We start from the raw sequence: 55,000 nt of genomic DNA, 5'->3' as shown, positions 1-55,000 counted from the left end.
ACGCATGGATCGGCTGCTTTCACCGACATCATGAAGACCGAAGGCCTGCGCCAGGCGCTCGATGCCGGCCAGTTCGACGCCGCTTTCGGCGGCGCGCGGCGCGACGAGGAAGCCAGCCGCGCCAAGGAGCGGATCTATTCCTTCCGCACGCCCGATCATCGCTGGGATCCGCGCAACCAGCGGCCGGAACTCTGGAACATCTATAACGGCATGATCCGCAAGGGTGAGAGCGTGCGCGCCTTCCCGCTGTCGAACTGGACCGAAGTCGATATCTGGCGCTACATCCAGGCCGAGGACATTCCGCTGGTGCCGCTCTATTACGCCAAGAAGCGGCCCTTCGTGGAGCGCGACGGCATGATGATCCTGGCCGAAGATCCGCGCCTGGAACTGCTTCCCGGCGAAGTCCGCCAGGAAGGCATGATCCGCTTCCGCACCCTCGGCGACTTCCCGCTGACCGGCGCCATCCGCTCACAGGCCACCACCCTCGAAGAGGTGATTGCCGAACTCGAAATTGCAACGGTGTCCGAACGCCAAGGCCGCGCCATCGATCGCGACCAGTCCGGCTCCATGGAAAAGAAGAAGCGTGAAGGATATTTCTGAGATGACCGCAGCCCAAACCGCCGTCTCGGCCGCAACCGTCGTCAGCCTGCCCGCCGCCGAGCCGCTCAAGGCCCTGCGCGATACCAGGCCGCTGCGCCTCATCACCTGCGGCAGCGTCGATGACGGCAAGTCGACCTTGATCGGCCGCCTGCTCTGGGACACCAAGGCAGTCAAGGAAGACCAGGCCGCCACCCTGCAGCGCGATTCCACCGGCAGGCAGAACGACCTCGGCCTGCCCGACTTCGCGCTGCTGCTCGACGGCCTGCAGGCCGAGCGCGAACAGGGCATCACCATCGATGTCGCCTATCGCTATTTCTCGACCGACAAGCGCTCCTTCATCGTCGCCGACACGCCCGGTCATGAGCAATATACCCGCAACATGGCGACCGGCGCCTCGACCGCCGATCTCGCAATCCTGCTCGTCGATGCGCGCCTCGGCATTCTGGAACAGACGCGCCGCCACGCGACGATCGCCTCGCTGCTCGGGATCAAGCAGTTCGTGCTTGCCGTCAACAAGATCGACCTGACGGGCTACGACCGCGCCGGCTTCGACAAGATCAGCCATGACTTCCGGGAATTTGCCCTGTCGCTCGGCGTCAAGCAGATCACCGCCATTCCGATGTCGGCGCTGAAGGGCGAAAACGTCGTCTATTCCGGCCAGGCCGCCATGCCCTGGTACACCGGCCCGTCGCTGGTGGAGACGCTGGAGCTTGCCACAGTGCGCTCGTCGCAGACGGTCGGCTTCCGCCTTTCCGTCCAGCGCGTCTCGCGTCCCGGCGAAAGCTTCCGCGGCTATCAGGGCACGGTTGCCGGCGGCTCGGTCAAGCCTGGCGACAGCGTCATGATCCTGCCGTCGGGCATGGTCGCCAATGTTTCCAAGATCGTTACCTTCGATCTCGTCCGCAACGCCGCCGTTGCCGGCGACGCGATCACGCTGGTGCTCGACCGCCAGGTGGATGTGGCGCGCGGCGACATGATCGTCTCGATCGACGCCCAGCCGCAGGTCGGCCTTGCCTTCGACGCACAGATCGTTGCGCTGCAGCCCGAGGGTATCGAGCCCGGCAAACGCTACTGGCTGAAGAGCGGCAGCCGCCGCCAGCGCGTGCAGGTGCAGCCGCTCAGCCAGCTGGAGCTGAAGACCGGCACCTGGAACGCTGCCCAGCGGCTCTACATGAACGCAATCGGCAAAGTCCGGCTGGTGTTCGACGAAGCGGCGATCTTCGACCCCTATGAGCAGAACCGGCTTTCCGGCTCCTTCATCCTGATCGATCCGGAGACCAACAACACGGTCGCCGGCGGCATGGTGACCGGCAAACGCACCGAACTCGGCGGCCTGCACAACGGCGAAGCCCGCGTCATCCTCTCGCTTCCGGCCGATCTTGCCGAACAGATCATGGCGAGCGAACTCTTCGCCAGCCGCAGCCATGAGGCCGAAGTGCGGCGCATGACGGCAGCCGAAGCGGCCGACCTCTGGTCGAGCGCTGCAAGCGATATTTAAGGGATAAGGGGCCAGCAAGACTGGCCCCTCACCGCAGCCCGAATCCGCTGGCTGCGGGGCTGGCGGATTCCCTGTCGGCCTCCACGGCCACTAAAAAATCAGAGTTTGCAGAAAACGGACTTTTTCAATTCACGACTCGCTGTTTTCCGCTTGCCCGCGGGCCAATGTGGGGCCATTCTTAGATCGGATCCTGGCGATGCGGTAAGGCGAGAGGTCAGGCCTTGCAACGCTCAATCTAGACCTCGAAGCATTTGACGTGGCGCCTTTTCTCGACTGATCCCCGAGCGAGGAGGTTGTCCATGTCCACGCGCTCTGTCGACCATCCGCTACAACCGGGCGACCGGGTCCCGAACGTCGTGCTTGATGCGATCTCGCGCGAGGGGAAGATCGCACTTGATGATTTTCGTGGCCGCAGCCCGTTGTTGATCGGTTTGTTTCGAGGCCTGCATTGTCCGTTCTGCCGGCGCCATGTCGCGGCCATGGCATATCTCAATCCGATGCTGCGTGAGAAAGGCGTCCAATCCCTGGCGGTGGTAAACACCCCGGTCGAACGCGCGCGGCTCTATTTCCGTTACCATCCGATACCCGATCTTCTTGCTGCTTCCGACCCGGTACGGGCTTCGCACCAAGCCTTCGGCTTACTCGAGGTCGGGATAGACACGGCCATGGCGATACGGATCGATCTTCCGGGCGAGTTGCCCGAGCCTATGGGCGTGATGGCAATGGGCGAATTTCTCAACAAGAAGGAAGGATATCAGATGACGGAAGCCGATCAGCAGATGATGACTGCCGACCACGGGCAGCTTGTCGGTCAGTTCCTAATCGACCGGGAGGGCATCGTACGCTGGAGCTTCACGGAAGTTCTGGAGGCTGGGCTCCAGACATTCCAGGCACCGAATTCTGAGGAATTGATGTCGGTCGCTTCCAGAGTCGTGCATTGACAAAGACAGCCTCGCTCGACGCCCAGCCGAAAGTCGGGCTTGCCTTCGACGCGCAGATCATTGCCTTGCAGCCCGAGGGCATCGAGCCCCGGAAACTCCTCGGAACCGTTGCGGCCTTTTGCGGTGGAACACTCCGCGTCACCCGGCTATAAAGGTCATTGTGCGTTGGCTTTTTCGCGGTAATCGATGCCCAATTCTCCCGACTCCTCAGATGAAAGCGTTAGCAGCTCGAGCTCGGGTCGCAATCAGACACTAAATTTGCCGGCGCAGGTGGCCGCCTCGGATCCGCCGGGAAGCACTCAAACCGACGACTCGCCACCGCCCAACGGATCCTTCGGCCAAACTCGACGGGCCGCCAGGACTCTATTCCGTGCGCTGCGCCAAGATTTGCAGGCAAGTTCTGCTTTGGCAAAGATCAAGACGGCCGCCTTGTCTTGGAGGACGAAGCTGAGGTCGATGCGGCCTGGAATCGCGTCCGCTCCCCACAAGTGGATGACGAGTGCTTTGGTCAAAGTGGGGCGCGGTCAGCGTTCAAACCCACGTGAAAGTCGACGAAGCGCTCCGTTCTTTGCGGGCTGGCGGAAGTTCGCTATCGGGTTGGCCCTGCTTGTCTGCCTCCTTATAGGAAGCGTGCTGGTGTGGGCACTGAAAGACGTGCCCTGGAGCGAAATCCGGGATGGAACGTTAAAGCCGGTCGTCGTGCTGGAAACCGCCGACGGCGCGCCGTTGGTAAGACAGGGACCTTATCAAGGGCCATATGCGCGATACGACCAGTTTCCGCCCCATCTGATCGATGCCGTCCTTTCGATCGAGGATCGCCGGTTCATGGATCATTTCGGCGTCGACCCCAGGGGCATCGGGAGGGCGCTTCTGCGGAACTTGGAGGCTGGCGCGGTGGTGGAGGGTGGCAGCACGATCACCCAGCAACTCATCAAGCTGCAATACCTCGACAGCGACCGAACCATAAAACGAAAGATACAGGAGGTCGTCATCGCCTTCTGGCTGGAGTGGAAGCTCGGCAAAGCGGAAATCCTGACGCGCTATCTCAATAGCGTCTATCTTGGCGCGGGCGCTACCGGGATGCCTGCCGCCGCGCGCATCTATTTCAACAAGGACATCGGCGCACTCAACCTGCCGGAGTCGGCGATGCTGGCGGGGTTGCTGCGGGCGCCGAGCCAATGGAATCCGATCGACAATTTCGAAGGCGCCCGGCAGCGCACCTTGGTCGTTCTCGACGCGATGGCAGCCAATGGCAAGATCACCGAGCCACAGGCGGCGGAGGCCAAAACGAGCTTTGCCAGGCTGCACCCAACGACGCCCACGCCGCGCTCCGGAAGCTGGTTTGCCGACTGGATTTCACCGCAAGCAAGCGAAATCGCCGGCTCCTCGCCAGGTTCGACGACGGTGCGCACCACGCTGGTGCCGCGGTTGCAGCAGATCGCCGAAAGGGTCGTGAAAAGAGCTCTGGACAGTGAGGGAAAGACAGTCGAAGCATCGCAGGCGGCCTTGGTTGCTATGACGCCCGACGGCGCGGTCGTAGCGATGGTTGGAGGGCGCGACTACAAGGCAAGCCAGTTCAACCGCGCCGTCACGGCGATGCGCCAGCCGGGTTCCACCTTCAAGCTATTCGTCTATTACGCAGCATTGAAGGCTGGGCTCACCTTGTCTGACCGGGTTCCGGACGTGCCAATTGACATCGATGGCTGGTCGCCAGAAAATTCCGGTGGCAATTATCGCGGCTGGGTAACGCTTGCCGAGGCGTTCGCGCGATCGCTCAATGCCGCCTCAGTGGCACTTGCCGAAGAGGTAGGGCTGGACAATGTGATAGCCGCAGCGCGTGAACTCGGCATCGATGCGCCACTGGCAAACACGCCATCTTTGGCGCTTGGCACATCAGAAGTAAATCTGCTTAACCTCACCAGCGCCTATGCGTCCGTCCAACTCGGCAGAGCACCCGTCAGGCCCTGGGGCATCATCGACTTCCAGGCGGCAGGGCAGCCCAAGACGTTTCGAGTTGGCTCACAAGCAAAACCGAATGTCGATCTTTCGCCCTACCAGTCCGACCTCCTCGGCCTGCTGCAGTTGGTGGTCGAGCGCGGCACTGGACGTGGGGCAGATCCCGGCACGTTTGCGGCCGGTAAAACCGGCACGAGCCAGAACAATCGCGATGCCTGGTTCGTCGGATTCACGGACGCGCTCGTCGTCGGTGTCTGGGTCGGCAATGATGATGACGCGCCGATGAAGGGGGTGACGGGCGGCGACCTGCCAGCGCATATCTGGCGGGACTTCATGCGTGAGGCAACGACCGAACCGACGCTGAACGGAGTGCGATCGACCGAAGCAGTAGTCGATGGCCAAGGCGCACCGCAATCCTGTAATATCACCGCCTGTTCGCGCAGTTACCGCTCATTTCGGCCGTCCGATTGTACTTATCAGCCCTATTCCGGCGGCCGACGGCTTTGTGAAAAGTGATGTGATGCGGCAGAGATCGAGCACCGGCCATCCTTGCCTCACGCCCGTTTCGCAGATCGGTGCTGAATATCGTTTGACCGATGCTGCGAAGGCTCACGAAGAGAAGAAATCCGGACGTTCGGCTGGCGCTATCCTGCTGATACCTTGATCGGTCAGCGTCCGTTATTTCGGCTTACGCAGATCGAGAGATCCAGTCGGAATAGGAACCACACTGGCAAGTCGTTGGCCTACCACCGCACCGATTGTGGCAACCCCGGAGGTATTCCTGGATGCCGGCTCGATCTGGCGAAGAAACAGTCCGCTATCATCTGCAAGAGATCCGATGGTAATCATCGGCTCATCGTCGACGAAAAGTATCAATCCAATGCCGGATCCAACCTTATCCTCCACCCTGCATGGGACGGCTCGCAGTACGGTTTCCGCGTCTGTCGAAAACAGGGATTTCACAAGCCCGCCAAGTGCTTCGACCTTATTGACGAACGGCCGCACGATGAATGTGACCGCTTCTTCTTCAGATAGAGTGAGTTCGACGGAAAATTGAGCCGGCGCAGAACCGGTTGGCAGGCAAGCACTATAAAGCTGAAAAATCGCGGCGCGGGCGAAATTCAGGCGTGTATCATTGGATTCGGCTTCGACGATTGATTGGAGAAAGCGTGAAGAGTTCACTGCCGGAATCCCTCTTTCGAATCGGGATAGCCCGATGATGATCCAATATACGATACCGCTTCTGGGAGCGAGCCGTCCGCATTATTCATATTACCAACTGCTGACCTTCGAAAATCTCCAGTTTGTCCCCGATATCCTGGATATACCGCGAATATTCGGCGAAGCTGGAGACTCAGTTTAGATCGCAACAAAATATGGAAGCATTTAGGTCAATATATTGGCGTGTCGAGATCGCTATCACTGGTCTATTTGTATGCGACGATGTTGCGGATGAAACCCCTGGAGCATGATGCCGAAAAGTGCCAGCGGTATTCGGACGACATCTTCGTCCAGGGGAAAGAATAGACGCGGTGCCGTACCCGATCCATCGCTCAAGACGACAAATGCTGGACGGCGGAATGGCTCCGGTGGCCTGATTATTGAAGCTTGAGGGCCGCGTCGCGCAGAGCCTGCCAAGCAGGGCTTCCATCGTTATGGATGTCGAATTTGTCGTAGTCGTCCTCAGGATAGAGGCCCGAGTCCTGGGTGCTGGTGAGCCGCCAGACCACCCAGCCTCCGCAATCCGACGTGGCGATCGTGTTCAGCCAAGTCCCATAGGCTTTTGCCTGATCGGGATCGGATCGGGGAATTCCAAATTCTTCCAGGATCACCGGTTTTCCGATATTTCGCCCGATCGCGCAGTATTCGCGAATGCGGGCATCGAAATCGGAATGGCTCATTTTGACGTAGGACGGGTAGCCATGCCACGTGCCGAAATCGACGCTTGGAATGTTCATATCCGCCAGCTTCTGTTCCATGTTCCCATGGCCCGTCGTTACCAGCTGTTTCGGTGCCAGGGATTTGACATAGGCTGACATTTCCGACACCCACTCATGAAGGAGCGGTTTGGGATGGATGTCAGGTTCGTTGGCCAGATCCCAGGCAAATATAGTGGGGTCGTCGGAATAGCGCACACCTGTAATCGTGTTGACGCGCGACAGAACATGCCGAACCCATGCCTTGTAATCGCGGCGGGTTCGCGGATCAGCGGCAAAAAAGGTGTATTTGTCCGAACTCCCGTACCAGGCATTCATCTGCTGCGCACCGCCCGTGTAGGCCCAGAAATCGACGAATGCGAGGATCAGCTTGAGCTTGCGCTTCGCCGCTTCCGCGATGAGGTAGTCGACCTTTTGCAGACCGTCGGGTCCGTCATTGGGAACCATCTTGTTGGTTATCGGATCCCAACTCATCATATAGATGCCCTTGGTGCCCAGATTGCTGGAATCGGCCGTGCTTTTTGAATTCCAGATCGTCGGCACCCGGCCATCCAGCGACCCTATAACCGGTTGCAGGAAGGTGCGCACCACATTGGCACCCATTGCCGTGGCATCGTCCAACACGCGGGTGACTTCGCCTGGCGAGCCAAATGTCAGATAATGGTTGTTGACGCCGGCCACGCGAAATGGCTTGCCGTCCAGCAGAAAGCCCCCCTCTTTCGTCGTGACGAAAGATTGCCCAGATGACTGTGCGTCCGCAGATCCGACTTGAGCAGACCAAAAAAACGCCAGCGCCGCAGCGCCGATAGCGAAATTCCGGAAATGGTGAATAGGCCTCATGCGAAGAAACTCCCTTTCAAGCCCGTGACGCAATTCCGATTTGGTCTGTCTGATCGAGGGAATTGCTGCCGTATGTCGAGACACCGGCAGCCGCTGATGGCGCGATGGTGGACTGCGTCGCAGTGTGCCGAGTGGCCCAATACAATGCCGGGCACAGAAACAGGCCCTCCAGCGAAACCGCAATGACCCAGAAGTTGGCTGTACCGGCGATCCCGAATTGCGCACCACCGACGGCGGCCGCGATCTCCAGCACCGCACCGCCGGTCAGAACGAGCGTGGCAAGACCCAGGCGCCGTCGGACACGTTGAACCGCCAGATAATGATACTTCAACGCCATTCCGAAAGCGGCAACGCCAAGAAACTGGAGGCCATTTCCTGCAATCACAGCATAGGCGGGATTGAATATCCAGAGCATGAAGCGCGACAGGAAGAGGAACGCCAAGGCGGTCGCCGCGCAGACCAGCATCGACAAGCCGAGCGACAGGCGCAGGCGCGCAGGAAATAGCTCCGGCTCCCGCAGAGCGATGGCAAACAACACCGAGGCGAGTGACGCAGGGACGAGAAGCGCAACGTTCAGCACCGTCCAGGCGGCATAGAAGGCGGCGTTGATCTCAGCAGACAGCATCACCGTGACGACGAAGGGCAGCAGCAGCGCCGGCGCCTGAACAGCCATGCTGAGCGTATGATGGCCGAAAACCTGTCCGAGCACCGGGCGGAAGGCGCGGATCTCCGGCCGGTGGAAAACGCGCCTGCCGGCATAAACAAGAAGCCCGGCCACGACGACCAGCGAGACAAGCTGCCCGGTAAACCACGTGGTGAAGATCGCCAGTCCGCTGGTCGCCCGGCCAAGTGCCAGGCCGAGAGCGATCAGCAGAAGAAGCTTGCTGGCGGCAAAGACGACATTTCGGGCCAGTTGAAGGCCGCTGCGCAGAAGGCCGACCAGGGCTTGGTCGAGCACGAGGGTCACGGCCGTCAGAGCGCAAGCGGCGACGAAGAAGAGATCGGTCGCCGAGGAACCGACGATCGAGCCAAGCTGCGTCGATGTGAAGGCAGCGATAGCAAGGTAGATCAGCCCCATCATGATGGAGGCGGTGAACGAGGCCAGGAGGGCGCCCGTCAGAAACGGGCCTGCTCTTTTTTGACGGCCTATCTCGCCCATCAGAAAGGGCCCGAGACCGACTTCCCCGAGATTCGCGAGGAGATTCATCAACGATATGGCGGCGGCGGCGAGCCCGACAGCTTCGGCCGAGAAGGAACGCGCCGCGAACCACCAGTAGACGAAGCCGAGAATGGCCGTCATCAACGTTCCAAGCCCCAGCATGCCTGCATTGAGGAGCAAAACCGCCTGATTCATCAGGAGGCTGCGGACCTTGGTCATGGCGGCGCTGAGGGTCATCATGCCTATTCCACCGGTTCGAGAGCGCGAGCAGGAACGGAGGTGAACGGTCGCGTAAGGGCAGCGCGGGTCCGGCCGAGAGCGAAGCCGGCCGCAGTGGCCGCCAGGCCGGCGCCCAGCGCGACGGCGCGAAGAAGGCCGCTCGGCTGGCCAAGCAGCGCATCAGCAAATCCCCGCAGAACCCCTTGGGGCAACGCCCTCGTCATATAGGTCTTTTCCGATGCCAGCGCCTCGCCGGAACCTGCCATCAACGATAGGCTGGCTTTTGAAAGCCCTTCGGCCCAGCAGCGGTGGAGGAAATATTTCCACGTCGCGCGATCGGCGGGTATGGCGTGATCGCTGCCGCTCGATGGCTCGAAAACGAAACGGCCTTGTGGCAAGGCCTTGGTTGCACGGATGCAGAGTTCGGTTTCCTCGCATCCGAGCGGCAAAGCCTTGGCCGTTCGGCCCAGGCCGGAATCGAAGCCGCCCGTATGATCGAAGACGGAGCGGCGGATGCACATCGACGCGCCGATGAGGTTGCGCACCGGCCCCGGATGAAGGCCGCGATAGGTGCAGCCGAGGGTCCACAGGAACTCGTCGGGAAACCAGGACGGACGGTCTGTTTCCCACAAGGGGCGGATGGCGGAGACGGCGCCCAGAACCGAGGGATCCTCCAGTTGCCGCACCAAGGTCGCCAGCAAATCCTGATCCGACACGGCGTCGTCGTCGAGAAACACGATGACCTCGCCGCGGCTGACAGAAATCCCGGTGTTGCGGGCGCCGGAGAGGCCGGGCGGATGAATATTCTCGACGATCCTGACCGGGGGTTCGAACCGCTTGGCGCGCAGACGCAGCGCCAGTGCCGGATTGTGATCGACGATGACGACGATCTCGTCCGCGGCCGGGACCTGGCGCGCTGCCGCCGCGATTGCTTTGTTGAGAATGTCCCAGCGCTTGTCGGAATAGCAGCAGATGACGATTGCCGTCGTGAGCTTGCCGGGCACGGAGTGCTGGAAATCATCCATTTTTCGGCTCCGGAGCGAACTGAAGGGTTATTCCGGTCGGTGCCGGCGACTGGAGCGTGTCGATGGTCATCCAGACCTTGCGGTAGATCGTTCCCCTGTCGCCGTCCTTGTAGAGCCAGGCTTCCAGCCGTGCGGGGGGGCGCGTTTTTGTCGGTACGGAGAATTCGAAGGTTTGGCTGGAGGAAGGTGCCAGTTCGAAGGTTGGCATCTTTCCAATCAACGTGCCGCCCAGAACAAGGTCAAGACTGTAAAGCGTCTTGGCGTCTTCCGAATTGCGCACGCCGACCGTTACCACATTGTTCGTCCAGTTCCATTTGGGCACCATCCAAAGCTCGGTGAAATGAAACGGCTTGCGTTCAAGCGCGACCGGGCGCGCCACGAGGACGGCACTCGTCGCCAAGATCATGGAAACTGCGAAGGCCCCAAAACGACGGCCGGGCCAAGCCCAGGGAATGGCTGGAACCGGCCTTGCGAGCTGCAAAACGACGTTCAGCCACCGAACGGCGATAGTCGTCAGGCCCAGCGCGTATACCCAGCCTCGCGCATCGAGATGCCCAACGACATGCAGCAGAAGCCCACAAAAAATGCAGGCCGCGAAGCTCAGGAACACCGAGAGCGTCCCCCTCGTGACCATATCGCCCTCTATGCGCAGGGTGTCCACCAGCATGCGGCCCGGGAGATACAGTATCAGCGGCGCGCAGAGCACCAGGCGGGCGGCCTTCTCCCAGGTCGAAAAGGTTTCGGGCAGCCAGGTTACGGCCAACGCAGCGGCAAGAACCCACAGCGGAATGATTCCCAGAAAGACACGGCGGGCCATCATCGGGGACGAGCTCCTGCATCCGCCCATGCCGTCGCGCCGATGATCTCCGCGGCGCCCGGGTTCACCTTCATGAGCTTCTGCCGTATCACGTTCGGGTCGAAGGATTTCTGGACGAGATGAACGATCTTGCTGTCCAGCCGGCTCAGAGTGAGGCCGAGACGGCTATGGATCTGCGTCAGATAGGTCCCGCGCGCATCGCGCATCGTCGGCGATTGGTGCATCACATCGAGCAGAAAGACGGAATAGAGCGTCCATTCCCCGAACCGTGTCTGGTCTTTTGTCGCGCTGAGCCCCTGGAGCAGCTCGACGTAGGGTTTTGAGCCGTGTTTCGACGCGATGTAGTCATTCAGCGCGATGAGCCATTCGCGCTTGAAACAGAAGAAATCGTTGATGAAATCGACGTAGCGAAAAGACCGGGCCGGCTCGACGCCGAGGATCTTTGCAACATTGCGCAACCGTTGCTTCTCGAAACGGTAGTGCAGATCGGGAAGCCTGTGGCTGGAATAATAGAGAACCGGGTCGCCCCGGTCGATCAGATCGGTCGTCGCGATGGGCCGCAGCAGCAGTGTATCCGCACCGAGATTGCAGAAATGCTCGGTCCGGCAGAATTCGAAGGCGCGCAGCTTGATGATCTGCTGCCGAAACCAGCCGGGAAGTTCCAGTTCGCTGGCCGAAAGCCAGTCGTTGTCGCCGGTGACGCCTGCGCCGGGCACGAGACCCTTCGCATCGAGGAAGGCTCTTAAAGCGGCCGGGTTGTCGGTGACCATGGTCAGGTTTCCCTTGTCGGGGAAATGCTGCTGGTAGGAGCGAAGGGACGCTTCGAGCAAATATTCGATGTCCCGCGAATGGACGCACATGAAAGCGTCGATACGGCTATCGATCATTGCAAATCTCCGTCTGGTCGTCCTACGGATTGCACCGGCTCTCCGGTCCGCCTAGGAGGGGCTGCGGGCTGCCGCGTTTTCCCGAGCCGCCCAACATCGAAAATGACCATGAAGCCGTTGTCGAAGGTGCGGTCGACATCGGGCTCGGAATTGAACTTGAGCAGCGACGACGGCTGGAGGGGGACCATGTGGTTTCGGTCCTGCGCGCCCCCGTCGAAATAGACGCCGACGCCGGGCAGGCCGGTGGTCATGCGCAGGTCGACCATGACGAAGCCGACTCTCGAGTCGATCAGCAGCTTGCGTTCCATCGGGCCGAGATCGGCAGCGGTGATGGCCATGCCTGTATCCTGCCCACTCTCAAGCGTGGTCGAGACCTTTTGCCGGCCGTAGGTGGACAGGAGCAGGCGATTGATCCGGTCGGTTGCGAAATGCCGGTCGTCGCCCAGCCATTCCCTGGTCCACTTTGCGGCGCTGATCCCCATCGGTTCTATCGACGAGGAGTCGGCCGACACTTCATAGCCGGCCGGAACCAGGATACGTGGCCCCTCGGAGCTGATGACGCCACCAATCAGCACCGTTGTTGCGGCGGCGGCAAGCGCCGTTGCGCGTAGCCAGCCACGCGACGTGCCGTGCCAGAACGCCGCGACGGCCACCGCGACGACAATTGCGACGCCGAGGAAGGATAACGAGCCGATGCGGTTGCCGATCTCCCACCCACTGCGCGTCAGGCGGAAGATGATGCTGACAGGATAGGCCAGCGTCACCAAAACGAGGACGACGAGAAGGCTTGACCGCCACAGGCGCCATCTGGTCGGCGGCCAGAGGATGCTGGCATTCCGGGGCTGCCCATTGAAAACGAGCGAGCGGAGAAAGCCGGTGAGAAGGCCCAGGCAGATCAGCGCGACGCCCGCCATCGTCAGATAACGTTGCCACGCAGGCGCCAAGGCTCCCGTGTCCGACACGAAAAGCTTACGTGTCGCGGTCGAGTTCGAGACGAGTTGCACTACCTCGTGTATGCCGCCTGCCAGTACCGGAAGGATGTAGCTGCCGGTGGGGTTGCCTACGATCTTCGACCAGGCGACCGGAGCAATCACGGCGATCGAGGCCAGCAGGATCGCCTGCCGCCTCTGCATAGCGGACGCGCCCTGCCTCAGGCATTCCATCACCGCCGTGCCGCACAAAAGGGCCATGCAAAAATAGGAGGTGAGATGATGAGTAACCGCGAGTGCCACGATGAGGACGATGGTGGCGACGACCGTCGACCAGCCTGCCGTGCCGCCTCGCTCCATGCGTCGGCTTTCCGAAGCCAACAGTACCGCCGCAAGCATGGGGATCGCCAGGCTTTCATAGGAGTAGTGGACGTCGAACAGCAAAAACGCGGACGAGCCCATGTAGATCAGGCAGGCAATGGAGGCGATCCGTGCCGAGCCCGTGATCTTCTCAAAGAGCAGGAAGAGCGCCAGCATCAGCATCATCCGTGCGGCCGCCAATACGATGAGGCCTGCCGCGAAGACGGACAGTCCGGACAGGTTGACCAAGGCGGACGTTATGAGCTCCAGCCCGGGATAAAGGGGGCTGACCGGCAAAAGGGGATTGGGCAGGAACAGCCGCCCCGCCTCCAGAATGTCGTTCACCGTCGCCCAGTGCAGGAATTCGTCATGGTCTACGAAGGCGACGGGCGCGCGGATGACGCGTACCACGAAGAGGGCCGAGGTCACGACCACTATGAGCGCCAAGCGCTCCAGGCGGCTGGCTCCCGGATGGATGATTCGCGCCGCCGCGGGGAGAAAGATCGCGGCGATGGCGCAATAGAACGTGGGAACCGCCCAGCTCTCTCCCAGCCGACTGGCATTTGCAGCAAGAGCGGCCACAACAAGGGCGCAGCTGCACAGGAAGGCAAAGACCGGCGACATCCCCAGCGACGAAGGATCGGCAACGCTCCCGACCGCGCTGTCCTGCCTGCGCAGGCCTAGAAATGCGGCGATCCACAGATCGACGCGTGGAATGGAAACCCTTCCTGGATAGCCATGACGATAAGCTCCGTCCTGGTAGGCCTTCTGCCGGCCTGGAGAAGCCCGCCCCTTAACAGTCATCGTGCTTCAAATCTCCAAGCAGTGCCGGACCGGTTCGCAGTTCAGGCTGCGGATGCGAAAGTACGTGTCCGTACACCTTCAGCAGCCGGTCCGTGCAATCGTCCCAGTCTGGCAACCTCGTCTCAATTGAGATCGGCCCCGCGTCCATGGCGGCGAGCATTTCACGCGCGGTGACGTCTGGCGAAGCATTGAGCGGAACGGATCGCACGAGGCCCTCCTCAGCCAGCTCCCGAAAGCCGGATGTGTCGGTGGTCAGTACCGGAGCCTTGACCGAAAGCGCCTCCATAACCGCCACGGGATGAGCTTCATAATCGCTGAGGAGCACGACAAGAGCGGCCGAAGACAAAAGATCGGCCATTGCGGACCGGTCGGTCGGCGGAATTGCCCCGATCTCGACACGGTTGCCGAGCCCGAGCTCGGCCACCTGCTGACGCAGCTTTGCCTCATAGGGGCCCTCCCCTAGGATCCGAAGGCGCATATCGGGGAATTTCGTTGCCAGCACATGAAATGCAGCAAGCGCCCGATGATGACCTTTGTAGCGCTCCAGCCTGCCGAGCGAGACAATCAGCGGCCTGTCGTGAGGTGAAGCCGGTCGCCGCCCGGACTTTTCCGGCAGGCGCGCGCCATTGGGGATAACGATGAACCGGTCTCTCGCGATTGCCATATTGTGGCTGAATAGATCCGCTTCGAACCGCGACACGCCAATGAGTTGCGCTGCCCTGGCAGCCAGAGGCGCAAGCATTCTATGTTGGAAGCGTCGGATCGAAGACCTAAATCGCGACGAATGGCCACCGCTGTGAAAGGTGACCACGAAAGGAAGGCCCTTGCGCGATGCGGCTGCCATTCCCAGCGGCGCCAGGAAGGTGTGGTAGCCCTGAACATGCATCAGGTCCCAATCCCCTTCGGCGACCGCCCTGAAGACGCCGGGGGCGAAGCACCAATCCCGCCCACGGGGAAACGTCCTCAGCCTGACAATCTGTACGCCGTCTCGGGTTTCCGCTACCGGAAGAAGGCCGTCGGGATTGCCCGTCAAGACCGTCACCGTGTGCCCCTTGCGCACGAGCCTGATTGCAACCTCGCTTACATGGGTTTCCGTTCCTCCGGCAAAAGGCAGGTATCTCGCGCTGAGCATCAAAATGCGCATCATGCGGCCTCGCCAATTCAATCCAGCCCTCAGGAAATGCCCGGCTCGAGGACTTGGACGCCCGTCGGCGTACTGACGCGCTCTCGGAAGATCGTCTTCAGCACGCGCCAGCCGTCCGGAAGGGCACGCAGATTGCTGACGCCGTAGATACGCTCCGATTCAAAGCTCGCGACTTCCATGATTTTGAGCTTGTTCTTGAGGGCACGCAAATTGATCAGCGTCTCAATTTCGAAGCCGTCGCAATCGGCACGCAGCAAGGGAACATGCCGTCTCCAAAAGCCCATGTAGCCGTAGCACAGATCGCTGAAAGAGCTGCCATAGAGCATCCGGACCAGGAGGGTCAGGCCGAGATTGCCGAAACGGCGGATGACCGTCATGTCGCTGGTGCCGCCACCCTGCATAAAGCGCGAACCCTTGACGAAATCCGCACCTGCAACAAGAGCCGCGACGAACAGGATGATTTCGTAGGGATCCATCGAACCGTCAGCATCAAGCATCACGATCATATCACCAGATGCGGCTTCGAAGCCCGTCCGTAATGCGATACCTTTGCCCTTCTTAGGTTGAAGTACGATCTTGACGTCGTTGCGCATGCTTCGCGCTATGTCAGGCGTTCCGTCTGTCGATCGCCCATCGACGATGATGATTTCATGCACCCATGTCGGTATGCGGGGCAAGAGCAGCTTAATGTTTTCCGCTTCGTTCAAGGTTGGAATGACGAGTGAGGTCCTTGGCAAATTGAACATCGGACCTTGAACCGGCATCGAGGAATGCGAGGATTCTAAAGCTTCGATTGCAGACATAAGCTCTCCTTGGCGTTTTGGACCGCGTGACAAATCGCAAATCGACGATGCCCCTGAGCTCTTTGGCCGAGAGGAGGACTAAACTCTCCTGGAAGAGTATGTGGCTAAGTCTCAATGCACTTTGATCAGATCGCCAGGCTGTAAGACCGTTTCTTCGGTCGCAGGTTCGACGATGACACCATTCGGTCCAGGCCGAACGATTTCAAATTCAACACCGGCGCTATCCTTCGACGATACCATCGACCGGAAAATTTCAAGATCGCTCTCGGTCGTCTTCAACGCCGTGGATAGGCCTCTTTCGGCATCCGCTGCCGACTTTTCGATCTCGATCTTGCGTTCGATACGATCGCGCTCAACGTCCTGTTTCGCTGCCGCCAGCCGTTGCTTTGCGCTCTCGACATCGATGACGGCTTGCTGCTTTCGATCTTCCGACTCTGTCAGTTCGCTTTGTGCCCGGGTCAACTCAATGCTGGTGACAAGTTTGTTTTTGGCCAACTTCTCGATACTTGCCAGCCGATCCTGACGGACCCGAATGGTGGCATCATAATTGCCGACGCGTGCCTGACGCAGATCGAGATCGGCCTGAGCATTGGCCACAGATTTTGCGTAAGCACTGCTCTGCGCATCCTTGCTCGTCGTTACCAATTGGCGCTGCCATGTCTCATCATCCAGCAACCGTTGAGCATCGGGATCGGGACCAAGAACAAGTGTGCCGATGCTGGCAATTTGTACGGAATCGCGCTTTGCCCTGAGCACCTCGGTTCGCGACGCAAGCCGCTTCAGATCGGCCAGCCCAGTCTTCAACCGCTCGATCTGGCGTGTAATCTCCACACTCTGCCACGGCTCGATATTCTTCGCCGCCATGCCACCCGCTTGCGCAACAGCATGCAGAACCGTCATGCCATCAACATATCGAAACGAGCCAGGATTACGCACCGGGCCGGTAATATAAATCGGCTGGTGCTCAATCTTGACGATAGTCACGAACCCTTTTCTGCCGACCAAACTTTCGTACGAAGGAAGAATTATCGCCTCCACATCCGCCGGAGGAAGCCCTCGAACCGGGAAGCGTCCCAAAAGCGGAAGCGAAATCGTTCCGTCCGCTTCAACGACGTATTCGCCAGTGAGCTCGGGGCGCTGATAAAAGTTCCAGGGAACCGTGCCCCGCGAGCCCGTCCAGCGATCTTCGACGGAGGCCAAGCTTTCGTAAAATGCGAGATTCAATTTATCGCCTGAGCGAAGAACGTCACGCAACAATTGAGGCTGCCGCGCCGAAGTCTCACCAGATGCCACAACCGAGACCGCTTCGTTGGGTGCAGGTAACTCCTCCGCCGCTGACGCCACCGGAACAATCGCTGCAAATACAACGCATAGTATTTTAGAACCGCTTCTCAACCTATATTCAGGCATAGCTGGCGATATTATCTGCGAAAGCTTCATGTTTCGAATTTCCGCTTTGAAAACGCTGAACACCCTCTGATCTCTTTAAGGTTAACATAATATTAACCATATTCAATAGTACTTAACAATGATTAATACATCTGACAGGCAGGCTAAGAGCCTGAATTGAAAAGAATTCAATAAACATAACATCTTGCGGCGGCTGGGCAGCACTTCGAAAACCTTGACATCATCGGTTTATTTGACGATCTGCAGGGCGAGATTTGCGATCTTTGCAATGCAGCTCTGAGCCAAGAAATGGCTTCAAGAACGACACTTACGCCGTCGCGATCCTGAATATCGGCGGTGTCCAGGGGATGGCTTTCGGCGCTTCCGACCATCCGGGCGCGCGTTTCGGCGCTCTTATCCGGGATGAACCGACTTGTATGCGCGCTGGCTGGCAGCCATTTATCCGAAAAATGGCATTATGTTATGTATTTCAGAGATCTACAGCCATAGAAGCTGTTGCGATAGGGTGCCCGCCATCGAGGTGTGGGCTCTCGGCACAGGCCGACCGCTCTCCCGCAAAACGACGCCTGGCACCGCAGTCGGCGTCAATGACAGGGAAAGGTTCAAGCTCTATGTCTGCAGATGAAAAGCCACTGATCGCTATCGCCGGTGCAACGAGCAAACAGGGGCGCAGCGTCGCCGCGGCACTGCTTCAGAGCCAACGTTTCCGGGTGCGAGCTTTCACCCGGAAAAAGGATTCGCCTGAAGCCTTACGCCTGGAGAAACTCGGCGCTGAAATCGTCACCGTCCCTCTGGAACTTGGCCTTCGGAAGGACCTCGTTGCTGCATTCAAAGGCGCGGACGGCGCATTTTTGATGACGCCGCCGATCGCCCCGCCGGAGACAATCGAGGCTCCTCTCGGGCGGCAACTGGCGGATGCCGCCGTGGAGGCCGGCGTCGGGCATCTAGTTTTCAGCACGCTGGAGAATGTCGACAAGATCACCGGCGGGACGAAGTATGCGCCGCATTTTACCGACAAGGCGCGCGTTGCCGACCATATTCGCGGCCTGCCTATCTCTCATTCCTTCGTCATGCTGGCGTTCTTCTACACCAATCTTCTCGAATATTATGTGCCGCGCATGGAGGGCGATACGCTGCTGCTGCCGATTTATCTTCCCGAAGATTTCCGAGCGCCTTTTGTCGATCCGCTGACGGCGACCGGGCCGGTCGTCCTCGAAATTTTCTCAAACCCCGAGCGCTACAACGGCAAAACGCTGCCGATCGTCGGGGATATCATTTCTCCGCGGGAGATTGTCGAAACCTTTCAGCGTGTGACCGGGCTCAAGGCCGAGTATCGAAACGCTTTCACCAGGGATGGCCTGCTGCGCCATTTTCCAGAGTTTGCCGCCAACGAACTTCTCATTCGAGAGATTCTCGGGATGGTCGAATATGCCGTCGAATATGGATATTTCGGCAAGGAGCATGACCTCGAACGGAGCCGTCGCGTGAACCCCGATACGCTCAACTGGGAGCAGTATCTGCGGAAGACGGGGTGGCGTGGCGATAAGCGGTCTTTCGGACTTTGAAGCATGTCGCGCAACGACATGCTTAAAAACAAAGACCTCACGATGGCCGGATTCCCGGCAATTTAGAAACCTCGGCGACAAGAAAGTCGACGAGAAGCCGAACGCGGGCAATGGCTGCACGCTCTGGAACGATCAGCAAGCTCACCGGAACCGGTAAAGGACGATAGTCGCCAAGCACGACTTCGAGCTGACCGTCGTCCAGAAGATCGTGAACCAACCAGAGGTGTGCGGGGCCAATGCCGCGTCCGGCGGCAAGGGCTTTGCGCGCCGCAAGCCCGTGATCGACGCGCAGCTTGCCGCTCACCGGGATCATCAGGCTTGTGCCATCGGGAGAGGAAAGAACAAGCTGATCGCTGCCTGCCACATTGGACATGATGACGGTTTCGTACCGTGACAGATCGGCGGGGCCTTCCGGCCATCCGTGGACGGACAAATAGCTGGGAGCGCCAACCAACAGCCGATGGCTCTCTCCGAGCGCATGAAGCTTCATCGCACTGTCGGCGAGAGGCCCAAGACGGAGTGCGACGTCAACGCCTTCGCGAACCAGGTCGATCCGCTCGTCCGTCAGGTTGAGGTCTACCCGGATGTCCGGATGCTTGTCCTGGAAATCGAAGATCAGGCGCGTGATGTGCATCACGCCGAGCGCTGCCGTACAGGAAAGCCGAACAGCGCCCGCGGGGGCCTGACGGGCATCTCTGGCTTCTTCGGCAGCCTGTTCGACCAGGCGCAATATCTGCAGGCAGTTCGTATAATAGCGGCTGCCCTCGTCCGTCAGGGTGACGCGACGCGTGGTTCGGCTGAGAAGCGGTACGCCGACAGCCTGCTCCAGTTCATTGAGGTGCCGCGTCACGGTGGATTGACCGACACCCAACTCTCTTGCGACCATCGACAGGTTGCCGCGTTCGGCGACGCGGACAAAGGTGCGCATTCTGTCCAGAGACAGTCCCGTATTATCCATTTTTCAGCACAGTGATCGTCATTCATTCCATATAGGGAATGATCTGGATTGTGCCTAGCCAATCAGAGAGGAACGCCCTCTGCCCAAGAGATCGCCGACACCAGCCCCTCATCCGGCTGCCGCCACCTTCTCCCCGTAAACGGGGCGAAGGGGATATGTCGCAACCTCTCCGTTTCCCACCCACCTCTCGCGGGGCACGTCCCCTCGCCCCGTTTACGGGGAGAGGGCTAGGGTGAGGGGCCGCCATCAGCGCGAACCGGACAGCCTACCGCGTCGAACCACGTGGGATGATGGAGAAGCCGCAATCGACCTTGTCTTCGCCGGGCGGCTCGTCGCGGACGGCGCGCAGCAGCATGTCGGCGACGCGGTAGCCGATATCGTAGCGCGGTATGTGGACCGTCGTCAGCGACGGCTCGGTGAAGGCTGAAAATTCCAGATCGTTGAAACCGCAGATGCCGAAATCCTCCGGCACGCGGATGCCGCGCACGCCGCATTCGATGAGCACACCGAGCGCCAGTTCGTCGTTCTGGGCAAAGACGGCATCGACATCAGTTACGCGCTGCAACAGGCGGGTCAACAATTCCCTTCCGAGACCGGTGGTGCCGGCCGCATCCGCGCCGATGGCTAGATCGGGATCGAAACGGCCGGCTTCGCGCATCGCGTCCTCATAGCCCTGCCTGCGGCGGCGCGCGCGAAGATCCGTGCTGCCGCCGATGAAGGCGATCCTCTCATAGCCCCTCGACAGCAGGAAACGCGTGGGTTCGGCGCCTGCCGCATGATGATCAAGGCCGACGACCAGCCTTTCCGGCTCCTGGCTGAGATCGGTGATATGGGCGATCGGACAGGCGGCATTCTCGATCAGCGGCAGAAGATCATGATAGGATTCGGCACCGGCGATGATGACGCCGGCCGGCTTCTGCATCAGGAAGGATTTCAGCTGGCCGGCCTCCCGATCGGCATGGTGGAGCGTGCTGGAATACTGCACACCGAATTCGGTGGCGCGCAGGCGATCCTCGATGCCGATCATCAGGCCTGCAAAGGCGGGCCGATGCAAAGCGGGCGTGATGACGCCGACGGTGCCGTTGTGGCGGCCGGCCAGCGCCCGGGCGGCAAGATTGGGGATATAGCCCATCTCGTCTACCGTGCGCAGAATAACCTCGCGCAAATCTTCCGAGACGATTTCAGGATTGCGAAGCGCGCGCGAAATGGTGATGGGGCTGACCCCAACCTTCTTCGCCACATCGCTCAACTTCACATGCGCGCCGCGCCTGGCCTTCCGCCCCCGCTCCACTGCCGTCCTCACCGCCCCATTGTATGTCGCCCGCGAGACTCGCTAGCTCTCGATTCGCGATCTTTACTTTCTGAAGAAGAAATAATTTAGAGTCTACTAACATTTTATATTCGCAACAGGATCCGGGAATATAATTTCCAGAAACAGCAGCAGGATCGTCTTTCGGCAAATTACGGGCGCAGGCGGCAATCGGATCACCGCCTTCGGGAATAAGCCATTTATTTTCGAATGAAAACATCGCGAAGGACGCGAAACGAGGCAAGACCAGGCCGGAATTTCCGAAGTGGGGCAGTTGGCCGGAACACATCGGGAGCGAAGATTAAATTCCAGTCATATCTTACAAATCGGCAATATAAACATGATCAAACTTTAATTTGTAAATCCACTAGCCGAGATCATATGAATCTCGAGCGCCAATTCTTCTCCTTCCCCCCGGTCGCCGCCGCTGACGACTGCGCGTTCCCAGGAGGAATTGGCGCCAAACGCCATCCGACGCCAGGTCCCAGGACATGGAACCACGACGCCATTCAAAGCCAACGCTCTCGCAAGGGTCCACCGCCCAAGGGATCACCACCATGTCACACATCTTCCGCAACCATCGCACCGCAGCCCTTGTCGGGGCCGCCATCATCGCCGGCGCAGCCTGCCTGCCCTTCGCCATCAACGCCTCCAATGCCGTTGCCGCGCCCTCTGATACCGGCGGCATTCTCGCGCCGAGCGGCTCCTTCGCCTCCATCGTCGATGCCGACAAGCCTGCCGTCGTCACCATCACCACGACGATGAAGGCGACCGATGTCAGCGCCGGAGAGCAGGAGTCGCCGATGGATGAGCAGTTCCGCCAGTTCTTCGAAGATCAGGGCATCCCGCTGCCGCGCCAGGCTCCGCAAAAGCGGCCTTCGCAGCAGGCGATGGCGCTCGGCTCCGGCTTCATCATCAGCGCCGACGGGGTGATCGTCACCAACAACCATGTCATCGACAATGCCGTCGACATCAAGGTGACGCTGGATGACGGCACCCAATTGCCGGCCAAGCTGATCGGCACCGACCCGAAATCCGATGTCGCCGTGTTGAAGATAGAGGCGGGCAAGCAGCTGCAGACCATCGCCTGGGGCGATTCCGACAGGCTGAAGCTCGGCGACCAGATTCTGGCGATCGGCAACCCCTTCGGCATCGGCACCACGGTGACGGCAGGCATCGTCTCGGCGCGCGGCCGCGACCTGCACAGCGGCCCCTATGACGATTTCATCCAGATCGACGCGCCGATCAACCACGGCAATTCCGGCGGCCCGCTGGTCGACCGCAACGGCAATGTCGTCGGCATCAACACCGCCATCTATTCGCCGAACGGCGGCAGCGTCGGTGTCGGTTTCGCCATTCCCTCCGACGAGGCCAAGGCGATCGTCGCCAAGCTGCAGAAGGACGGCTCGATCGATCACGGCTATCTCGGCGTGCAGATCCAGCCGGTCACCAAGGATGTCGCCGATGCCGTCGGCCTCGACAAGACCGGCGGCGCGCTGGTTGCCGCCGTCACCGCCGACACACCCGCCGCCCATGCCGGCCTGAAGCCCGGCGATATCGTCACCTCAGTCGGCGGCGAGAGCGTCAAGACGCCGAAGGACCTGTCGCGCCTGGTCGCCGACCTTTCGCCGGGTGCCAAAAAATCCCTCAGCGTCTGGCGCGACGGCAAGACGATCGATCTCAATGTCACCGTCGGCGCCAATGCCGACGGCCAGAAGCAGGCGGCGGCCGAGAACCCGGCCGCCCAAGACCAGACCACCGGCCAGCCGAGCCTCGGCATCGGCCTTGCCGATCTGACGCCCGACGTGCGCCAACAGCTCAACCTGCCGCGCTCGATCAGCGGCGCGGTGGTCGCCAAGGTCGCCCCGGACAAGTCTGCGGCTGCCGCCGGCATCCAGTCCGGCGATGTCATCGTCTCGGTGAATGACAGACCGGTCCACAACGCCCGCGACGTCAAGACCGCGATTGCGGACGCCGGCAAGGCCGGCCGCAAGTCGGTGCTGCTGCTCGTCGAACGCGATGGCAACAAGACCTTCGTCGCCGTGCCGTTTGGGGCTGCTTGAGACGACAGGACCTCGGGAAGCGGGCGTCCGGTGGCTGCCCCTCACCCAGCCGGATGAGGGGCTCAGCGATCTCCTCAGCCGGAGTGATCAGAGAGGTAACATCTTAGGATCGGCCTGTGGCAGCAGGCCCGTTCACGGGATCTCGGACAATCGTTCAGGCAGCCTGGTTTTGGGAAAACGATAGCCTGACGACCGCAGCGATGCGTCCGCACGCCCGGACGCCGTATAGCGCGCGATCCGATGGGCTTTCACCGGGGCACCGCCGTCATCCTGCCATCGGGCAAAGGAGGCGTCTTCCATTGCCTGCGGCAGCGGGCCCGAACTCAACTGTGTTGCGAGATACATTTTCAGCGCCGACTTCAACGCGGCCTCATCGACGATTCCCATCCGGAAACAATCAATGAGGAAACTTGTGGCGGTAATCTCATCCTCATCGACCGCGTGGGTTTCGCCGCCGCGAAAGCCGGCCTTTCGCAGAATACGATCGAGCATCCTTAAATTGTCGACACCGAAAAACTGATCTGACGTGGAAGACATGACGTCCTCCTTCGTTGGGGCTAGGGTTCACTGGGCGCGCCCCAAGCAGCGGTGCCCGTATCGTGCCCGCCGATAAATTAGCTTGCGCTTATTGCCGGCTGACCGCAACCTCATTCGGCAGCCGCCATTGATAATGCCATGGCGGAACCCATTTTAGCTAAAGGAGGATACGCATCATGCAGTTCAACGATGAAGCGACCCTCACAAAGCCGTCGGCACTGCCGGTGGAAAGGCGTGCGCTGGTCAATCACCTCAGAGAGGCGATCGCGCGCCTGACGCACGGGCTGGCAGCCGCCGGATTGGTGGAATTCGTGCCGCCTCTGCTGGAGATCAATAAAGTTCTCCGCGATATGACGGACGAAATTTCCCGTGCAGATTCGCTCTATTCCGATGAGGTTATCACGGGTACGATGCGCTTGATCAAGACATCGGAAGCCTTGCTTGAAAACCGGGTTATCGTGCAGACCATCCACTAAGATCTGCCGACGCCCGGACATGCAGGCAGGATGATCGCTGGACATCCGGCGTCAAGCTATTCGCTCCCTCGTGCATCCATCATCACCACTGGTGCCCGAGTTCCGCAGGTCGGCCGCGCCCACTTCCAAGGATAACCGCAATGGCACTTATTTTCCCCAACAGAAGCCGCAGCTTCGACGAAGCGAGAAAAGGCGTCCGCTTCACCGGCTATGACGGCATGTTCGAAGTCCGGTTTCTGGTCGAAGAGGCAGCCCTCGGCAGCGCGATCACCCAGAACTCTTCCGAGGCCGCCTATCTCAATGCCTTTGATGCGGCGCGCTCTTCCATTCAGGAGGCCGCATCGAGAGCCTATCAGCATCGACGCGGAAACAACTTCACGCTGACCGCCGCAGATTTTCGCTGATCGCTGGAAGGCGCATGGCGCCGGCACGCTGAAACGGCCGTCGTCCCGCACCGCCGCATGAGAGGAGGAGCAAAGCATAATGGTTTGCACGCGATACCGCCCGAAGGACCTGAAGCTGGCACGCCGCCATATCGTGAAAGCGGCGCACCGCATTGCCGACCAGGAAAGGGTGATCCGGACACTATCGCTCAAAGGCGCCCCCGCCGGACCGGCCTACGCGCTGCTGGACAGGCTCTACGACAATCAACGACGCAAGCTCGCCCGCCTGAAGCTGATCGAAGCGATGCTGAATGAAAGCCTAACCTGCCCCGCGCTCCGCCAGGCTTGCAACCCGCCCGGCAAGACCAACACGCATCTACGCCTGATCTCTCCTGCTTCGGCAAGCAGCCGGAACCCGGATTGCTTGCCTTAAGGCGCAGAGCAGGGCAGCCCTTCCGTCCGTTCATCTTCGATAATTCGATTGACGTGGTATCGGGAAGCTAAGTGGTTTAAGGTGCGGCCTTCAGACTTGCCGCGCCTCGACCATCGATCTTAGCGCGGCTTTGCTGCACGATATATGGAACTCCAGACAGACACGGCTAAGCGCTGTCCGATACCAGCCTTCCCATAGGGGCGCGGATTGCTTGATGCATCTTACCAACGCGGCTTGCTGAACCAGCATCGCGTTCAATGCCACACGACCACCCACAGGGAAAACGATGACAGACGCACCTGAAAATGAAGCCCTTTTCAACATCACCGGACACTATGTGCAGGAATTGAAGGCCGTTCTTCAAAGTGAGAGCATTGTCGAAGGCACCGACTACGAAAACAGCGCCTTTAACGAAAAACGACGAAACGAAGGACTTCACCTGCTGCGCTTCCACAAGACCGGGATCGCAGCGCAGGCGACGCAGATCTGGGAAAAACACAAGACGGCCCGAGCGCATCGATAAAACGCTACCAAGCCAATTCTTCGACCGATGTCGACTTGAGAGCGCCGATCCTTGGTCCGGAGCCGATAGAGCATGATGCCGAAAACTGTGAGCGGTTTTCGGACGACATCATGCTCAAACTCTTTAATTGAGAACAGGATTTAGATTTTCGGGCCGACCCGGCCCTAAAATCATCCTGTTCCAGCGCTGGCGTGCGGCGACATCGGCTGATGTCGCCGCGCAACATTGCCTTGAAAGGAAAAATCATGACCAATGACACAACGAAAAAGGTCCAGTCCGTCAAAGCGGCCGTGGCTGACGCGCCCTATGACGTCATCTATTTCGCGAAGAAACATCGCATTTCCAACGAAGATGCCAAGGACATCATCGAAAAGCACGGCGCCAATCGCAAAGAGGCGGACAAGGCCGGCCGGCGCATCAGCGCCTAAGGCAGAATATGATCTGGCAGGCGTTTAAATCCTAAAGTCTTTATTTGATGCATCTCGCCCAAAACCGCTGTACGGTTTTGGGCGAGATGCATCAGCCTCTGTAGCCTTTGCACCTGCCAGCGATGCCACGATGCAACATCGACGGACGAATTAACCCTACTGGCTTACCTTAATATCAGCACGCGCTTGAATACATCGGCTCCTATGCCATCGTAGCGTCACGATAACACTTCTGGTTCCTGAAGCAGCTCGCCGGAACCGTGGCCCGCCTTTCCCGCGGAGAGGCCGGCTCGCCTTCATAGGCCCGAGCTCATCGAATGGAGGGTGTGCCATGAACAATGTCTTGGAATTTCGTCCAAAATGCCCGCATGTCGAAAGCCTGTCCGATTGCCGCGAAGCGCTTGAACCGGCCGTGATGAAAATCGTCAGCGACGCCATCGGCAAGGGATACACGGCCGCGGAAGCCGCCATGGTGGTTGCCGATATCGCCGACGATTACATCCTGATGCTATCGCGGCAACCACGGCATTGACACCACTTGCGGGCGCGCAGCTATATGGCTTTGCGCCCCGAGCAAATGCCGACCGTCTTGCATCAGTGGACCGCGCAGCAACTGCAGGGGTAGCAGTGGTACAGGAGACGAGACCTGCCGCGCGATCCGCCGGCAAAACACCTGATATTGCCTGAAGTTCCAGGCAGAGCGACGGCACTGCGATCCCCCGGAAGATCCACGGAGGGATCATAGACAACCTGTCCGGGCACGACTGCGGCCGTCACACTGACAGGCTCCGACCGGGCGAAAATCGACGACCACATCACACGCCAACGAAAACCCTGCCGGAGCGGGACTTTCGGCGGATCGAAACGGAAGAAGCCGAACAACCGGTCCGCGTCCTAAGCAAGATCGATCTTTTCAAAATTTGGCAACAGTACCTCTTTCGCGAGCGTTCGCGGCGCTACTCTGTTCCGCTCAATCTTTGAATCATTATCGTAATGCGGCGTGAAACGATCAGATGCGCCGCCTTTTGCCACCCCTTCTCAAGTCAAAGCGGCTCAGCTTTTATGTAAGCTGAACCGCTCCAACTTTTGTTTACGCACTTTCCCGAAATTGTTCTAACGCCACCTTGGCTGGCGCGGCGGAGCATTGGCATGGATTTCATGCAGCGGCGCCCGCGGCCCGAGAAGTTTCTTCAGCTTCTTCTCCTCGGCCGGGCCGATGCCGAATTTGCGGCAATGTTCCGCAACGTCGTGCTCTCGTGGGCCGGGAATGCGAACTTGGCGATTGCTCATGCTCTTCATGTCTGTTTCCTCCTGAGAGAAAAACCAACAGGGCGCAGATTTGTTTCGTTAGCGATGTCTAAATTTAAGAACATGTTCCGACAAGATCAGGTCTACCGCGCGACAATGGATGGAGGAGAATATCCATCTGCCAATCCACCTGTTCGACGACGGGAATCCAAGAGCAAGGGAAAGACTGGTACGTTTGATCCGAATATTCGCTCGGCTTGGGAACAAGAGCCCCCCGCAAGCGTAAGGGCGCCGGGTCGTGCGGAGGGCAGGTTCCACAACCATGCACTTCGATTCCTCCGTTCGGCCCACCATTCCTCCCAAGAACCCCAACTCGCCCCGCCTCGGCGGGGCTTTTTTCTGCAATCGGCACCTTGGCATGGAGTCAATTGAAGGCCGGGAGGAACAACTGGCCTTGCGCGCAGTTTGGGCGAGTCTCTTTGGAGGAAATCATGCCGAAGTATTTTTTCCATGTCCGCCGGAACGATGTCTTCGAGGAAGACCCGGAAGGCATTGACCTGGCCTCACCTGAGCTTGCATGCGAGGAAGCAACCGCTGCCGCCCGCGAAATCGTGGCGGAGAGGATCCGTACAGGCGATCCGGCAAACGGCGGCGCCTTCGAGATCATGACGGAAGACGGTTCGTTGGTCGCGACAGTTCCCTTCCGGTCGGCGATTCACTTGGAATAACGCACGTCGCGCAACATGTGCGCCGGTTTTGCGACAACCGACATAGTCCAGATGAAGAGCTAAAGCGCGAGGAGCGAATTGAAAGATCGAGCGCTTTGGCGCCTCCGGCGCAGACGCCTGACGAGCTGTTTCAAATGTCAAAACCGCACAGAGTGTGAAATCCCTGAACCAGGGGACTAACCTCGCGTTGGTTGTTCAGCAGGCGGTGTAAGATTGTGACAATAATGATCCAGAGCGGAGTGAAGAACAGGCTGCTGCGCCGGTTTCCGAGGGATGCCTTTGAGCTTCTCGCGCCGCTTCTCGAGCCCGTCGACCTTCCCGTCAACCATCCGCTCGTGCTGCCGCGCAAGCCGATCGAGCATGTCTGTTTCCTTGAAAGCGGCCTCGCCTCGATGGTTGCGGAAAGCTCGGACGGCAAAAGCGTTGAAATCCGCCACATCGGACGCGAAGGCATTGCCGGCTACCCCGTCGTCCTCGGCGTCGACCGAACGCCGAACAAGACCTTCATGCAGGTGCCGGGCCACGGGCTTCAGGTAGCGACCGAGGATTTTCTTCCGATCCTCGACCATCCCGAGGTGCGGCAACTGCTGCTGCGCTATGTGCATACCTGCGAGCTGCAGCTTGCCCACAGCGCGCTGGCAGCGGCAAAATTCAACATGCATCAGCGGCTGGCCCGCTGGCTGCTCATGTGTCACGACCGCATCGACGGCAATGACCTGCCGCTGACGCACGAATTCCTGGCGCTGATGCTGGGCGTGAGGCGGGCGGGCGTCACCGATGAGTTGCACATTCTCGAAGGCATGCACGCCATTAAATCGACACGCGGCAACGTCCGCATCACGGACCGCAGCAAGCTGATCGAGATCGCAGGCGGCTGCTACGGTGTGCCGGAGCAGGAATACGAGCGGCTGATCGAAGACAAAGGCACGCAGGTGGTTCATTCCCTCGAGCTGAATATGAGGGGGGGGGGACAGGATCGGGGATCGCATTTTAGCAACACGCCCTGAGCAGGGTTCGCCCGCTGATTGGTGAGATGGCTGCCGGCGCAGCTCCAGCGCGTTGACGCAATACAATCCAACCGCATCATCAATTGATCTTCAACCAATGCCGGAGCGCCGCCACCGCGCCGTCGCTGGCATAGGCAATCATCCCGCCGATCGTCAGCCCCGCAAAGGCGATCAGGCCTGAAATGCCGTAGCCGATCGACTTCATCCGTTTCCACTCTTCAAGCGCCGGCGCGACCGCCTCCTGGTTCTTTTCGACGGTTTCCTTGAGGGTTCTGATTTCCTCGCGAATTAACGCATCCGCGCCGCCGCTGACCGCTATCCTGGTATCGAGATGGGCGATCTGTCTGGCCTGCTGGTCGAGCCGCTTGTGGATCACGCCGCGGCTGTCATGGGCGCTGGCCTTTTCGTCGCCGACCTCATTGCGCAGAAGGGCGACGTTTTCCTCGATGCCGGTCAGCCTGCCCTCGACGCGCCCGAGCGCGCGCAGGATATCGTCATTGGATGTCATCTCTATCGGTGCTCTGTTGTGGGATGGAACGTTTTCAGCCTAGGGATGTTGAATCTTTGGATTCCCGAAGAGGCGTATGCATGCCGCAAGACAGCTCAATCGATCTGAAGCGAGGCGCCCATGAGAATGCTATTGATGATCATCATCGGGGTCATGGTCGCGTCGATCCTGAGCATCCCGGTGATCAAGCCGTTCATTCAAGGCAGCGGCAAGAGCGAAACGCCGCCGCCCGTCATCCAGCAGCCGGAGCCGAAGTGACGACGTCGAAGGCCTCTTCGTTCGCTCGGCCTATGGATTGAATTTCACCTTTTCGGATTGGGGAATGCCGCCCACGACACGGTCGATCACGGCGCCGTAGGGATGAACGCCATCCGGCGTGACGCTCGGGCGGACGATGGAACCGACCGGCAGCACCGTGGAGCGCGGGATCGAAATGGTGATCGTATTGCCGGAGATGCTGCCGATCGACGTGGTCGACAGGCGGGCAAGGCCATCCGGCCCGGCATAGGTGCTGATCTCCTGCTCCGGCCCGAAGATGCCGGCATCCGCAACCTCGATCGTCGTGTAGGTCGCGACGCCATCCGTGCCAGACTGCAGGGTCACCGTCGTGCTCGGCAGCTCCAGCATGCCGGGCCAGACGCCATCCCTTTCACCGGAGACCCAGGCCGCATAGGTATCGATCGCATCGTCGCAGCAGGCCGAGGTCTTCGCCAAGATATCGGCGCGCAGCCGCCATTTTCCCGAGGCATCGGTGCCGTCCGCCGGCCAGGTGTTGTTGGCCGAAAAGCTCTGGTAGGCGGCCCTGAGATAGAGGTCGTTGGCGGTGATTGTGCCGGTCGCGGGCGAAGTCGCAGATCCGGCAAAATTGTAGGTGAAGCTGTTCGGCCCGGTGACCGTGATCACCACATTGCCGTTATACTCCGTCTGCGCAGCGCCCGAGATCGACACCGTCTGGCCGGTCGTCAGCCCGTTGATGCCCGAGGCGATCGTTGCCGTTGCGACGCTGCCGGCTGATGTCAGCGTGACCGTGCGGGTGGACGCGGTGCGGCCGAGCGGCGGCAAGGCGACGATCTTGACGCCGGGGTAGCGCGCCCGAAGCCGTGTCACCAGGCTTCTGTAATTGGTGTTGAAGAACTGCGTATAGGTGGCGGCCGTATCGTTCTGTCCCATCTGGTTGGCGATGACAGTGAACGGCTTCTTGTTGTTGTTGTTGAAGGCGGTGATCTCGTCGAGAATGGCCCAGCGCCGTGTCGCGATCGCAGCACCGGTGCCGGTGAGCTCTCGCACCGAACCCGCCCCCGGCATGCCGATCATCAGATGCGGAATGCGGCCGATGCCGCCATCCCTATCGAGCCAACGGCGCAACCAGCCGAGATTGCCGCGCGCATCGGCAGCCGCGGAAAACTGCTGGCGCGCTTCACCGATGCTGTCCACAAGGCCGAGAACGATCGGGCGACCATCCCAATCGCCCTTGGCGACCATGAAGTCGGGCCCGTAATATTGCGGCTGGGTGACGGTCGCGTAATTGCTATCGAGTGCCGCCGTGCTGTCGGCAAGCGGGTTGTCCTTGAAGGCGAGCAGCGTGGCGAGATCGCCCGCACCCCAGACGCGCTCGCCGCGATGCTTCTGGATGCGGTAGACCGGCCAGATCTTCTCGCCGACGGCGGTGTGATAAAACAGCCAGATTTCGATTTCGCTTTCCGGCGCGACGTCGGGAATGGTCAGTTCATCCGTCCAGGCGCCGTTCGTCTGGTCGGCGACGGTTACCGTGTTCAGGCCGGCGAAGGTGCATTGGTAGAAGAGGCCGGCCGCCCTGATGAACATCACATCGGCGACCACGGCATTGCCCGGCGTGCCGATCGTGCCGGTGACGACCGTTTCCTGCGGCGAGTTTCCGCCTTCCGTCGAGGCGAAGCCCGAGAGGTGAAAGCGGAAGGTCCTGGTCTTGTACTGCGGCGTGTTGACGACGATCTTGCTGCAGACATAATTCGTGCCGGACGCGGCGGTGACGAGACTGCCAGATGGCATGCGGTTGCGGGTCGCGAAGAACATGTAGCGATCGGGGTCTCCGCCGCCCCCGCTCCCACCGCTCAGCATCGGATTCGCAAGGGCAAGCGAAATAGCGTTCATCATCGGCGTGTTCCATATCTGCTGATGAGGTCATCATAGAATTGCACGATGCGCCCCTGACGGGCATTGGCGCGGTCGAGTGCCTGACGCTCGCGGGCGAGGATGGCGATGACGGGCTGACCTTCGACAACAGGCGCATGCGCTTCCTGCCGGCGCAGATCATCCGGCAGCGGCGGCAGAGCGATGCCGGCCGCCGCCTGCCCCTTCGTCGCCGCCGCCTTGTTCAATCGCTCAGTGGCGGAGCAGCCACTGACGATCAGCAGCAGTGACAGCGCAAGCGCGGTTCTTTTCCGAAAGCTGAAGCTCATAGGATTGGATCTCGGTTTCGAGTGTGTCTTTGGCGGCCTGCTCGGCGGCCGAGGCAGCGGCGAGGCGCTTGCGATGCTCTTCGGTCGCCTGGGCGGCGGCGTTGCGCTGGCGCTCCATCTCGGCGGCCTGGGCTTCGGCTGCGCTCTTCTCGGCGACAAGGACATAGCCGGCGCGCGCCTGCCTTGCCGCCGAGGGGTAGCCGATCGAAACCGCGTAGAGGTGATAGAGCATCAGGCCACCGGCGATGCCGGCGCCCATCTTGAGCGTGTCGAGGAGCCCGAACATCAGATGCCCTCGAGACAGAACTGGCGTTCTTTCTGCCGGCGCCTGATAAGGCCGGGAAAGACGATCCCGGCGGCGCGGTTCCACTTCAAAAGCGCCTCGCAGCCCTCGGCCGTCCGGCCCTGATTGATGAGCTTGACAGCGCTCGAACCGCAGGCCGCCTTGACGCCGACATTATAGGCAAAGGAGGTCAGCGCCACGAAGCGCGCATCCGGCAGGGGCACGCGCACACAGCTTTCGACGCCGCCGGCATAGGTCTGCAGCTCCAGCGCCAACAGCGCCCTGCACTGCTCCACCGTTTTGCGGTCCCCCGGCTTCACGCCATTGGTGCTGCCATAGCAAATCGTCCACGGCTTTCCTTGCGTGGCCGGATCGGGATAGGCATTCTGGCGCAATCCCTCGAACGATCCGACGAGCGCCACGGCCATGGCCGCGGCGGCACTACCCTTCTGCAGGCGGTTTGCCATTCAAGTCTCCTGAGATTTTCTGCTGGACGAAGATGCGGGCGATGATCGCCGCTGCGGCCAAAAGGCCCGTGATCACCGACATGGCGAGCTGGATGTAAATGTTGCGGGATACCCAGGTGGCGGCGACGAAGGTGTAGACGGGCTCAACGATGATGAAGAGCAGCGCCAGCGCCATGAGGCGCACCGACCAAGCACGCTTCAGCACCTCGCGCCAGTTATGGACGAGCATGGGTGGGCTCCTGATTATGGGATATGGCCAGGCGCCCGGCTCCTGGGTGGAGACGAGTTGCGAGCTGAAATTTCAATGACGCTTCCGCCAACTCCATGAGGAGCAGCGACGAGGTCGCAATTCCAGATAAATGTCGATGGCTACATAAATATCGGTACCGAGAGGTACACTAATGGTTGTCTATTGCTAAAGTTTTCGCTTCTGGGTTACTTCGCGAGATGCGATCACTTCCGAGTTCAAACAGAATCGAAGGCCTCGATACTGTCAGAGCGAGGGCAATTTTATGCCGGAGCGAAATTAATGCCTGTGCCAGCGTTCCTACTTCCCTTAATTAGACGCCTTCCCGCCCCTGTGAGGAAGGGCTTGCGGATCGTGAAGGACTATCCAAAGCGCCGATCTATCGCCCTCGCCTACACGTTGCCATCCGTGAAAATGGCTAAGGAATGGGCGAAGAAAGATAAGGAGGTTTCCAATTTCTACTACGATTTAACCCCAGGCAATCGAGACCATCTAGTCCAGTTGATATCGACAATCACTGGTGCGGACTATACCGTTATCGATGGCTACATGACTGAGATAGAGACGGATCAGGAACTCCGGAATCATCTGGTTCAGTATATGAAGGCAAGCCGATACGGTGATGACATTGAGATCGCTTACGGTCGTCGCCTAGGATGGTACGCCATCGCTCGCGTCAAAAAACCGAAGGTGCTCATCGAAACTGGAGTCGATCACGGCGTCGGCTCATGTGTCCTTGCAAGCGCCCTGCTCCGAAACGCTGCCGAAGGCCATCCCGGCCGTTACTATGGAACGGAAATCAGGCCGGAAGCGGGCGCGCTGTTCACGGGCGAGTACGCAACCGTGGGGCGTATCCTCTATGGCGACTCGATCCAGTCGCTCACGACTTTCGCTGAGCCAATCGACATGTTCGTCAATGATTCCGATCATAGCGGAGAGTACGAATACCGAGAGTATCAGACGATTTCCGAAAAGCTTTCCATCGGAGCGATCATCCTGGGCGACAATGCCCATGTGACCGACAGCCTGTCTCGTTTTTCCAGAGAGACCGGCCGAAAGTTCGTCTTCTTCTCCGAAAAGCCGCTTGATCACTGGTACCCGGGAGCTGGCATTGGCATCTCGTTTTAGCCTGTGAGGTAAAAACCGAAATACTCGCACGGTTTTCCATCGAGCGCATTTGTGTATCCAGCAGGCCGCCAAGCACCCGATTCCTTGCGACGAGACAACGTCTCCTCCATCTTCCTCCGCGAGAAATGCGGGAGGAGATCGGGGCGATGTCTGGCCCGGACGGAGCCTAGGCCGAGTATGTGCGCTTGAGACAGCGCGGGATGCGGCATGTCCTAAACTCGACCCCCGCTTACAATCCGGATCTGATTGAAGTGCGATATTTGACGACTTCGCCGGCGAGCCCACCGTAATCGCATAATCGGGAATATCGGCCATGACGACGGAATTTGCGCCGATCACGGCGCCGGTCCCTATCGTGACGTTCATCAGCATGATGCCGCTCGCATAGGTCTTGAGTTCCAGCGCCAGGAGCGCACTGCACTGCTCCACCGTCTTACGGTCCCCCCGCTTCACGCCATTGGTGCTGCCGTAGCAGATCGTCCACGGCTTCTCTCGCGTGGCCGGATCGGGATAGGCGTTCTGACGCAATCCCTCGAACGATCCGACGAGCGCCACGGCCATGGCCGCGGCGGCACTACCTTCTGCAGGCGGTTTGCCATTCAGCTCTCCTGAGATTTTCTGCTGAACGAAGATGCGGGCGATGATCGCCGCAACGGCGAGAAGCCCCGTCGCCACGGACATGGCGAGCTGGATGTAGATATTGCGGGACACCCAGGTGGCGGCGACGAAACTGTAGACGGGCTCGATGATGATGAGGAGCAGCGCCAGCGCCATCAAGCGCACCGACCAGGCACGCTTTAGCACCGCGTGCCAGTTATGGACGAGCATGGGGTGGGCTCCGGATTGTGAATACGGCAAAGCACCCGTCTCGAAGGAGACGGGCGACGGGGCTTGGTTATCCAGTAAGGCTACACGGTCAACGAACGCTATCGGGTACTCGGATAGATCCGATCACGAAGCCTGAATATCGGCTGCTCGACGTATTTGTAGGACAGGGCCGCCAACAGCAGCGTTATTGCAGTGAAAACCCAGAACTCAGTGAAACCATGCAGTTGACGTTGGAAGCCAAAATTTGGCTCCAGCCAAAGCGGCGTCACGACGAAATAGAACGTGTAGTTCACGACCTGGTGATAGACATAGGCACCGTAGCTACGCTTGCCTATGAACACTAGGATGGGATTTTCCATCACCTTCGCTGCGGTTTTCGCCCTGCCAATAGCCCAGAAAAATATCAGCGATGCGGCGATCATATAGACTGGCACATCATTGAAACTACTCCGAAATATGAGTGTCCCTTCGCTTATCTCCGTCATTGACAACAGACAGAGCGCGGCGATGCCAACCAACATTATAGCGGTGAAACAGCGCAACATTGTGGGCGTAACCCTGCGTATCGAGGTAATGATGGCGACCGCTGCGCCGGCAGCTAGTGAATCCAGATTTCCGAGTGTTACTAGGACATTCGCCTGCCCAAGATCGGCCCACCAGGCAAAAGCGCGCCAGCCGATCGCTAGGGGAAAAGCCGCTAATAGAGAGATCTTCCACGCGTTAGGCCGAAGAAAGATGACTACTGGCGCCCAGAACAAATAGAACTGCTCTTCAACCGCAAGCGACCACCACGGGGCGGCTGGTCCATAAGTTCCGATATCGCTTCTAAGCAAGACGTTCGAGAGATTCTGCACGAAGAAGATGTGATAAATTACGTCTTCCCGCACAGTGTCATCCAGTCCTATGCCGATGACAAATGCGAGAGCCAGATAATAGATGGGCTGGATGCGGAAGAATCGGCGTCCATAGAAGCCTTTGATAAGCTGTAACCCTTCAACCTCACGCCTTTGGCGCGCTAAGTCGACGAGTATTCTCGTTATAAGAAAACCGCTAATTACGAAGAATATCAGGAGCCCGCCTCGCCCCCAATTGGCGACTTTGTTGAGATAGGGAATTGGTTGCCAATGAGCCACTAGCACCAAAAGTAGCGATATTGCTCTAAGTCCATCTAAGCCGCGTATGCGACCGCGAGCCTCTATTCCCAACTCTCGATGTGCTGGAGCATCCAACGTCCAATCCCTCCGTCTCTCGGCGGAATAGCGCAATTCTGCCGGGATTGAAAGCGCTCGCAAACGTTATCCGCGTTGTATGCGGCGCATCACGATAGCCACTTGATGTTGCTTGCTGCCGCTATGGCCGCCTCTGCATCGGCTGCCGCGTCGATCAAGTTCTTAGTCCCGAGGGCGTGGCCTAGATCGCAGCCCCGATCGTCTGCCAGGCGGTAAAGCTTGCATTGATGACATTCGCGAGCTCTGCGGTCGATGCTCCCGTGATGCCGATCTCGGCCACGAGCAGCGGATAATCCTCGTCAACAGGTGCGGCCGCGCCCAGATAGGCGCCAGCCTGATCGGCCTTGTCCGCATAGGTCAGGGCTTGGCCCGCGCCCGCCGTGACTTATTCTAGGCGCTCGGTCTGGGCCGCCGCGTCGATCGCCGCTTTAAGCGCTGCCTCAACGCCAGTAGATTGACCACGCGGCCCGCCCCTCCGCGATGGTCAGGCTGAAGAGGAAGCTAGAGTTAAAATCGCACGGCACGACGGCATCAATGGCCGCGTATGATGCGCTCGATACAGTGCGGGACGCGGTACATCCCAAATTCAATGCACTTACAATCCGATTTAAGTGCGATATTTGACGACTTTCGCCGGTGAACCCACCGCGATCGCATAATCGGGAATATCGGCCGTAACGACGGAATTTGCTCCAATCACTGCACCCGCCCCTATCGTGACGTTCATCAGTATTTTGGCACCCGCACCAATCCAGACATCATCACCAATTTCAACAAAACCGATTTCGGCCTTCTGAAGTCTGATCGGTACGTCTCGCCTCATACCGTGGCCGTGATCGATGATCTGGACATCGGAACCGATCAGCACATCATTGCCGATGGATATGCGATTCTTGGCCGTGATGATGTTGCGCCGGCCGATTACGGTGTTGTTGCCAATGAAAACTTTGGGCTCTGGCATTGTAAGTTGAAAGAACGACTGATCTTGGATGGTGACGTTATCGCCAACTTCAAGGACGGCATGGGCGACCAGGCGGAACTCAGCGCTGCGCTTCACCACGAGATTTTCGCCGGCGGCGGTGAAGTAGCGGAAGCGCTTATAAGCAGTAACGAGCCGCTGGATTACGCCGCCTCGATTGCGATATGATGCCTTGTCGATCTGTGCCATTTCTACTCCTGGCGTGATGGCAGCATGTCAAACACAGGTGTGGAGCTTATTCAAGAGCTCCTTCCGCAAGGGAAATGGAAGCCATCGGTCCAGATCCAGATGCTGCCGGTAGAGCCGGCCAAAACCATGCGAATTTGCCGGCTTGTATTTGTCCATATCTCCTGCGATCCCACTGCAAAACCGCTTGCCACTTGGATAGTGCCGACGTTGGCGCCGTCAGTGCCGGCGCCGGCAACAAGCGCACCTTGTGCAGGGTCGGATAGCAGAGCTGCGTTAGTCGTTGCCGACGATGTGAACTCGAAACGCAGCTTCGCCTTGACCTTCACCCCATTTGGCACCGTCAGCGCCAGGAGAGCCGAAGTCGTAGAGATAGCGGCGTTAACAGCGTCCCTCGCGGGCGTCACGAAGGTATATTCGTCACGGGGATACAGGATGAACGGCCGAATGTTCGAGCTGGCATCGGTCAGAACTACGCCGATGCATTTGACGATGGTGTAGCCGGTGAGCAGCGCCGTGTTGACTCCGGCGATCGTCGCGGAGGTCGACAGCACGACATCGAACGTCTGATCGTCATCCTTGCGTAGCGCATAGGTGAAGTAGGTGGCGTTTGCCCCAACAGAACCCGTGTCGAGACCGCCGGCGCCGGTCCCGGCCGCAAACGTCCCATTTATCCGCTTTGTGATGGACGACGAACTGGAAACGAAGCTTGATCCCGACCGAGCGGAGCCGGCCGCGAAGTCTACATGGGTGTTCGGGCTGCCGCTGTTGTTCGAAGGGATGAACCCAACAACGAAATCACCCACGGCGGAACTGTCGGCTTTGCTCAGGATCCTCGTTATAAGCCTGTTCGAAAAGAAGGCGGACCCGCTGCAGATAATGAAGGCGGAGTATCCATCCGGAACGACGAGCGTTGCGGCGCCGTCGATCGTCTCCGCGCCATTCGGATCAATCGTCACGTCGCCGCCATCGGCAATGATGGCGTAGTGCCAGCTTGCGCCGAGCGTTGCGGCTGCGGTCAGGCTAACGATCGCGTCAGCCGTGAAGCGATGGACAGCGTTGTCGTCGGACGCAAGCGCCGTGTAATCGCCCGACTTGGCCGCATAAAGCAAGGCTTTATCGAACGAGACGTCGACGCCGTTCTGGGCAAAGCCGAGCAGGCCGCCGCCTTTCAGATAGAGGCCGGTCTGCGGAGTCGAGGCGAAGCCGAGGCCTGGGGCGGACACCGTTCCGCCTGCGGCCTTGAGGGGCGCGACCATCGGCGCCGAGCCATCGCGCGGCAGCGAGTTGGTGATTTCGTTGCCGAGGTCGGTGGTCAGTGCGTTCCACGGCACCGGGTCGATGACCTGGCCAACCGAGGGTGTCGTTCCGGCGGGCTTGGAATAGACGCCGGTGGATGGGTTTCTGGGCATTGACCTTCTCCAAAGAAAGGCGCCGCGAATTGCGAGGCCTCGAGTCGTATAGTATCGGTTGCGGCATGCAGAGTGATCACGAGCCGAACGAGCTGTCGCACAGAGCGATCAAGATCGTCGCGATGCTCTTCGCCGTCGTGACGCTTGCCTCTTGGTCCCGCTAAGGACGGCCCCGTCAGGTGGGTGGTTGATCAGTTTCCGATCGAGTTGACCATGTTTCTGGCCAGCGCTTTCACGTTGAGGCCGATCCGCTTTTTCATCGGACGTTGGGATTCGCTTCGCGCCTTCCGGCGCCCTTCGATCGACCGCCTTTGAGAGATTTTCCGGCTATTCTGAAATACGCTGCCCACATCCTTGCCAGGGAGCGGAAGTTCATATCCATGGCTTACCGTCATCTTGCAGCTGTCGAGAAAGCAATAGAGCGCGTACGAGTGCGTCCATCCTCCAAGGATAGACGGCTTCTTTTGGGGCGCTTTCAAGCCTCGATTGATAGAGCGGCGATCGTCTCCGAACCCCACGTTCCACCTGCTGCAGAGCGCGCTCTGTCAGGGCGTTGGATAGGTTTCGGCTTATGGTGCCGACAAGCGGCAATGACGTTACAGTTGCGCCGATTTTTGGAAATCCAGATGCCACAGCCCCCGCCAGGCCAAGAAGACCTGCACCCGCAGCGCGACCTCCATCAAGAAGGTTCCCAATAGCGCGGGTAGAATTGGCGGCTATGTTTCCTTCATTGACGGCGCGCAGAAGCTTTAACTCTTCGGGCGAGAAAGCGGCCGTTTGCTTCTCGTCGAGAAGCAGATTGCCTAGACGCTGTCGTGTCGTCTTGCCCGCGTTTGCCCCGGATTTTGCCGGATCGGGGAGCTCAGTGAGTTTTTGGGAGCGCGTTGCGGCTGCCTCATTGGCGTTTCCCGCTTTGAGCGCCTGCGCTGCGTCGGAACCGGGTCCAGCCACAACAGCCGCCGGATCGTCAGCAGTAATAAACTCGTCCAGCCCGCGAATAGCCTTAGACGCCGCTGACTGCTCGTTGCCGTCGCTGACTTTTTTAATATTCTTGAACGTTTCGCGAGCAGAGTACAGCCCGTTGATATCGGCAACGCTGTCTGGCGGCGGGTTGGCGAGCTCATCGAGGATCTGGTGCGTCTTGCCGGCAAGTCCTGCGGGAAGGCCTTCTTCGTCAAGCTTGCCCTTCGCCGCCTCGGCCATTTTTTTAACGGCATCCGAGGCAAAATCGACGCCGCTGTCCCGCATGGTTTTAGCGTTGCGCAACGCTTCGGCATATAGATCAGCGGCTGACGGAGGCTCAATCATTTTAGGCGTTCGAAGGGTGCTCGCTACACCAGGAATGACGCGTTCGCCAGCCTGAAGGGCGGGGGATCCGGGAATGAACGTAGACGCAAACTCCAACGAGCGGCCAATCGCCTCAGGGCTCGTTCTGCCATCTGGGCCATTCATCTGCACTTTGCCGCTGTAGACGTCACCCGGAAGCATGACGGCGCGTTTTATCGCTCCGATGAAGCCGGCATCTGTGTCAAACCAGTTCCTATTCCCGTAGGCATCTTTACTTACAGGCAGAAAGGCCCCTTTGAAGCTCTTATCGACCGCTCCTGCAGGCTTGGGGAACTGCTGCGAAATCTCGTCAACAGCCTTATTCTGCTCCTCCGGGGAAAGGCTTAAAAAGCTGTCGTCAACCGTGATACGCTGGCCATTGACATTGATTGTCGTCATTACTTTTCAATGCTCCAAGTGGTTCCGTTCGAAGTCCTGCGCGGCGTGGGAGGCAGTGGATCTTCCAGAACCGGACCCGGTCGCGCAGGGGCGAGGTTCCATGTGGTTCCGTTCGAGGTCCTGCGTGGTGTGGGAGGCTGCGGGCTTTCAGCAGGCGCAGTTGGGTCTGCCGCCGGAGTAGCTGCCTCGCCGGGCGCCTGGGCAAAACGGACCGGTCGGACCTGCGGGGATGGCTGCTGCTGATCCATGGCTGGAGCGCTGGCGACTTTGGGCGTCGGTCCGACCGTGGACGATGGCAAAGGCGGCGGCGTAGCTTGTAGGTTCCTCTGGGTCACCGCAGACATCCGCGGCTGCATCGGAACACCGGATACGCCGGGACCGGACGAAGGCAGCTGCGGCGGTGCAGGCAACGGAACCTGAGGGACAGGTTCCGGGGGCGCAAGATTCGCGTCCCTTTTCGTCGCGGCGAGCTCCATCTCGCCGTTGGAGGCCGGACCCTCGTTGCCGCCGAAGACCGACGACAGGAAACCGGGAGACTTCGCAGGTGGAGTTGAAGGCATGCCCGTCGGCGCGGCGGGAGCCTGAGGAGTTCCCGCCCGCTCATCCTCATTCTGCTGCCTGATTTCCAACCCGCCCATCAGCGCCTGCGCCAGTCGCGCCGCGCCCTGCCATGGAGATTGGATCGGGCTCGCATCCATGCCTTGCTGCAGCATGGCGTAGGCCAGCCGCTTGCGCTGGTCGCTGAGGTCGCCCTGTGTTTTGCCGGTATCGCCGCCGAAGATATATGCCATCAGCCGACTGCCCTTTCGTAAGAGACGCGGTCGAAACCGTCTGCGTGTTCGAACACGGCGTCCGGATGGAGCTCGCGCACATCGTCGGACATCAGGCCGATCTGGGTCGGGCCGCCGTCCTTGTAGCGGAAGGCATAGACCGGCAGGCCGTTATCCAGCGTGCCGACGCGTTTGATGTCTTCCTTCAGCCGACGGTCCGACTTTGCCCAGCCGCCGAGCAGCGAGCCGCCGAGACCGAAGAGGCCGCCCATCGCCGCGTTCGACTGTGCGACCTGCCGATCGTAGAGGCCCATCTTTTGGTTGAAATTTTCGTTGATCAGTCCAGCCTGATCCACAGTCGGCAGCTGCGTCGTCGGCGTGTTGACATAGCTCGGCTGGTGGACCTGCGAGCCCGACATCAGTGCCGAAATCTCGTTTAGCGGCTGGTTTCGCTCGGTCAGGATCGAATTCTGGGCATTCGAATACATGTCGCCGAGATACTGGTCGGAGGCGGCCTGCTTGCGTGTCGAAAAATCGCGTAGCGCGTTATCATAGGCGGCCGAGCCCATCGAGATGCCCTTGTCGGCAAGGCTCTGACTAAGGCTTGCCTGATCGCGGTCCCACTGGTTGTTGAAGCCGGACTGCCAGTGATCGTTGACATATTTGTCGACATTGCCGGCGCTGAGATCGACATTGGTGCCGAGGATGCCCGAAATCTTGCCGGTCTGATCGTTGGCGAGCCTGGCAAGGCCGAGCTGCGTCTGCTGCGTCTGGTCGTAGATCGCCTGGTTCTCGGGCGAATAGGTCTGATAGGCCGAATAGGTCGGCAGCCGATAGGTCTTGCCGTTCTGGTCGGTCATCGTCTGGTAGCCGCTGACCTTGTATTCCAGCGAACCATCCGGCGTGTACTGATTGGTGTGGCTGAGCCCCGCATTGGCGATGGCGGTGTCGACGTTGGTGGCCGTCTGCGCCGCTGCGGTCTGTGTCGGATCAGGCGCCTTTGGGGCCTTCGGCGTGGAGACCATAGGGAAAATCCTCTTTCATGATTGCGTAAAGCAGCGCGTCGCAGTCGCCGAAATAGGCTTGCTGGCGGCCTTCCAGGCGGGCGCCGAGCCGCACGAGAACCCGCTGGGATTCGGCATTGTCGGCGCGGGTTCTTGCGGTTGCGCGGCGGCAGCCGAGCTGATGCACCACATAGCGAAAGACCGATCGCATCAGCGTCAGCGTCAGCCGGTCGGCGGCCAGCGAAACCTCGACGTCATGCTCGGTCCAGACGTTGAAGACGAAGCCGGCGATGATCCGGCCGCGGTCGATATGGGCGAGCGTGGTGTAGGGCGGATGGAAGCTCACGCCGATCCTGTTGCCGACCCAGGCCGCGATCTCTTCGCGCGGTTCGGAGACGATCAAATCGGCGCGCCCTTTTCGTAAAGCACGGAGCCGCCGACCACGGCGGCCTCGGAGACGGAGCCGGATGAGCCGGAGATCAGCGCCCGGATCGTCGGCGCCAAGGCCGAACCGGCACCGCCGGCGGAGGCGAATTTGCGGACGAGCGAAATGCCCGGGAATTTCGCGACACCCCAGACCGCCGTTCCCCACTTCGCCGCCGTATTGTTCTCGATCGACGACAGAAGCGCGTTGGGAATCTTGGTCTGGTAGTCGACCGAGATCCCGGCATACATCAGCGTGGAAACCCCGATCTGCGCCGTCACCCCGATCAGCTTCGAGAGCTTGGTCGAGAGCCCGTCGCCATAGCGGCTCCATGCGCCGACCATCAGCGCGTCGATCGCCACGCCATTGTCGTTGGCGCCGACTTCGGCCTCATAAACCGTGCCGTCGCCCGCGCCGAAGAACAGCCGGTCCTGCCATGTCGTCCAGCAGGAGGCGGGCATGCCGACGAAGCGGCACCAGGCCCCGGTTTCGGTGTTCATCACATATTGGTAAGGGCCGAAGGAGGACGGCAGGTTGACGATCGCCATCTGCCGCGCCGGGAAGCTCGAAAGCTGCCACTCCTCAGAGGTCGTGCCGGTCGCCGCAACGGTCTCGCGCCAGGTCGGGCCGATCTTGGCGGTGATCGCCCCGAGGCTGGTCGCACCCCGATCGAGCTGCACGGCCTTGGTGATCGGCACGATGCCATCCGTCGTCATGATGGCGAGATCGGCACCAACCGACAGCAGGCATCGATCGGTGCCGAGCGGCCGGCCGAGCTTGAAGGTGCCGATCAGGCCCCAATTGGAAGCATTCGAGGGATCGGAACCCTGGAAGACGATCACCTCGCCTTCCGAGGAGATCAGCACCAGGCACTGCTGCAGGCCGGTCGAAACGGGAATGGTCCAGACGTTGATCGCAATCAGCGTGCCGCCATATTTCATGTTGCCGCCGACCGGCAGCACCGTCGCCGTGCCGCTGACGGCGTCGGTGGCGAGATACCAGACATTGGTCGAATTCTTCTCGATGAACCAGAGACGCGAGCGATAGGCGGTGACGGCGATCAGCAGCGAGGCGTCCGGAATTCCTGATATCATCGTCGAGGGAACGTAAGGGGTCGCGACCGCGCCCGTCTCAAGCTGCGCATTGGTCACCGTTCCCGACACGGTGACGACAAGCGTGCCGGCCGCCGGCGTGAAGGTCAGCGACACCCGGTTGGCGACGCCCGTTCCATTCAGCGTGCCGGTGAAGGCGCCGGAAAGAGTGACGGAGCCGGTGCCGAAGAAACTCAGCGTATAGGGCGTGTTCCTGACGGCGACGTTCTGGGTGGCGAGTGTGGCCGTGCCGACCAGAAAATTATTCGTCCAGGCGGTGCCGTTGAAGAGCAGCGGCGTGTCGAGGCCGTTGACGAGGCGCAGAAATTCCTGGCCGGCCGGGTTGGTATATTGCTGCACCGACCAATGGGCGCTTGCCATGCCGGAGACGACGGGCGCACCGACAGCGCCACCCGCCGTGACGTCGAAGATCTTGTCTCCGGCCGCGGCAAACAGCCTGTTGCCGACGCCCGAATAAGGAATGACCGTCTGCACGTCGGCGCCAAGGCCGGTGGCGAAAGCGAGGTAACCATAGCGGGCGCGAACCCGGTTGGCCTCGGGAAAGAAGTTGTCGAGCTGAAACGCCGCATCTTCAGGCATATCCGCCATCTCGACATCGGTTCGCCAGCCGCCGATCGGCGCGATCCAGTCTTTGCCGGGCGAAACGCGGCGGGTGCGCCCGTTTTGAGGGACAGGTCTGCGGGTCATGGGTTGGACACCGTGATCGTGCCGGGCCAGTAATTCTCAGGCGCCTGCCCCCTCGCCGGCAGCGAGAGGTCGACAGCGCTTGCGGCGCGATCGGCGCCGATCGCGGATTCCTTGGATCGCTCGAAACTGGCGATCTCCTCGCCATAGTCGAGGCCCTTGGCCCGCTTCCAGCGCCAGATCAGCGAAAGTTCGAGAAGGTCTTCGGGAAAACGGGCGGTATCGGTATCGTTCGCCCAATTGGCGGCATAGGCCGCCTCGCCGTTCAGCGCCACCCAGAAGCCGGAAATATACTCATAAGCCATCGTCTCGCCTGCAGCGTTCGGGTGGATGTCGAGCTTGCCGCCGGCCATGCGCCAGATCTCAGGCACCGGGTTCGAATTGATGATCCTGTTGCGCTGCCAGGTCTGCGGCTCCACCGGACCATTCAGCTGCCAGAGGCGCGAGGCATTCCAGATCTTCGAATTGGCGGCGAAGCGGTCCCAGTCGGCGGGCGGCTCGGCCGGCTCCGGGTTGGCGCCCGTCGTTGCAAATTGCCGCTGCACCATCAGCGTCGACCAGTCATGCTCGCGCATCAGGTCGCGGCCGGCGCGGGTGGAGAGGATGCGCAGCTGCATGATCTGCGGATCCGCCGAGGACATGACGGCCGTCGGCGGATCGAGGTCGATTTCCGCGCAGACATTCTGAATGATGGTCAGTAGCGACATGCGCGGATCTCCGGTTCAGGCGGCGACGTGGCCGCGGGACTTGATCCCGGGTTGACGTTCGCTTTCCAACGCCTCGAAGCGCGAGGCCATCTCCTTCATCTGCTCCTGCAGGCGCGTCACCTCGCCCTTCAGCCGCTCGTTTTCGGCGGCAAAGGCGGAGGCAGCACTCGAGTTTTCAGCGGTGGCGAGATAGGCGCGGGCGGCGGCGACGAGCTCGTTGGCGCCCATGCCCACCTTCTGCTTGACGGTGTCGGAAAGGGCAGCGAGCTGCTCGACGGTATAGATATTGACCGCCTCCAGCTCCTTGATCTGGCTGGGCTTCAGATAGGGCCATTGCGAAAGCGGCGTGCCGGTCAGCTGCTCGCGGGCGGCCGCCCCTTCCTTGAAGCGCTTATAGGCATCGGCAAAGCGCTGTTTGTCGTTCTCAGTCACCTCGCGATAGACTTCGGTGTGTTTGTCGCCGGAGATGAAGATGCGGACGAATTCCTTGTCGGCAAAGATCGGCCGGCCTTCCTTCTCCGTCAGAAAGGTCTGTTCGACCGGTTCGAGGCTGAAGGAGGCATAAATTCCGGTGCTGTTGTCGGGCATGATGCGTGTCTCGCTGTTGATGGCGGGGGATTGGGGAACGGGCGTCGAAGCGCCGGCTGTGATGTCGTGCCGGTGGCTGCCCCTCACCCTAACCCTCTCCCCGTAAAAACGGGGAGAGGGGACGTGCCCTGCAAGAGGTTGCTGGGAACGGAGAGGTCGCGGCATATCCCCTTCTCCCCGCGAGCGGGGAGAAGGTGCCGGCAGGCGGATGAGGGGCACGCCACATATAGAGAGGTTGGCGAAACGGGCGCCGAAGCGCCCGTCGATGCTTGGTTTAGTTCACCTTCGACAGGAACGGACGCATCAGCGTTGCCTCGAGCACGCCCGTAGCGGTGATGGTGATGCCCGTGCCGTTGGCGGTGGCGTTGGCCGAGAGCGTGATGCTCTGGACGACGCCGCTCGGGCTGTAGGTGATCCCGGCGATGGTGGTTCCGCCTGATATGCCGGTGCCGGAAACGGCCGCGCCGATGAACGGGCCGGAACCGGCATTCAGGCCGGAAAGGCTCGTCAGCAGGTTGGAGCCGTTGACCGTGGTTGCCGTGAACGTCTGGTTGGCCGCCGCGAAGTTGACGTTGGCGATGGCCTTGGTGGTTGCCGTGGCGGATGCCGGGGCGCTCGCCTGGCCTGCCGTGGTGGTGGTTTCGGCAGTGACGAGGGCCGCCGTTGCGGTTGCCACCTGAGACGGCGCCTGACCGTTGCGCTGCAGCCAGACGTAATAGGTGCCCGGTGCAAGCGTGATGGCACCGACCGGACCGCCGGTCAGCGTCGGAGGCTGGGCAGCACCGGAAAAGACGCCGCAGCGCTGGCCGACGACGGCAGCCGCCGTGGTCAGCAGCGAGGCGACATAGTCCCTGGTCCACTGGAACCATTGGCCGGGCTGAAGGGTCGTCTGCGAGGCCAGCACCAGCTGGCAGTAGACCCATTCGGATTCGCGGTCCCCGCCGGCGACAGCGCCGAGGGAGAAATTCGGGCCCGGAATACCGGAGCCGGAAACGATCGGGCCTTCGACGACGAACGGGTTCGCGCCAAGACGATCGGACTGGATGGAAGCGACCGACATTTGCTTTCCTTTCGTTGACGATCAGGCGAACAGCACGCCCTGCAGGAAGGCGTTGTTCATGGTGAGGTTGCCGGCAAAGCCCATGAGCTGCACGAAGGCATCCTGGTTGGTGTTCATGCGCTCGTCGCCGATCGGCGCCATGTCGCGGTCGCGGTGCGGGCGGTAGAACAGGTACTTGGTGTTCAGGAAGAACATCTGATTAAGCGGCGCACCGCCGCCGAAGCCGCCGTCGAAGATCACGTCGGCGCCCATGTATTGCAGCGACTGGAAGCCGGCCATGCCCTTGTCCGCCGAGGTGATGCGCTGGATCGCCTGCAGCGATTCCCAGTAGAGGCGGAAGAAGTTGTTGTCGGCGACGACCAGATCAGGCGCGTCGGAGCCGCGAACGCAGGACATGTAGAGCCGGTTCATGTAGCTCTGGATGTTGGCATTCGAGGCGGCGGCACCACCATCGGCCGAGGCCGAGAATTTCTGGTTGCGCCAGAAACCCCAGGTGGCGCGCGAGATGCCGCCGACGGTGCCTGATGTCGGCGAGGTCGAGATCAACAGCTGCAACCCGCCGATCTGACGCCCGCCATCGGCGGTGCCATCGGAATAGCAGTCGAGCGCGATGTTGTTCTTCAGCGTCGTTTCGGCGTTTTCGATGCGCTGCTCGAGCAGATCGAGGATCGCGTCCTCGCCGGAATTCTGCAGCTGTTCGAGGCCGGACATGGAGACGGCGACCGCGGCCTGCTTGAGGTCGTATTCGGCAGCGGTGATGACGTCGGAAGGCTGAACGTTCAGGATATCGTAACCAGAGTCAGTTCTGTTATCGCAGAGGCTCTTTATCCCCTGCTTCTTCACCTTGCGCCAACTCAGTGAAGCTCAGACTATATCTTCCCATTTGCTATGGGCCGGGATTTCGTGGGCAGATTATTCTTTCGTCACTGCCTAGTCGTTCGACCTTCCGCATCCCTCACAATCCATCGGATTGCTACATATGCGGCTTGGTTCGGGATTGCCATCATTTTGATTCAGATGCTATTATTAGAATGCAACATCTGATTGGCGATGGTTTCCCCCGAATTAACCCGGTTTTTCACCTGAGGTAATACGTGCCAAAGATCACTTTGACATGTGAGTATTGCGGAGCTTCTTTCGAAAAATGGCCTTCGGCGATCCGCTATGCGGAAGCCAACGGAACATCCTCTAAATTCTGCTCTAGAGCCTGTGTCGGCAAAGCCCGATCAAATGGTTCGATCGGAGCTAAAAAGACGCGAGGCTCGACCCTTGTCTGCGAGGTGTGTGGGAATGGCTTCTATCGAAGCGTCAGCGACATCAAAGCGGGTCGGTCTCGGTTTTGCTCCGAGCCCTGCCGCCAGCAGGGATTTAGGCTGAAGCTGATCGATAAAAGCGCCCCACGTCCTCAAAACCTAAGGGGCAAAACAATCACATGTGTCGTTTGCGGGGATCAAGCATACCGCAAAAAATCGATGATCGAGAGGAACATCGATAAGACCTGCGGCGATCCTAAATGCGTATCGGCCTATGGCAGGTCCATGTGGGGACTTGAGCCATATTCCGAAGAGGAGTTCTTGAAGCCGCGTCCCAGCCGCCGATACCGAACCACTAATTTCACGCCATTACAGCGAAAGAAGTGGCTTGGAACGGAGTGCGCTCATTGCGGTTCGAGTTCCAACCTAACGCTGGATCACATAATCCCTTGCTGTGCAGGCGGTACAAACGTTCAAGAGAATGCTCAAACGCTATGCGGTCGCTGCAACAATATCAAAGCTGCCACAACGGACAGGCTTTTGGCACGCAAGCAAACCTCAGGCGGCGGCTGCAAAAGTTAACCGCTTGAAGGTCGAGTTTTCCTGGTACTGCAGTTCCTGGACGATGGTGCGGCCGCCGGAGATGGGCTTCTTGCGGCCGCGGCTGTTCAGACGGGTGAGAAGACCGTTGTTCTTCGTCACGTCGTCGGCGACCGTGCCGCTGCGGTTGCGCAGCGTCGTGGTCACGATTTCAGAGAGGTTGGGCGAGATGGGCATTGATCATTCCTTTGATCAGACTTGACCGCGCGAAAAACGCATGGCGTCGCGCAGCGAGTCTCGGATTGAGGTGGGCTGGCCTCTTGCCGCATCGCGGGTCGGGCCCGGTGCGGAAGATCCAGAGATGGATCGCGAGGCGCGGCGGGCTTGATCTGCCGCTGCTGCCCTCTGGGCTTGCTGTTCTCGGACCGGTGCCTGCGCAGTCTGGCTGATCAACTGCCGGCGAATGTCCGGGCGCATCCAGCATGCGGCGTCGTAGGCGTCCTGAAGCGACGATGCCCGCCCTGCGTTGATAAGGGCGATCATATCGTCCAGCACATCATCGGCGTGCGCGTTTGCCGGGTCGGAAAGGAAGGCATCGACTTGAGTTTCGGTGTCCCTTTTCCGCAAAACATGTTCGACCGTCGCCTCGACATTGACGTGTCGCGGCTGCGGTCCTCCTTGCTGTAGTCCGGGCTGTGGTCCGGCCTGCTGCGCGTTGCGCTGCAGGACCTGTTCCATCTGGCCATTGACCAGGGCGTGAAGATTGACCCCGGCCATCCTGGCGACGTGAACGACGGTGTTGACGGGATCGTGGATGAGCGCCTTTTCCCAGTCGATCGCCCGGCGCATGACATCGGCATGGGTCATGCCGGCCTGGCGGATCAGCGGCGTGAACTCCTCGAGCCCCTTGTAGTCCTGCAGGACACGGAAGCCGTTATCGACCTCCTGTTCCCGCTTGGTGATGGCCGCCTGCACTTCACCCGGAAGGCTTGCGAATTGCGCCTTGGCCTCCGCCGACCAGCCGGGCGGAACCCGGCTGCCGATGGTTGCGGGCTGTTCACGGGTCTGCATCTCGGCCTGTGCTTGAGGCGGTTGTTGAGCGGCGTTTGCCGCGGACGCCTGCCCTGCCCTCGCCGCTGCGGCTTGCTCCTGCCCCTTGGCCAGGAAGCGGCCATTTTCCCCATCGCGCGGCTGGCCGGCGATATCGCCCGGTCCATTGCCTTCGACGGTGTCGATTGCCGCCTTCAGGCTGTCGCGAATGCTGACCGGCCTGTCATTCAGGGGCTTGTCGTCGAACGCGCCAAAATCTTCGCTGCCGTTGCCGGCCTCGTTCAGGTCTTCCATAGGGTATTCCTTTTTCGGGGATTGATGCCCGTTCAGGCGTTGTATTCGGCGTGAACTCGCCGCAATTCATTGCGGATCGCCTTTCGATCCGTCTTCGGCTTCTCGATCGGCTGCGGCTTTTCGTTTCCGATCTCGACCACGCCGGCCGATCGATAGGCCGAACGCAGCTTGGCTTTCGAGGTGTAATGCCTGCCGTCATGCATCGACTGGATATCGATGCTATCGCTGACGAAATGCGGCGCCGGCAGATCGGACTGCGCGAGGTTCTTCACCGGCATGCAGTTGTGCGGCCACTTGCCGAGTTGGTGCCAGCCACCGCAGACGCGGCAATAGCGTTCTCTCATGTTAGATCCTCGAAACTATTGATAGGCCGGTTGTGCCTGGAACTGCTGCAGCGCCTGCGCCGCCGCCTCGCCGCGCGCCTGTTCCAGCACGGCGCGATGCTCGATCTCGGCCTGCGCCAGGCCAAGCTCGGCTTTGCGCTGTTCGGCGCCGGCCTTCACCTCAGCCGTTTTCAGCTTGATCATCTGCTCGGCCGGCGGTTCCGGCGGTTGCTTAGGTGCGGTTGCCGCCTCGGAGAGCTGGGCGCCGACCTGTTCCAGCGTGCTTTCGAGTTGGCGCCCGGCCCTGAAGCCGCGGGCGGCAAAGAGCAGCGTCTCGACCATCACGGGCACCAGCACCGGGTTCTGCTGCGCCATGGCGCCCGCCTGCTGCAGGAAGCCGCCGATCATCTGCACGAACTCCATGCGGCGCTGCTTTTCGGCGTCCTCGTCGGGCTCGATGGTCGAATCCGTTTCGATGTCGATCTGGAAGCCGCGAATGCTGTCATTGCGCAAGAGCTGCACGACTTCGTCGATCGTCGGCTGCTGCATCATCTGCTCAAGCTGCGGCGGCATCTGCGGCGGCGGTGGTGCGGGTTGCCCCATCTGTTGGGCACGCGCTGCGGCCTGCTGCGCCGCCATCTGCATCTGCTGCATCTGCATTTGGACCTGCTGCTTCTCGGCCATAGTCGGAAGCTTGATGCCGCTCACCAGCATCAGCGTTTCCGGCTGGAACTGGTCGCAGATGATTTCGCCGGCAAGGCGGATGATGTCGCGGGCGAAGCGGGCGAGCTCGGACTGGCGGTCGCGGATGCGGATCGAGCCCCACTGGCTCTTTATGCGCTGCGCCGTTGCCGTCTCGGACGCCTGGGTGTCGCCGCGGACGATGTCGGAGATGCCGGTGATCTGGTAGACGTCCTCGATCAGCTGCTTGCGGGCCTGGATGCAGGCCATGATGACCTTCTGCACTTCGTCGATCGGCAGCGTCACGATGGCTTTCGAGCCGCCCTTGTCGGTGAAGGCAGCCCATTCCGGGATCGGCACCATGACGGTATCGTTTTCCGGCCGCATCGCCTTCTCGATCGCCGGCGAGATCGCGCCGTCGCCGGAGGGGTAGAAGACTTTCAGCCGCAGCTGATCGGTCAGCTTGTTGACGCGCTTCGTCAGCAGATCGATCTCGTCGCATTGCTGCTGATAATAGACATAGTCGGGAACCGGGATCAGCGAGCTGGTCGACATCGTGCCATAGGCCGGGCGCGGGCACGGCCAGAAGTGTGTCAGATCCAGCGGCGGCTCCGACACTTCGAGCGCCACCGGCGCGCCGTCGGCGATCCAGACGGTATAGTTTTCGCTCTTGCACCAGATCTCCCAGACATGGGTCTTGCCTTCGTTTTCGGCGCGCTCCGTCTGGTTGCTGCCCTTGTTGCTGCCGGCGCCTTGGGCCTGGAGCGATGTCATCGCGTCCGTGCCGAACCGCTTCTCCATCTCCTCGTCGGTCATCGGCACGCGCCGCGCCACCCATGTCACATCCTTCCAGCGCCGCGCCGGCGAATGCAGGAAATCCGACCAGTGGACATAATCGATGCAGACACGCTCGTCGCTGATCGCCTCGGGCGGCGCTCCGCCATCCTCGCCCATGCCGCCGCCTTGTAAGCCGCCGAGCAAACCCGCGGGCAAGCCACCATTCGTCGGCGCATCGGAAGGCTGGACGCCCATGTCGAGCGGTTCGAAATCGGCCTCGTAGCGCAGCCACACCGTGCCGCGGGCGCAGAGCAGGAAATCGTCGCGCACCGCCCGCATGATGGAATCGATATCGGCTTCGTCGCCCATATAGGCGAGATTGCGTTCGACCAGTTCCGAGGCCATGCGCGCCACCGGCTGGGCGTCCTTGAAGCGGCGCTCGACGACCGGCTGCGGCACACGGGCATAGACGGCCGGCTGCAGCACCGAGGTGTTGGCCCATAGCATCGGAAACCGGCGCTTGGCCGCATTCGTCTGGTCGGACTGCTGGTCGAGATAGATCTTCTCGATCTTGACGCAGCGGTCATGCCAGGACCGGAAATAGCGCTGAGCGCGCTTGAGCTCCTGCTGCCACCGGGGGCCGACCTTTGCCAGGTCCCATTGCTGCCCGTCCGCCAAAGCTGTTGTTTCGTCGTCCATCAAACACGCTCGCTATATGCAGGGGTTGCTGCGACAAACTCGTTGAACGTCGTCGTCTGTAACGTCGGCAGTCGCTTGGGTTCCGGCTTCAGCGGCTCTGGAGCGAGGCCGGTGAAGATGATCGCCAGCCCGCCGAAAGCATCGGCGCCGTGCGAAGCCCAGTTGTGGAGCGGCTCGTCGCGGAACACGCTCAAATCCTCGTCCCAGTCCTTGCGGTAGTTCCGCAGGCACTTGATGCCCTGGATGCAGCCGGCCTGGTCGAACTCGATCTTCGCCAGAATGCGCCTGGTGCCGTTGATCCGGTCATGGACATAGGCGCGCTCGATCTTGCGGACCGTGCCGAGACCGCGGGCCTTGACCTCTCTCAGCATCACTTCGATGCGGGTCATGCCGCCGCGCGTCCATTCCCTGACCTTGATGTCATGCGGCATGTTGTGCACGCCGTAGACATAGCCATGTTCGCCCGCCCGCCGCTCCAGCTCGTCGAGCATGCCGTCCATGCCGGTGCCGGTATGCTCGAAATAGCCGATCATCCGCACACGGCCGGGCAGCACCTGAAACAGCCAGACGCTGTTGGTGTCATCCATGCCGATGTCGGAAATGGTATGGACGGGATAGCCTTCGACATGCGGGAAGACCCCGATCCGCTCTTCGGCGTCGGCGACTGCCATCTGGTCGGCGTAATAGGCGCCCTCGACGCTCGCCTCAAAAGCTTCCGCCGGCGTCGAGGGATATTCGCGCTTCATGTCGCCGAGCTGGGTTTCTGCCTTCTTGACGTACCAGGCCTTCTGCCGGTCCGTGAGCGAGATGCCCTGGTCGGCCAGGTTGCTGAAATATTTTGCGAAAGCATCGGTGATGATGACGCCTTCAGGCGCGATCGCATATTGCGGCTCCTTCCACCAGGGGAAGAAATGGAACTTGAAATCCAGTTCGGTCAGCTCTAGCGCCTGGCGCTGCTTGACCTGGCCATCTTCGCAGAGCGTGTAGAAATGCCCTTCCTGGCCCTCTGCCGTGCTTTCGACGAAGACCAGCTGGCCGGCCTGCACCGTATTCAAAGCACCGGTGCGGACTTCCCTCGCCTTGTCAGGATATTTCGCGCAAAGCTTTCCATATTCGGAAATATGCAGATATTGCAGCGTTCCCGAGCGCAGCGAGGTGCCGACACGGATGCTCGAATTATTGCCAAGCAGCAGTTCGGTCTGGTTGGCTCTGACGACAGGCACGGCGTTACGGATACCGTCAGGCAGATTGTCGTATGGGTATTTGATCTTGTCCCGGAAGATCGTCTGCACGTCGCCCAGCGTATGAGCGATCGTGCCGGCCCTTATATCCCTGTTGAAGACGCAGGCATCGAGCATGAAGATCTGAATGAAGGTCGTCAGACCCAGCTGGCGGGCCTTCAGCAGCACGTTGAGATAATGCATCTGCTCGAAAAAGGTCATCTGCGTCCAGTTCATCTCGAACCTGACGCGTCTGCCCGATTTGTCGGTGATCCAATAGAGGTTGTTCAGACGCCAGCGCCAGTCGGAAAACTGGTCAACCGCCGTTTGGAAGTCCGCGCGTCTTGCCATTGATATCTTCCAGCAACTGCGAAACTTCGCTCGCGACGACGCCGCGGTCGGGCTCGACCTTGGAACCGTATTTCTTCGGCCTCAGCTTCTCGGCGACCCATTGGCGGGTGGCGATGCGGAGCTGCGACCGCCTTATGGCTTCGCCATTCTCCTGCCAGCCCGTGGTCTCGCCGCTCGCATTCTTCTTTTCGATCCAGTCGTCTGCGCGGCCATCGGCAATCTCGACCATCTCGTCGACGAAACCATCCGCCTGGATCTCGCGCGCCAGGGCGTATTTGACCCGGAACGCTGCCTTGTTCTCATCGGCGAGCCAGGAAAGCACGCTCGACATTGCCGGCATCTCTTCATCCCGGCAGATCGACCGCAGGCTCTCCCTGTCGGCAATGCGCTCGCAAATCCTGTCGGCAATCGCCTGGGTGAACTTGATGGGTCTGCCCATATGGCCCGCCTTCTGGAGGGTTCTAGAACAAGGCGACGATGTTGGAGGCCGTGGTCCCGGTCAGTGCCACAATGGCGGCATGAACCGGCAGGATCGTCCCGGCCGGCACGTTTCTGAAGATGACCGGATCCATGTCCCGACGCGGCGCAATGGCAACATCGCCCGCCGTGCCGATATAAAGCGCGCGCGCACCGACGATGGCGCTGTCATTCGGCGTCACCACTGCGGCCCGCGAGGCCGGAGCAATCGAAGGATCCATTACAGTTCTCCTTGTGAGAGGCGCGCGCTACCCCGGCCCGATCCCGATGTGATCGAAGATGAGAGGTCAGGCGGAATAGGATGGGGGATCAATGATGATCTTGGGGAAGCTGGCCGGACCGTGACAGACACACCGGCTGGAGGGCGGCGCCGACATGGTCGACATCACCTTCTGGATTCAAATTTCGCAGCTTGGATTTACGGTAGTCTTAACTGATTTGCCGGGGGGTGATCAAGAACTGATTGTGCGTCTCGCGCTAGTTCGAAATCGAGCATGCTCGACACAATGGTGCCAGATTGCTCTACCCTGCGCCGACGACGGATTTGGCAAGCCGCGCTCCACACCCTC

56 protein-coding genes and 5 pseudogenes (1 of these 61 cut by a window edge) are annotated in these 55,000 nt (G+C 60.3%); 20 read left to right on the top strand and 41 right to left on the bottom strand.

The annotated features are described in order from the left end of the window. The 6 genes and pseudogenes from cysD to V8P77_RS32595 all read left to right on the top strand — a co-directional run. On the top strand, positions 1-600 hold the 3' portion of the coding sequence (gene cysD, locus V8P77_RS32620) for a sulfate adenylyltransferase subunit CysD (protein WP_003546395.1). It extends 354 nt beyond the left edge of the window; the window shows 600 of its 954 coding nt (coding positions 355-954); its start codon lies off the left edge, out of view; its stop codon occupies positions 598-600. Between the two features lies 1 nt (position 601). Further along, positions 602-2,098 (top strand): sulfate adenylyltransferase subunit CysN, encoded by a 1,497-nt coding sequence (cysN, locus tag V8P77_RS32615; RefSeq protein ID WP_335916422.1) that lies wholly within the window; start codon positions 602-604, stop codon positions 2,096-2,098. A gap of 299 nt (positions 2,099-2,397) precedes the next feature. After that, positions 2,398-3,039 (top strand): peroxiredoxin-like family protein, encoded by a 642-nt coding sequence (locus V8P77_RS32610; protein WP_335916421.1) that lies wholly within the window; start codon positions 2,398-2,400, stop codon positions 3,037-3,039. Next, positions 3,036-3,191 carry a hypothetical protein gene (locus V8P77_RS32605; protein WP_335916420.1) on the top strand — a complete coding sequence of 52 codons (156 nt, stop codon included), beginning with the start codon at positions 3,036-3,038 and terminating at the stop codon, positions 3,189-3,191. The genes V8P77_RS32610 and V8P77_RS32605 overlap by 4 nt, the downstream gene beginning before the upstream one ends. A 34-nt stretch (positions 3,192-3,225) precedes the next feature. Beyond that, positions 3,226-5,511, top strand: a complete 2,286-nt coding sequence (locus V8P77_RS32600) for a PBP1A family penicillin-binding protein (protein WP_335916419.1) — start codon at positions 3,226-3,228, stop codon at positions 5,509-5,511. A gap of 46 nt (positions 5,512-5,557) precedes the next feature. Beyond that, positions 5,558-5,659: pseudogene (locus tag V8P77_RS32595) on the top strand (quinone oxidoreductase); the annotation flags it as partial. 14 nt (positions 5,660-5,673) lie between these two features. On the opposite strand, the gene V8P77_RS32590 reads toward V8P77_RS32595, so the two are convergent. The 10 genes from V8P77_RS32590 to V8P77_RS32545 form a co-directional block, all read right to left on the bottom strand. Beyond that, positions 5,674-6,177: a hypothetical protein gene (locus V8P77_RS32590; RefSeq protein ID WP_025393705.1), complete on the bottom strand. Its 504-nt coding sequence runs from the start codon at positions 6,175-6,177 to the stop codon at positions 5,674-5,676. Positions 6,178-6,593: 416 nt separating this feature from the next. Continuing rightward, on the bottom strand, positions 6,594-7,772 hold the full coding sequence (locus V8P77_RS32585; protein ID WP_335916417.1) for a glycoside hydrolase 5 family protein: 1,179 nt from the start codon (positions 7,770-7,772) through the stop codon (positions 6,594-6,596). Positions 7,773-7,788: 16 nt separating this feature from the next. Continuing rightward, positions 7,789-9,171 carry a polysaccharide biosynthesis protein gene (locus tag V8P77_RS32580; protein WP_335916415.1) on the bottom strand — a complete coding sequence of 461 codons (1,383 nt, stop codon included), beginning with the start codon at positions 9,169-9,171 and terminating at the stop codon, positions 7,789-7,791. 2 nt (positions 9,172-9,173) lie between these two features. Continuing rightward, entirely contained in the window at positions 9,174-10,175 is a 1,002-nt protein-coding gene (locus V8P77_RS32575) for a glycosyltransferase family 2 protein (protein ID WP_335916413.1), read from the bottom strand. Further along, complete coding sequence (locus tag V8P77_RS32570) at positions 10,168-10,995, bottom strand: hypothetical protein (protein ID WP_335916411.1); 828 nt, start codon at positions 10,993-10,995, stop codon at positions 10,168-10,170. The genes V8P77_RS32575 and V8P77_RS32570 overlap by 8 nt, the downstream gene beginning before the upstream one ends. Continuing rightward, positions 10,992-11,879 (bottom strand): DUF6492 family protein, encoded by an 888-nt coding sequence (locus V8P77_RS32565; RefSeq protein ID WP_335916409.1) that lies wholly within the window; start codon positions 11,877-11,879, stop codon positions 10,992-10,994. Before V8P77_RS32565 ends, V8P77_RS32570 begins: the two co-directional genes overlap by 4 nt. Further along, positions 11,876-13,972, bottom strand: coding sequence for a putative glycosyltransferase family protein (locus V8P77_RS32560; protein ID WP_335916407.1), 2,097 nt, complete (start codon positions 13,970-13,972; stop codon positions 11,876-11,878). The genes V8P77_RS32565 and V8P77_RS32560 overlap by 4 nt, the downstream gene beginning before the upstream one ends. Further along, the gene (locus V8P77_RS32555; protein WP_335916405.1) at positions 13,962-15,119 is read right to left on the bottom strand and encodes a glycosyltransferase family 4 protein; all 1,158 of its coding nucleotides are present in this window, start codon (positions 15,117-15,119) and stop codon (positions 13,962-13,964) included. The genes V8P77_RS32560 and V8P77_RS32555 overlap by 11 nt, the downstream gene beginning before the upstream one ends. 26 nt (positions 15,120-15,145) lie before the next feature. Then, positions 15,146-15,919, bottom strand: coding sequence for a glycosyltransferase family 2 protein (locus V8P77_RS32550; protein ID WP_335916404.1), 774 nt, complete (start codon positions 15,917-15,919; stop codon positions 15,146-15,148). Between the two features lie 111 nt (positions 15,920-16,030). Further along, entirely contained in the window at positions 16,031-17,392 is a 1,362-nt protein-coding gene (locus tag V8P77_RS32545) for a polysaccharide biosynthesis/export family protein (protein WP_335916402.1), read from the bottom strand. 548 nt (positions 17,393-17,940) lie between these two features. Here V8P77_RS32545 and V8P77_RS32540 point away from each other — a divergent pair. Next, positions 17,941-18,894, top strand: a complete 954-nt coding sequence (locus V8P77_RS32540; RefSeq protein WP_335916446.1) for an NmrA/HSCARG family protein — start codon at positions 17,941-17,943, stop codon at positions 18,892-18,894. Between the two features lie 37 nt (positions 18,895-18,931). Here the strand turns inward: V8P77_RS32540 and V8P77_RS32535 are convergent, their stop codons facing one another. Further along, on the bottom strand, positions 18,932-19,852 hold the full coding sequence (locus tag V8P77_RS32535) for a LysR family transcriptional regulator (protein WP_335916401.1): 921 nt from the start codon (positions 19,850-19,852) through the stop codon (positions 18,932-18,934). A 265-nt stretch (positions 19,853-20,117) separates the two neighbouring features. Beyond that, positions 20,118-21,107, bottom strand: a complete 990-nt coding sequence (locus tag V8P77_RS32530) for a LacI family DNA-binding transcriptional regulator (RefSeq protein ID WP_335916400.1) — start codon at positions 21,105-21,107, stop codon at positions 20,118-20,120. Between the two features lie 611 nt (positions 21,108-21,718). Here V8P77_RS32530 and V8P77_RS32525 point away from each other — a divergent pair. Continuing rightward, on the top strand, positions 21,719-23,224 hold the full coding sequence (locus V8P77_RS32525) for a DegQ family serine endoprotease (RefSeq protein ID WP_335916398.1): 1,506 nt from the start codon (positions 21,719-21,721) through the stop codon (positions 23,222-23,224). Positions 23,225-23,356: 132 nt separating this feature from the next. Here the strand turns inward: V8P77_RS32525 and V8P77_RS32520 are convergent, their stop codons facing one another. Continuing rightward, positions 23,357-23,761 (bottom strand): hypothetical protein, encoded by a 405-nt coding sequence (locus tag V8P77_RS32520; RefSeq protein ID WP_335916397.1) that lies wholly within the window; start codon positions 23,759-23,761, stop codon positions 23,357-23,359. Between the two features lie 176 nt (positions 23,762-23,937). On the opposite strand from V8P77_RS32520, the gene V8P77_RS32515 reads away from it, so the two are divergent. The 6 genes from V8P77_RS32515 to V8P77_RS32490 all read left to right on the top strand — a co-directional run bounded on the left by V8P77_RS32515 (position 23,938) and on the right by V8P77_RS32490 (position 26,536). After that, a complete protein-coding gene (locus V8P77_RS32515) occupies positions 23,938-24,237 on the top strand; it encodes a hypothetical protein (protein WP_335916396.1) in 300 nt (99 codons plus the stop codon). A gap of 140 nt (positions 24,238-24,377) precedes the next feature. Beyond that, positions 24,378-24,641 carry a DUF1488 family protein gene (locus V8P77_RS32510; RefSeq protein ID WP_027664972.1) on the top strand — a complete coding sequence of 88 codons (264 nt, stop codon included), beginning with the start codon at positions 24,378-24,380 and terminating at the stop codon, positions 24,639-24,641. A 79-nt stretch (positions 24,642-24,720) separates the two neighbouring features. Further along, positions 24,721-25,053 (top strand): hypothetical protein, encoded by a 333-nt coding sequence (locus V8P77_RS32505; protein WP_335916394.1) that lies wholly within the window; start codon positions 24,721-24,723, stop codon positions 25,051-25,053. Between the two features lie 286 nt (positions 25,054-25,339). Further along, positions 25,340-25,576: a hypothetical protein gene (locus tag V8P77_RS32500; protein WP_131666494.1), complete on the top strand. Its 237-nt coding sequence runs from the start codon at positions 25,340-25,342 to the stop codon at positions 25,574-25,576. Between the two features lie 245 nt (positions 25,577-25,821). Continuing rightward, positions 25,822-26,004, top strand: coding sequence for a DUF3606 domain-containing protein (locus V8P77_RS32495; protein WP_335916389.1), 183 nt, complete (start codon positions 25,822-25,824; stop codon positions 26,002-26,004). Between the two features lie 331 nt (positions 26,005-26,335). Next, positions 26,336-26,536: a hypothetical protein gene (locus V8P77_RS32490; protein ID WP_335916388.1), complete on the top strand. Its 201-nt coding sequence runs from the start codon at positions 26,336-26,338 to the stop codon at positions 26,534-26,536. A 581-nt stretch (positions 26,537-27,117) separates the two neighbouring features. On the opposite strand, the gene V8P77_RS32485 is transcribed toward V8P77_RS32490, so the two are convergent. Continuing rightward, complete coding sequence (locus V8P77_RS32485) at positions 27,118-27,303, bottom strand: hypothetical protein (RefSeq protein ID WP_335916387.1); 186 nt, start codon at positions 27,301-27,303, stop codon at positions 27,118-27,120. A gap of 440 nt (positions 27,304-27,743) precedes the next feature. Here V8P77_RS32485 and V8P77_RS32480 point away from each other — a divergent pair, with 440 nt between their 5' ends. Both V8P77_RS32480 and V8P77_RS32475 read left to right on the top strand, forming a co-directional pair. Then, entirely contained in the window at positions 27,744-27,980 is a 237-nt protein-coding gene (locus V8P77_RS32480) for a DUF6894 family protein (protein WP_335916386.1), read from the top strand. A 224-nt stretch (positions 27,981-28,204) separates the two neighbouring features. Then, complete coding sequence (locus V8P77_RS32475) at positions 28,205-28,987, top strand: Crp/Fnr family transcriptional regulator (RefSeq protein WP_335916385.1); 783 nt, start codon at positions 28,205-28,207, stop codon at positions 28,985-28,987. Between the two features lie 79 nt (positions 28,988-29,066). Here the strand turns inward: V8P77_RS32475 and V8P77_RS32470 are convergent, their stop codons facing one another. Then, positions 29,067-29,495: a DUF1515 domain-containing protein gene (locus tag V8P77_RS32470; RefSeq protein ID WP_335916383.1), complete on the bottom strand. Its 429-nt coding sequence runs from the start codon at positions 29,493-29,495 to the stop codon at positions 29,067-29,069. 120 nt (positions 29,496-29,615) lie between these two features. Between V8P77_RS32470 and V8P77_RS32465 the strand changes: the two genes are divergently transcribed. Continuing rightward, entirely contained in the window at positions 29,616-29,753 is a 138-nt protein-coding gene (locus V8P77_RS32465) for a hypothetical protein (protein ID WP_155247477.1), read from the top strand. A 30-nt stretch (positions 29,754-29,783) separates the two neighbouring features. Here the strand turns inward: V8P77_RS32465 and V8P77_RS32460 are convergent, their stop codons facing one another. The 5 genes from V8P77_RS32460 to V8P77_RS32440 are packed head-to-tail and all read right to left on the bottom strand — an operon-like array spanning position 29,784 to position 32,912. Beyond that, positions 29,784-31,628, bottom strand: a complete 1,845-nt coding sequence (locus tag V8P77_RS32460) for an SGNH/GDSL hydrolase family protein (RefSeq protein WP_335916381.1) — start codon at positions 31,626-31,628, stop codon at positions 29,784-29,786. Then, positions 31,625-31,852: a hypothetical protein gene (locus V8P77_RS32455; protein ID WP_335916380.1), complete on the bottom strand. Its 228-nt coding sequence runs from the start codon at positions 31,850-31,852 to the stop codon at positions 31,625-31,627. The genes V8P77_RS32460 and V8P77_RS32455 overlap by 4 nt, the downstream gene beginning before the upstream one ends. 4 nt (positions 31,853-31,856) lie before the next feature. After that, positions 31,857-32,219, bottom strand: a complete 363-nt coding sequence (locus tag V8P77_RS32450; protein WP_221952400.1) for a hypothetical protein — start codon at positions 32,217-32,219, stop codon at positions 31,857-31,859. After that, a complete protein-coding gene (locus V8P77_RS32445) occupies positions 32,219-32,683 on the bottom strand; it encodes a lysozyme (RefSeq protein ID WP_335916378.1) in 465 nt (154 codons plus the stop codon). Before V8P77_RS32445 ends, V8P77_RS32450 begins: the two co-directional genes overlap by 1 nt. Continuing rightward, on the bottom strand, positions 32,658-32,912 hold the full coding sequence (locus tag V8P77_RS32440) for a DUF7940 domain-containing protein (protein WP_335916377.1): 255 nt from the start codon (positions 32,910-32,912) through the stop codon (positions 32,658-32,660). Before V8P77_RS32440 ends, V8P77_RS32445 begins: the two co-directional genes overlap by 26 nt. A gap of 300 nt (positions 32,913-33,212) precedes the next feature. Between V8P77_RS32440 and V8P77_RS32435 the strand changes: the two genes are divergently transcribed. Further along, positions 33,213-34,058 carry a class I SAM-dependent methyltransferase gene (locus V8P77_RS32435; protein ID WP_335916445.1) on the top strand — a complete coding sequence of 282 codons (846 nt, stop codon included), beginning with the start codon at positions 33,213-33,215 and terminating at the stop codon, positions 34,056-34,058. A 229-nt stretch (positions 34,059-34,287) separates the two neighbouring features. On the opposite strand, the pseudogene V8P77_RS34880 reads toward V8P77_RS32435, so the two are convergent. The 14 genes and pseudogenes from V8P77_RS34880 to V8P77_RS32365 all read right to left on the bottom strand — a co-directional run. After that, positions 34,288-34,657, bottom strand: a pseudogene (locus V8P77_RS34880) (glycoside hydrolase family protein). Between the two features lie 34 nt (positions 34,658-34,691). Beyond that, positions 34,692-34,886, bottom strand: a pseudogene (locus V8P77_RS34915) (DUF7940 domain-containing protein); the annotation flags it as partial. Between the two features lie 98 nt (positions 34,887-34,984). Continuing rightward, a complete protein-coding gene (locus V8P77_RS32420; protein ID WP_335916376.1) occupies positions 34,985-36,115 on the bottom strand; it encodes an acyltransferase family protein in 1,131 nt (376 codons plus the stop codon). 607 nt (positions 36,116-36,722) lie between these two features. Further along, entirely contained in the window at positions 36,723-37,283 is a 561-nt protein-coding gene (locus V8P77_RS32415; RefSeq protein WP_335916374.1) for an acyltransferase, read from the bottom strand. 50 nt (positions 37,284-37,333) lie between these two features. Then, positions 37,334-38,692: a hypothetical protein gene (locus V8P77_RS32410; protein ID WP_335916373.1), complete on the bottom strand. Its 1,359-nt coding sequence runs from the start codon at positions 38,690-38,692 to the stop codon at positions 37,334-37,336. A 372-nt stretch (positions 38,693-39,064) separates the two neighbouring features. Beyond that, positions 39,065-40,417: a hypothetical protein gene (locus tag V8P77_RS32405; RefSeq protein ID WP_335916371.1), complete on the bottom strand. Its 1,353-nt coding sequence runs from the start codon at positions 40,415-40,417 to the stop codon at positions 39,065-39,067. Continuing rightward, complete coding sequence (locus V8P77_RS32400; protein ID WP_335916369.1) at positions 40,417-41,208, bottom strand: hypothetical protein; 792 nt, start codon at positions 41,206-41,208, stop codon at positions 40,417-40,419. The genes V8P77_RS32405 and V8P77_RS32400 overlap by 1 nt, the downstream gene beginning before the upstream one ends. Then, complete coding sequence (locus V8P77_RS32395; protein ID WP_335916368.1) at positions 41,208-42,212, bottom strand: tail fiber domain-containing protein; 1,005 nt, start codon at positions 42,210-42,212, stop codon at positions 41,208-41,210. Before V8P77_RS32395 ends, V8P77_RS32400 begins: the two co-directional genes overlap by 1 nt. Then, entirely contained in the window at positions 42,178-42,594 is a 417-nt protein-coding gene (locus V8P77_RS32390; RefSeq protein WP_335916367.1) for a GNAT family N-acetyltransferase, read from the bottom strand. The genes V8P77_RS32395 and V8P77_RS32390 overlap by 35 nt, the downstream gene beginning before the upstream one ends. Next, positions 42,591-44,414, bottom strand: coding sequence for a hypothetical protein (locus tag V8P77_RS32385; RefSeq protein WP_335916366.1), 1,824 nt, complete (start codon positions 44,412-44,414; stop codon positions 42,591-42,593). The genes V8P77_RS32390 and V8P77_RS32385 overlap by 4 nt, the downstream gene beginning before the upstream one ends. Beyond that, positions 44,411-45,118: a phage adaptor protein gene (locus V8P77_RS32380; RefSeq protein ID WP_335916365.1), complete on the bottom strand. Its 708-nt coding sequence runs from the start codon at positions 45,116-45,118 to the stop codon at positions 44,411-44,413. The genes V8P77_RS32385 and V8P77_RS32380 overlap by 4 nt, the downstream gene beginning before the upstream one ends. Before the next feature lie 15 nt (positions 45,119-45,133). Further along, positions 45,134-45,706, bottom strand: a complete 573-nt coding sequence (locus tag V8P77_RS32375) for a hypothetical protein (RefSeq protein ID WP_335916443.1) — start codon at positions 45,704-45,706, stop codon at positions 45,134-45,136. 274 nt (positions 45,707-45,980) lie between these two features. Next, positions 45,981-46,766, bottom strand: a complete 786-nt coding sequence (locus V8P77_RS32370; RefSeq protein WP_335916363.1) for a hypothetical protein — start codon at positions 46,764-46,766, stop codon at positions 45,981-45,983. Between the two features lie 21 nt (positions 46,767-46,787). Beyond that, positions 46,788-47,564 (bottom strand): annotated as a pseudogene (locus V8P77_RS32365) (phage major capsid protein); the annotation flags it as partial. A 674-nt stretch (positions 47,565-48,238) separates the two neighbouring features. Between V8P77_RS32365 and V8P77_RS34875 the strand changes: the two are divergent. Beyond that, positions 48,239-48,601: an HNH endonuclease gene (locus V8P77_RS34875; protein ID WP_373694625.1), complete on the top strand. Its 363-nt coding sequence runs from the start codon at positions 48,239-48,241 to the stop codon at positions 48,599-48,601. Here the strand turns inward: V8P77_RS34875 and V8P77_RS32360 are convergent. The 7 genes and pseudogenes from V8P77_RS32360 to V8P77_RS32330 all read right to left on the bottom strand — a co-directional run. Further along, positions 48,602-48,796, bottom strand: a pseudogene (locus tag V8P77_RS32360) (phage major capsid protein); the annotation flags it as partial. Between the two features lie 15 nt (positions 48,797-48,811). Continuing rightward, on the bottom strand, positions 48,812-49,903 hold the full coding sequence (locus tag V8P77_RS32355) for a hypothetical protein (protein ID WP_335916362.1): 1,092 nt from the start codon (positions 49,901-49,903) through the stop codon (positions 48,812-48,814). 32 nt (positions 49,904-49,935) lie between these two features. Continuing rightward, positions 49,936-50,247, bottom strand: coding sequence for a hypothetical protein (locus V8P77_RS32350; RefSeq protein WP_335916361.1), 312 nt, complete (start codon positions 50,245-50,247; stop codon positions 49,936-49,938). A 15-nt stretch (positions 50,248-50,262) separates the two neighbouring features. Further along, complete coding sequence (locus V8P77_RS32345; protein WP_335916360.1) at positions 50,263-52,383, bottom strand: hypothetical protein; 2,121 nt, start codon at positions 52,381-52,383, stop codon at positions 50,263-50,265. Continuing rightward, positions 52,383-53,954, bottom strand: a complete 1,572-nt coding sequence (locus V8P77_RS32340; RefSeq protein ID WP_335916359.1) for a terminase — start codon at positions 53,952-53,954, stop codon at positions 52,383-52,385. Before V8P77_RS32340 ends, V8P77_RS32345 begins: the two co-directional genes overlap by 1 nt. Continuing rightward, positions 53,920-54,393, bottom strand: a complete 474-nt coding sequence (locus tag V8P77_RS32335; protein ID WP_335916357.1) for a terminase small subunit-like protein — start codon at positions 54,391-54,393, stop codon at positions 53,920-53,922. The genes V8P77_RS32340 and V8P77_RS32335 overlap by 35 nt, the downstream gene beginning before the upstream one ends. Positions 54,394-54,415: 22 nt before the next feature. Continuing rightward, on the bottom strand, positions 54,416-54,652 hold the full coding sequence (locus tag V8P77_RS32330; RefSeq protein WP_027664937.1) for a spike base protein, RCAP_Rcc01079 family: 237 nt from the start codon (positions 54,650-54,652) through the stop codon (positions 54,416-54,418). 154 nt (positions 54,653-54,806) lie between these two features. Between V8P77_RS32330 and V8P77_RS32325 the strand changes: the two genes are divergently transcribed. Then, the coding region (locus V8P77_RS32325; protein WP_335916355.1) for a hypothetical protein at positions 54,807-55,000 on the top strand (194 nt) is incomplete at its 3' end.

The sequence above is a fragment of the Rhizobium aouanii genome (genome assembly GCF_037002925.1).
Lineage (GTDB): Bacteria > Pseudomonadota > Alphaproteobacteria > Rhizobiales > Rhizobiaceae > Rhizobium > Rhizobium aouanii.
This window is presented reverse-complemented; position numbering and strand designations above follow the sequence as displayed.

What these genes read in the sequence shown, in the direction of transcription:
- cysN (WP_335916422.1), top strand. Translation starts at nt 602, where the DNA reads ATGACCGCAGCCCAAACCGCCGTCTCGGCCGCAACCGTCGTCAGCCTG.
- V8P77_RS32610 (WP_335916421.1), top strand. Translation starts at nt 2,398, where the DNA reads ATGTCCACGCGCTCTGTCGACCATCCGCTACAACCGGGCGACCGGGTC.
- V8P77_RS32600 (WP_335916419.1), top strand. Translation starts at nt 3,226, where the DNA reads ATGCCCAATTCTCCCGACTCCTCAGATGAAAGCGTTAGCAGCTCGAGC.
- V8P77_RS32585 (WP_335916417.1), bottom strand. Translation starts at nt 7,772, where the DNA reads ATGAGGCCTATTCACCATTTCCGGAATTTCGCTATCGGCGCTGCGGCG.
- V8P77_RS32580 (WP_335916415.1), bottom strand. Translation starts at nt 9,171, where the DNA reads ATGATGACCCTCAGCGCCGCCATGACCAAGGTCCGCAGCCTCCTGATG.
- V8P77_RS32575 (WP_335916413.1), bottom strand. Translation starts at nt 10,175, where the DNA reads ATGGATGATTTCCAGCACTCCGTGCCCGGCAAGCTCACGACGGCAATC.
- V8P77_RS32570 (WP_335916411.1), bottom strand. Translation starts at nt 10,995, where the DNA reads ATGATGGCCCGCCGTGTCTTTCTGGGAATCATTCCGCTGTGGGTTCTT.
- V8P77_RS32565 (WP_335916409.1), bottom strand. Translation starts at nt 11,879, where the DNA reads ATGATCGATAGCCGTATCGACGCTTTCATGTGCGTCCATTCGCGGGAC.
- V8P77_RS32560 (WP_335916407.1), bottom strand. Translation starts at nt 13,972, where the DNA reads ATGACTGTTAAGGGGCGGGCTTCTCCAGGCCGGCAGAAGGCCTACCAG.
- V8P77_RS32555 (WP_335916405.1), bottom strand. Translation starts at nt 15,119, where the DNA reads ATGATGCGCATTTTGATGCTCAGCGCGAGATACCTGCCTTTTGCCGGA.
- V8P77_RS32550 (WP_335916404.1), bottom strand. Translation starts at nt 15,919, where the DNA reads ATGTCTGCAATCGAAGCTTTAGAATCCTCGCATTCCTCGATGCCGGTT.
- V8P77_RS32540 (WP_335916446.1), top strand. Translation starts at nt 17,941, where the DNA reads ATGTCTGCAGATGAAAAGCCACTGATCGCTATCGCCGGTGCAACGAGC.
- V8P77_RS32535 (WP_335916401.1), bottom strand. Translation starts at nt 19,852, where the DNA reads ATGGATAATACGGGACTGTCTCTGGACAGAATGCGCACCTTTGTCCGC.
- V8P77_RS32525 (WP_335916398.1), top strand. Translation starts at nt 21,719, where the DNA reads ATGTCACACATCTTCCGCAACCATCGCACCGCAGCCCTTGTCGGGGCC.
- V8P77_RS32520 (WP_335916397.1), bottom strand. Translation starts at nt 23,761, where the DNA reads ATGTCTTCCACGTCAGATCAGTTTTTCGGTGTCGACAATTTAAGGATG.
- V8P77_RS32515 (WP_335916396.1), top strand. Translation starts at nt 23,938, where the DNA reads ATGCAGTTCAACGATGAAGCGACCCTCACAAAGCCGTCGGCACTGCCG.
- V8P77_RS32510 (WP_027664972.1), top strand. Translation starts at nt 24,378, where the DNA reads ATGGCACTTATTTTCCCCAACAGAAGCCGCAGCTTCGACGAAGCGAGA.
- V8P77_RS32505 (WP_335916394.1), top strand. Translation starts at nt 24,721, where the DNA reads ATGGTTTGCACGCGATACCGCCCGAAGGACCTGAAGCTGGCACGCCGC.
- V8P77_RS32500 (WP_131666494.1), top strand. Translation starts at nt 25,340, where the DNA reads ATGACAGACGCACCTGAAAATGAAGCCCTTTTCAACATCACCGGACAC.
- V8P77_RS32495 (WP_335916389.1), top strand. Translation starts at nt 25,822, where the DNA reads ATGACCAATGACACAACGAAAAAGGTCCAGTCCGTCAAAGCGGCCGTG.
- V8P77_RS32490 (WP_335916388.1), top strand. Translation starts at nt 26,336, where the DNA reads ATGAACAATGTCTTGGAATTTCGTCCAAAATGCCCGCATGTCGAAAGC.
- V8P77_RS32485 (WP_335916387.1), bottom strand. Translation starts at nt 27,303, where the DNA reads ATGAAGAGCATGAGCAATCGCCAAGTTCGCATTCCCGGCCCACGAGAG.
- V8P77_RS32480 (WP_335916386.1), top strand. Translation starts at nt 27,744, where the DNA reads ATGCCGAAGTATTTTTTCCATGTCCGCCGGAACGATGTCTTCGAGGAA.
- V8P77_RS32475 (WP_335916385.1), top strand. Translation starts at nt 28,205, where the DNA reads ATGATCCAGAGCGGAGTGAAGAACAGGCTGCTGCGCCGGTTTCCGAGG.
- V8P77_RS32470 (WP_335916383.1), bottom strand. Translation starts at nt 29,495, where the DNA reads ATGACATCCAATGACGATATCCTGCGCGCGCTCGGGCGCGTCGAGGGC.
- V8P77_RS32465 (WP_155247477.1), top strand. Translation starts at nt 29,616, where the DNA reads ATGAGAATGCTATTGATGATCATCATCGGGGTCATGGTCGCGTCGATC.
- V8P77_RS32460 (WP_335916381.1), bottom strand. Translation starts at nt 31,628, where the DNA reads ATGATGAACGCTATTTCGCTTGCCCTTGCGAATCCGATGCTGAGCGGT.
- V8P77_RS32450 (WP_221952400.1), bottom strand. Translation starts at nt 32,219, where the DNA reads ATGTTCGGGCTCCTCGACACGCTCAAGATGGGCGCCGGCATCGCCGGT.
- V8P77_RS32445 (WP_335916378.1), bottom strand. Translation starts at nt 32,683, where the DNA reads ATGGCAAACCGCCTGCAGAAGGGTAGTGCCGCCGCGGCCATGGCCGTG.
- V8P77_RS32440 (WP_335916377.1), bottom strand. Translation starts at nt 32,912, where the DNA reads ATGCTCGTCCATAACTGGCGCGAGGTGCTGAAGCGTGCTTGGTCGGTG.
- V8P77_RS32435 (WP_335916445.1), top strand. Translation starts at nt 33,213, where the DNA reads ATGCCTGTGCCAGCGTTCCTACTTCCCTTAATTAGACGCCTTCCCGCC.
- V8P77_RS32415 (WP_335916374.1), bottom strand. Translation starts at nt 37,283, where the DNA reads ATGGCACAGATCGACAAGGCATCATATCGCAATCGAGGCGGCGTAATC.
- V8P77_RS32410 (WP_335916373.1), bottom strand. Translation starts at nt 38,692, where the DNA reads ATGCCCAGAAACCCATCCACCGGCGTCTATTCCAAGCCCGCCGGAACG.
- V8P77_RS32405 (WP_335916371.1), bottom strand. Translation starts at nt 40,417, where the DNA reads ATGACGACAATCAATGTCAATGGCCAGCGTATCACGGTTGACGACAGC.
- V8P77_RS32400 (WP_335916369.1), bottom strand. Translation starts at nt 41,208, where the DNA reads ATGGCATATATCTTCGGCGGCGATACCGGCAAAACACAGGGCGACCTC.
- V8P77_RS32395 (WP_335916368.1), bottom strand. Translation starts at nt 42,212, where the DNA reads ATGGTCTCCACGCCGAAGGCCCCAAAGGCGCCTGATCCGACACAGACC.
- V8P77_RS32385 (WP_335916366.1), bottom strand. Translation starts at nt 44,414, where the DNA reads ATGACCCGCAGACCTGTCCCTCAAAACGGGCGCACCCGCCGCGTTTCG.
- V8P77_RS32380 (WP_335916365.1), bottom strand. Translation starts at nt 45,118, where the DNA reads ATGTCGCTACTGACCATCATTCAGAATGTCTGCGCGGAAATCGACCTC.
- V8P77_RS32375 (WP_335916443.1), bottom strand. Translation starts at nt 45,706, where the DNA reads ATGCCCGACAACAGCACCGGAATTTATGCCTCCTTCAGCCTCGAACCG.
- V8P77_RS32370 (WP_335916363.1), bottom strand. Translation starts at nt 46,766, where the DNA reads ATGTCGGTCGCTTCCATCCAGTCCGATCGTCTTGGCGCGAACCCGTTC.
- V8P77_RS34875 (WP_373694625.1), top strand. Translation starts at nt 48,239, where the DNA reads ATGATCGAGAGGAACATCGATAAGACCTGCGGCGATCCTAAATGCGTA.
- V8P77_RS32355 (WP_335916362.1), bottom strand. Translation starts at nt 49,903, where the DNA reads ATGGAAGACCTGAACGAGGCCGGCAACGGCAGCGAAGATTTTGGCGCG.
- V8P77_RS32350 (WP_335916361.1), bottom strand. Translation starts at nt 50,247, where the DNA reads ATGAGAGAACGCTATTGCCGCGTCTGCGGTGGCTGGCACCAACTCGGC.
- V8P77_RS32345 (WP_335916360.1), bottom strand. Translation starts at nt 52,383, where the DNA reads ATGGACGACGAAACAACAGCTTTGGCGGACGGGCAGCAATGGGACCTG.
- V8P77_RS32340 (WP_335916359.1), bottom strand. Translation starts at nt 53,954, where the DNA reads ATGGCAAGACGCGCGGACTTCCAAACGGCGGTTGACCAGTTTTCCGAC.
- V8P77_RS32335 (WP_335916357.1), bottom strand. Translation starts at nt 54,393, where the DNA reads ATGGGCAGACCCATCAAGTTCACCCAGGCGATTGCCGACAGGATTTGC.
- V8P77_RS32330 (WP_027664937.1), bottom strand. Translation starts at nt 54,652, where the DNA reads ATGGATCCTTCGATTGCTCCGGCCTCGCGGGCCGCAGTGGTGACGCCG.